At 58.8% G+C, this 53,003-nt stretch carries 60 protein-coding genes and 3 pseudogenes (1 of these 63 cut by a window edge); 32 read left to right on the top strand and 31 right to left on the bottom strand.

From position 1 onward, the window contains the following. Positions 1–758 precede the first annotated feature (758 nt). Positions 759–998, top strand: coding sequence for a hypothetical protein (locus ACYHH6_RS26090; protein ID WP_352584163.1), 240 nt, complete (start codon positions 759–761; stop codon positions 996–998). Positions 999–1,251: 253 nt separating this feature from the next. On the opposite strand, the gene ACYHH6_RS26085 is transcribed toward ACYHH6_RS26090, so the two are convergent. After that, the gene (locus ACYHH6_RS26085; RefSeq protein ID WP_352584165.1) at positions 1,252–1,518 is read right to left on the bottom strand and encodes a hypothetical protein; all 267 of its coding nucleotides are present in this window, start codon (positions 1,516–1,518) and stop codon (positions 1,252–1,254) included. Positions 1,519–2,095: 577 nt separating this feature from the next. Here ACYHH6_RS26085 and ACYHH6_RS26080 point away from each other — a divergent pair. Both ACYHH6_RS26080 and ACYHH6_RS26075 read left to right on the top strand, forming a co-directional pair. Then, positions 2,096–2,287 carry a hypothetical protein gene (locus ACYHH6_RS26080; RefSeq protein ID WP_352584166.1) on the top strand — a complete coding sequence of 64 codons (192 nt, stop codon included), beginning with the start codon at positions 2,096–2,098 and terminating at the stop codon, positions 2,285–2,287. Between the two features lie 658 nt (positions 2,288–2,945). Further along, a complete protein-coding gene (locus ACYHH6_RS26075) occupies positions 2,946–3,158 on the top strand; it encodes a hypothetical protein (protein ID WP_352584167.1) in 213 nt (70 codons plus the stop codon). Between the two features lie 47 nt (positions 3,159–3,205). On the opposite strand, the gene ACYHH6_RS26070 is transcribed toward ACYHH6_RS26075, so the two are convergent. Continuing rightward, on the bottom strand, positions 3,206–3,745 hold the full coding sequence (locus ACYHH6_RS26070) for a group I truncated hemoglobin (RefSeq protein WP_352584169.1): 540 nt from the start codon (positions 3,743–3,745) through the stop codon (positions 3,206–3,208). A 395-nt stretch (positions 3,746–4,140) separates the two neighbouring features. Between ACYHH6_RS26070 and ACYHH6_RS26065 the strand changes: the two genes are divergently transcribed. Continuing rightward, positions 4,141–4,419, top strand: a complete 279-nt coding sequence (locus tag ACYHH6_RS26065) for a hypothetical protein (RefSeq protein WP_352584170.1) — start codon at positions 4,141–4,143, stop codon at positions 4,417–4,419. Between the two features lie 485 nt (positions 4,420–4,904). Here ACYHH6_RS26065 and ACYHH6_RS26060 read toward each other — a convergent pair whose 3' ends face one another. After that, positions 4,905–5,111, bottom strand: a complete 207-nt coding sequence (locus ACYHH6_RS26060; protein WP_352584171.1) for a hypothetical protein — start codon at positions 5,109–5,111, stop codon at positions 4,905–4,907. 340 nt (positions 5,112–5,451) lie between these two features. On the opposite strand from ACYHH6_RS26060, the gene ACYHH6_RS26055 reads away from it, so the two are divergent. Beyond that, positions 5,452–5,805, top strand: coding sequence for a DNA ligase-like domain-containing protein (locus ACYHH6_RS26055; RefSeq protein ID WP_435053234.1), 354 nt, complete (start codon positions 5,452–5,454; stop codon positions 5,803–5,805). 209 nt (positions 5,806–6,014) lie between these two features. Beyond that, positions 6,015–6,446 (top strand): hypothetical protein, encoded by a 432-nt coding sequence (locus ACYHH6_RS26050; RefSeq protein ID WP_352584173.1) that lies wholly within the window; start codon positions 6,015–6,017, stop codon positions 6,444–6,446. A gap of 383 nt (positions 6,447–6,829) precedes the next feature. On the opposite strand, the gene ACYHH6_RS26045 is transcribed toward ACYHH6_RS26050, so the two are convergent. Beyond that, positions 6,830–7,033, bottom strand: a complete 204-nt coding sequence (locus tag ACYHH6_RS26045; RefSeq protein ID WP_352584174.1) for a CsbD family protein — start codon at positions 7,031–7,033, stop codon at positions 6,830–6,832. An 821-nt stretch (positions 7,034–7,854) separates the two neighbouring features. On the opposite strand from ACYHH6_RS26045, the gene ACYHH6_RS26040 reads away from it, so the two are divergent. Together ACYHH6_RS26040 and ACYHH6_RS26035 are read left to right on the top strand one after the other, a co-directional pair. Beyond that, complete coding sequence (locus tag ACYHH6_RS26040) at positions 7,855–9,096, top strand: PRC-barrel domain-containing protein (protein WP_352584175.1); 1,242 nt, start codon at positions 7,855–7,857, stop codon at positions 9,094–9,096. A 184-nt stretch (positions 9,097–9,280) separates the two neighbouring features. Next, on the top strand, positions 9,281–9,469 hold the full coding sequence (locus tag ACYHH6_RS26035; protein ID WP_352584177.1) for a DUF3606 domain-containing protein: 189 nt from the start codon (positions 9,281–9,283) through the stop codon (positions 9,467–9,469). Between the two features lie 767 nt (positions 9,470–10,236). Here ACYHH6_RS26035 and ACYHH6_RS26030 read toward each other — a convergent pair. Both ACYHH6_RS26030 and ACYHH6_RS26025 read right to left on the bottom strand, forming a co-directional pair. Then, a complete protein-coding gene (locus ACYHH6_RS26030) occupies positions 10,237–11,154 on the bottom strand; it encodes a hypothetical protein (RefSeq protein WP_352584179.1) in 918 nt (305 codons plus the stop codon). Positions 11,155–11,471: 317 nt separating this feature from the next. Next, positions 11,472–11,690 (bottom strand): hypothetical protein, encoded by a 219-nt coding sequence (locus ACYHH6_RS26025; RefSeq protein ID WP_352584181.1) that lies wholly within the window; start codon positions 11,688–11,690, stop codon positions 11,472–11,474. Between the two features lie 174 nt (positions 11,691–11,864). On the opposite strand from ACYHH6_RS26025, the gene ACYHH6_RS26020 reads away from it, so the two are divergent. After that, a complete protein-coding gene (locus ACYHH6_RS26020) occupies positions 11,865–12,464 on the top strand; it encodes a cupin domain-containing protein (RefSeq protein WP_352584356.1) in 600 nt (199 codons plus the stop codon). A gap of 125 nt (positions 12,465–12,589) precedes the next feature. Here ACYHH6_RS26020 and ACYHH6_RS26015 read toward each other — a convergent pair whose 3' ends face one another. The 5 genes from ACYHH6_RS26015 to ACYHH6_RS25995 form a co-directional block, all read right to left on the bottom strand. Then, a complete protein-coding gene (locus ACYHH6_RS26015) occupies positions 12,590–12,757 on the bottom strand; it encodes a SemiSWEET family sugar transporter (protein ID WP_352584183.1) in 168 nt (55 codons plus the stop codon). A gap of 136 nt (positions 12,758–12,893) precedes the next feature. Next, entirely contained in the window at positions 12,894–13,208 is a 315-nt protein-coding gene (locus ACYHH6_RS26010; RefSeq protein ID WP_352584185.1) for a hypothetical protein, read from the bottom strand. Continuing rightward, a complete protein-coding gene (xth, locus tag ACYHH6_RS26005) occupies positions 13,205–13,981 on the bottom strand; it encodes an exodeoxyribonuclease III (RefSeq protein WP_352584187.1) in 777 nt (258 codons plus the stop codon). Before xth ends, ACYHH6_RS26010 begins: the two co-directional genes overlap by 4 nt. Before the next feature lie 108 nt (positions 13,982–14,089). Further along, entirely contained in the window at positions 14,090–14,278 is a 189-nt protein-coding gene (locus ACYHH6_RS26000; RefSeq protein ID WP_488500484.1) for a hypothetical protein, read from the bottom strand. Positions 14,279–14,589: 311 nt separating this feature from the next. After that, on the bottom strand, positions 14,590–15,117 hold the full coding sequence (locus tag ACYHH6_RS25995) for a YciE/YciF ferroxidase family protein (protein WP_352584191.1): 528 nt from the start codon (positions 15,115–15,117) through the stop codon (positions 14,590–14,592). Positions 15,118–15,470: 353 nt separating this feature from the next. Here ACYHH6_RS25995 and ACYHH6_RS25990 point away from each other — a divergent pair, with 353 nt between their 5' ends. After that, the gene (locus ACYHH6_RS25990; RefSeq protein WP_352584193.1) at positions 15,471–16,871 is read left to right on the top strand and encodes a phospholipase D family protein; all 1,401 of its coding nucleotides are present in this window, start codon (positions 15,471–15,473) and stop codon (positions 16,869–16,871) included. A 65-nt stretch (positions 16,872–16,936) separates the two neighbouring features. Here the strand turns inward: ACYHH6_RS25990 and ACYHH6_RS25985 are convergent, their stop codons facing one another. The 7 genes and pseudogenes from ACYHH6_RS25985 to ACYHH6_RS25955 all read right to left on the bottom strand — a co-directional run bounded on the left by ACYHH6_RS25985 (position 16,937) and on the right by ACYHH6_RS25955 (position 22,641). Next, the gene (locus tag ACYHH6_RS25985) at positions 16,937–17,233 is read right to left on the bottom strand and encodes a hypothetical protein (RefSeq protein WP_352584194.1); all 297 of its coding nucleotides are present in this window, start codon (positions 17,231–17,233) and stop codon (positions 16,937–16,939) included. A gap of 72 nt (positions 17,234–17,305) precedes the next feature. Next, positions 17,306–17,644, bottom strand: coding sequence for a YhjD/YihY/BrkB family envelope integrity protein (locus ACYHH6_RS25980; protein WP_352584196.1), 339 nt, complete (start codon positions 17,642–17,644; stop codon positions 17,306–17,308). Further along, on the bottom strand, positions 17,641–18,294 hold the full coding sequence (locus ACYHH6_RS25975; protein ID WP_352584198.1) for a YihY/virulence factor BrkB family protein: 654 nt from the start codon (positions 18,292–18,294) through the stop codon (positions 17,641–17,643). The genes ACYHH6_RS25980 and ACYHH6_RS25975 overlap by 4 nt, the downstream gene beginning before the upstream one ends. A gap of 207 nt (positions 18,295–18,501) precedes the next feature. Beyond that, the gene (locus ACYHH6_RS25970; RefSeq protein ID WP_352584200.1) at positions 18,502–18,870 is read right to left on the bottom strand and encodes a GFA family protein; all 369 of its coding nucleotides are present in this window, start codon (positions 18,868–18,870) and stop codon (positions 18,502–18,504) included. A gap of 107 nt (positions 18,871–18,977) precedes the next feature. Next, positions 18,978–19,310, bottom strand: a pseudogene (locus ACYHH6_RS25965) (FdhF/YdeP family oxidoreductase); the annotation flags it as partial. A 152-nt stretch (positions 19,311–19,462) separates the two neighbouring features. Continuing rightward, positions 19,463–21,256, bottom strand: coding sequence for a thiamine pyrophosphate-requiring protein (locus tag ACYHH6_RS25960; protein ID WP_352584202.1), 1,794 nt, complete (start codon positions 21,254–21,256; stop codon positions 19,463–19,465). Positions 21,257–21,595: 339 nt separating this feature from the next. Then, positions 21,596–22,641: pseudogene (locus tag ACYHH6_RS25955) on the bottom strand (flavodoxin family protein). 205 nt (positions 22,642–22,846) lie between these two features. Between ACYHH6_RS25955 and ACYHH6_RS25950 the strand changes: the two are divergent. Further along, positions 22,847–23,893, top strand: coding sequence for an ATP-dependent DNA ligase (locus ACYHH6_RS25950; protein ID WP_352584204.1), 1,047 nt, complete (start codon positions 22,847–22,849; stop codon positions 23,891–23,893). Positions 23,894–23,937: 44 nt separating this feature from the next. Here ACYHH6_RS25950 and ACYHH6_RS25945 read toward each other — a convergent pair whose 3' ends face one another. The 4 genes from ACYHH6_RS25945 to ku all read right to left on the bottom strand — a co-directional run bounded on the left by ACYHH6_RS25945 (position 23,938) and on the right by ku (position 26,262). Continuing rightward, entirely contained in the window at positions 23,938–24,399 is a 462-nt protein-coding gene (locus ACYHH6_RS25945; protein WP_352584206.1) for a GNAT family N-acetyltransferase, read from the bottom strand. Between the two features lie 37 nt (positions 24,400–24,436). After that, entirely contained in the window at positions 24,437–24,814 is a 378-nt protein-coding gene (locus ACYHH6_RS25940; RefSeq protein WP_352584207.1) for a DUF2934 domain-containing protein, read from the bottom strand. A 284-nt stretch (positions 24,815–25,098) separates the two neighbouring features. Continuing rightward, positions 25,099–25,329 (bottom strand): hypothetical protein, encoded by a 231-nt coding sequence (locus ACYHH6_RS25935; RefSeq protein WP_352584209.1) that lies wholly within the window; start codon positions 25,327–25,329, stop codon positions 25,099–25,101. Positions 25,330–25,434: 105 nt separating this feature from the next. Next, entirely contained in the window at positions 25,435–26,262 is an 828-nt protein-coding gene (gene ku / locus ACYHH6_RS25930) for a non-homologous end joining protein Ku (RefSeq protein ID WP_352584211.1), read from the bottom strand. A 190-nt stretch (positions 26,263–26,452) separates the two neighbouring features. Here ku and ACYHH6_RS25925 point away from each other — a divergent pair, with 190 nt between their 5' ends. The 6 genes from ACYHH6_RS25925 (at position 26,453) to ACYHH6_RS25900 (ending at position 29,621) form a co-directional block, all read left to right on the top strand. Continuing rightward, positions 26,453–26,770, top strand: a complete 318-nt coding sequence (locus ACYHH6_RS25925; protein WP_352584213.1) for a hypothetical protein — start codon at positions 26,453–26,455, stop codon at positions 26,768–26,770. A gap of 151 nt (positions 26,771–26,921) precedes the next feature. Further along, positions 26,922–27,260 carry a LysE family translocator gene (locus ACYHH6_RS25920; protein WP_488500483.1) on the top strand — a complete coding sequence of 113 codons (339 nt, stop codon included), beginning with the start codon at positions 26,922–26,924 and terminating at the stop codon, positions 27,258–27,260. Further along, entirely contained in the window at positions 27,193–27,480 is a 288-nt protein-coding gene (locus ACYHH6_RS25915) for a LysE family translocator (protein WP_352584215.1), read from the top strand. Before ACYHH6_RS25920 ends, ACYHH6_RS25915 begins: the two co-directional genes overlap by 68 nt. Positions 27,481–27,558: 78 nt before the next feature. After that, positions 27,559–28,068, top strand: coding sequence for a DUF6894 family protein (locus tag ACYHH6_RS25910; RefSeq protein WP_352584217.1), 510 nt, complete (start codon positions 27,559–27,561; stop codon positions 28,066–28,068). A 23-nt stretch (positions 28,069–28,091) separates the two neighbouring features. Beyond that, positions 28,092–28,712, top strand: coding sequence for a cysteine hydrolase family protein (locus tag ACYHH6_RS25905; protein WP_352584219.1), 621 nt, complete (start codon positions 28,092–28,094; stop codon positions 28,710–28,712). A 15-nt stretch (positions 28,713–28,727) separates the two neighbouring features. Further along, a complete protein-coding gene (locus ACYHH6_RS25900; protein WP_352584220.1) occupies positions 28,728–29,621 on the top strand; it encodes a hypothetical protein in 894 nt (297 codons plus the stop codon). Between the two features lie 44 nt (positions 29,622–29,665). Here ACYHH6_RS25900 and ACYHH6_RS25895 read toward each other — a convergent pair whose 3' ends face one another. Then, positions 29,666–30,268, bottom strand: a complete 603-nt coding sequence (locus ACYHH6_RS25895; protein WP_352584222.1) for a diguanylate cyclase — start codon at positions 30,266–30,268, stop codon at positions 29,666–29,668. 58 nt (positions 30,269–30,326) lie between these two features. Between ACYHH6_RS25895 and ACYHH6_RS25890 the strand changes: the two genes are divergently transcribed. Beyond that, positions 30,327–30,710 (top strand): hypothetical protein, encoded by a 384-nt coding sequence (locus ACYHH6_RS25890; RefSeq protein ID WP_352584223.1) that lies wholly within the window; start codon positions 30,327–30,329, stop codon positions 30,708–30,710. Positions 30,711–30,726: 16 nt separating this feature from the next. On the opposite strand, the gene ACYHH6_RS25885 is transcribed toward ACYHH6_RS25890, so the two are convergent. Next, entirely contained in the window at positions 30,727–31,698 is a 972-nt protein-coding gene (locus ACYHH6_RS25885) for an SDR family oxidoreductase (protein WP_352584225.1), read from the bottom strand. Positions 31,699–32,620: 922 nt separating this feature from the next. Here ACYHH6_RS25885 and ACYHH6_RS25880 point away from each other — a divergent pair. Together ACYHH6_RS25880 and ACYHH6_RS25875 are read left to right on the top strand one after the other, a co-directional pair. After that, the gene (locus ACYHH6_RS25880; protein ID WP_352584227.1) at positions 32,621–33,901 is read left to right on the top strand and encodes an Nramp family divalent metal transporter; all 1,281 of its coding nucleotides are present in this window, start codon (positions 32,621–32,623) and stop codon (positions 33,899–33,901) included. Between the two features lie 237 nt (positions 33,902–34,138). After that, positions 34,139–34,282 (top strand): hypothetical protein, encoded by a 144-nt coding sequence (locus ACYHH6_RS25875; protein WP_352584229.1) that lies wholly within the window; start codon positions 34,139–34,141, stop codon positions 34,280–34,282. A 72-nt stretch (positions 34,283–34,354) separates the two neighbouring features. Here ACYHH6_RS25875 and ACYHH6_RS25870 read toward each other — a convergent pair whose 3' ends face one another. Both ACYHH6_RS25870 and ACYHH6_RS25865 read right to left on the bottom strand, forming a co-directional pair. Further along, entirely contained in the window at positions 34,355–35,035 is a 681-nt protein-coding gene (locus ACYHH6_RS25870) for a response regulator transcription factor (protein ID WP_352584230.1), read from the bottom strand. Beyond that, positions 35,013–36,617 carry a sensor histidine kinase gene (locus ACYHH6_RS25865; RefSeq protein WP_352584232.1) on the bottom strand — a complete coding sequence of 535 codons (1,605 nt, stop codon included), beginning with the start codon at positions 36,615–36,617 and terminating at the stop codon, positions 35,013–35,015. Before ACYHH6_RS25865 ends, ACYHH6_RS25870 begins: the two co-directional genes overlap by 23 nt. Before the next feature lie 92 nt (positions 36,618–36,709). On the opposite strand from ACYHH6_RS25865, the gene ACYHH6_RS25860 reads away from it, so the two are divergent. Together ACYHH6_RS25860 and ACYHH6_RS25855 are read left to right on the top strand one after the other, a co-directional pair. Continuing rightward, positions 36,710–38,260 carry an SLC13 family permease gene (locus tag ACYHH6_RS25860; RefSeq protein WP_352584234.1) on the top strand — a complete coding sequence of 517 codons (1,551 nt, stop codon included), beginning with the start codon at positions 36,710–36,712 and terminating at the stop codon, positions 38,258–38,260. A 1-nt stretch (position 38,261) separates the two neighbouring features. Further along, on the top strand, positions 38,262–39,452 hold the full coding sequence (locus tag ACYHH6_RS25855) for a glycerate kinase family protein (RefSeq protein WP_352584236.1): 1,191 nt from the start codon (positions 38,262–38,264) through the stop codon (positions 39,450–39,452). 29 nt (positions 39,453–39,481) lie between these two features. On the opposite strand, the pseudogene ACYHH6_RS25850 reads toward ACYHH6_RS25855, so the two are convergent. Continuing rightward, positions 39,482–39,605 (bottom strand): annotated as a pseudogene (locus ACYHH6_RS25850) (NADH-quinone oxidoreductase subunit D); the annotation flags it as partial. A 65-nt stretch (positions 39,606–39,670) separates the two neighbouring features. Next, the gene (locus tag ACYHH6_RS25845) at positions 39,671–40,066 is read right to left on the bottom strand and encodes a hypothetical protein (RefSeq protein WP_352584238.1); all 396 of its coding nucleotides are present in this window, start codon (positions 40,064–40,066) and stop codon (positions 39,671–39,673) included. Between the two features lie 256 nt (positions 40,067–40,322). On the opposite strand from ACYHH6_RS25845, the gene ACYHH6_RS25840 reads away from it, so the two are divergent. Then, positions 40,323–40,550, top strand: a complete 228-nt coding sequence (locus ACYHH6_RS25840; protein WP_352584240.1) for a hypothetical protein — start codon at positions 40,323–40,325, stop codon at positions 40,548–40,550. 190 nt (positions 40,551–40,740) lie between these two features. Then, positions 40,741–40,899, top strand: coding sequence for a hypothetical protein (locus tag ACYHH6_RS25835; RefSeq protein WP_352584242.1), 159 nt, complete (start codon positions 40,741–40,743; stop codon positions 40,897–40,899). 210 nt (positions 40,900–41,109) lie between these two features. Here ACYHH6_RS25835 and ACYHH6_RS25830 read toward each other — a convergent pair whose 3' ends face one another. Further along, positions 41,110–42,984, bottom strand: coding sequence for a multicopper oxidase domain-containing protein (locus ACYHH6_RS25830; protein ID WP_352584243.1), 1,875 nt, complete (start codon positions 42,982–42,984; stop codon positions 41,110–41,112). Here ACYHH6_RS25830 and ACYHH6_RS25825 point away from each other — a divergent pair. Both ACYHH6_RS25825 and ACYHH6_RS25820 read left to right on the top strand, forming a co-directional pair. Then, complete coding sequence (locus tag ACYHH6_RS25825; protein ID WP_352584245.1) at positions 42,983–43,177, top strand: hypothetical protein; 195 nt, start codon at positions 42,983–42,985, stop codon at positions 43,175–43,177. The genes ACYHH6_RS25830 and ACYHH6_RS25825 overlap by 2 nt on opposite strands. Next, on the top strand, positions 43,174–43,605 hold the full coding sequence (locus tag ACYHH6_RS25820; protein ID WP_352584247.1) for a hypothetical protein: 432 nt from the start codon (positions 43,174–43,176) through the stop codon (positions 43,603–43,605). Before ACYHH6_RS25825 ends, ACYHH6_RS25820 begins: the two co-directional genes overlap by 4 nt. A 116-nt stretch (positions 43,606–43,721) precedes the next feature. Here ACYHH6_RS25820 and ACYHH6_RS25815 read toward each other — a convergent pair whose 3' ends face one another. Together ACYHH6_RS25815 and ACYHH6_RS25810 are read right to left on the bottom strand one after the other, a co-directional pair. Then, positions 43,722–43,928: a hypothetical protein gene (locus ACYHH6_RS25815; protein ID WP_352584249.1), complete on the bottom strand. Its 207-nt coding sequence runs from the start codon at positions 43,926–43,928 to the stop codon at positions 43,722–43,724. 81 nt (positions 43,929–44,009) lie between these two features. After that, positions 44,010–46,001, bottom strand: a complete 1,992-nt coding sequence (locus tag ACYHH6_RS25810; protein WP_352584361.1) for a protein-L-isoaspartate(D-aspartate) O-methyltransferase — start codon at positions 45,999–46,001, stop codon at positions 44,010–44,012. A gap of 348 nt (positions 46,002–46,349) precedes the next feature. Here ACYHH6_RS25810 and ACYHH6_RS25805 point away from each other — a divergent pair, with 348 nt between their 5' ends. The 6 genes from ACYHH6_RS25805 to ACYHH6_RS25780 all read left to right on the top strand — a co-directional run. Further along, entirely contained in the window at positions 46,350–48,761 is a 2,412-nt protein-coding gene (locus tag ACYHH6_RS25805; protein ID WP_352584251.1) for a phosphoketolase family protein, read from the top strand. Then, positions 48,758–49,933: an acetate/propionate family kinase gene (locus ACYHH6_RS25800; RefSeq protein WP_352584363.1), complete on the top strand. Its 1,176-nt coding sequence runs from the start codon at positions 48,758–48,760 to the stop codon at positions 49,931–49,933. Before ACYHH6_RS25805 ends, ACYHH6_RS25800 begins: the two co-directional genes overlap by 4 nt. A 233-nt stretch (positions 49,934–50,166) precedes the next feature. After that, positions 50,167–51,171: a L,D-transpeptidase family protein gene (locus ACYHH6_RS25795; protein WP_352584253.1), complete on the top strand. Its 1,005-nt coding sequence runs from the start codon at positions 50,167–50,169 to the stop codon at positions 51,169–51,171. A 217-nt stretch (positions 51,172–51,388) separates the two neighbouring features. Continuing rightward, positions 51,389–51,571, top strand: coding sequence for a hypothetical protein (locus tag ACYHH6_RS25790; RefSeq protein ID WP_352584255.1), 183 nt, complete (start codon positions 51,389–51,391; stop codon positions 51,569–51,571). Further along, a complete protein-coding gene (locus ACYHH6_RS25785; RefSeq protein ID WP_352584257.1) occupies positions 51,568–52,464 on the top strand; it encodes an alpha/beta fold hydrolase in 897 nt (298 codons plus the stop codon). The genes ACYHH6_RS25790 and ACYHH6_RS25785 overlap by 4 nt, the downstream gene beginning before the upstream one ends. Before the next feature lie 203 nt (positions 52,465–52,667). Further along, positions 52,668–53,003 carry the 5' portion of a GNAT family N-acetyltransferase gene (locus tag ACYHH6_RS25780; RefSeq protein ID WP_352584259.1) on the top strand. Its footprint extends 96 nt past the window's final position, so 336 of the gene's 432 nt are visible here — the first part of the coding sequence; the start codon lies at positions 52,668–52,670; its stop codon lies off the right edge, out of view.

Genomic DNA, 53,003 nt, shown 5'->3' with positions numbered 1-53,003 from the left:
CCAGCAGTGAACAAAATGAGAACAAAAGAGTCAAGCTCCCCTTGACCTGGCAGGGATATGTTCCTCTTTTATCCGTATGGCGCATGATCCGATTGACACGCTGGGCAAGGCGACCCGGCACAACATGCTTGTGAAAGCCGAGTGCAGTTGCGGCAACGTCTGCTACTGCCGATCAGCTGCCCTGATGATGGTCTATGGCGGCGGTGTCGACCCGATGAAGCTGAAGTTCGACTGCAACCGTTGCAAGCCGCAGATCAAAATCACTCTATCTGGAAGTGCACCCCGAACATCTGCCGAAACGGCTGATGATCCATAAGCCGATGAAGGTCGACGGCAAGATTGTCTGGCACACCGAGAGATTTCGAGGGTGAAGACCCTCGCTGGCTGCCCGCAAAACCATCTAGGTCAATTGCGGCCATTCAATGTGCTGCAAATCGACCAAGCTCGACGTGCAGGCGCTGATCGACCAGCTCGGCGCCGATCACGGTTCGATGCATTGGGACCTCGTTGGGGTCTTTGGTTGCTCGGATTGCAGGGCTGCAGGCCGCGACCGAAGGCCGGTGTTCTCCACATGCCTCCTGACTACGAAGGCCTCCAGGCGAAGCGCAATCGAGACTGGAAGCCGACGTGCGATCGAAGGGAACATTAGCGGATTCTAACAGTTGATGCTTGCGTCAGGTGGTGCCCCCATCGCCTGCCGAAGATCGGCTCGGAGAGGGGGCTTCCTATACCAGGAGAGAAATCATGAACAATATCATTTGGATCGTTGGAGCGATTGTCATCGTGTTGGCGATATTGAGCTTCTTCGGGCTCCGATAGGTGGCGGCAAGCCGACGACAACCTACGTCGTCACCGTGTTCGAAAAGCCGTTCTGGCGCACCGTGCTGACCACCAAAGACAAGGCCGAAGCACAGGCGGCTGAACAAGCGATGGTTCAGGACGACGTAAAAGCCCAGGTCGAGACGATCACGCCAAAGCCGCTGAAGGCGCGACGCTAGAGTCGATCAGCGCTGCTGTTGCTGGCGCCATTTATTGAGCAATTGGCTTCAGAGGCCTGACGCTTTCCCCACCGCAAAACGACAAGCCCCGCTTCGGCGGGGTTTTCAATTTGCTGAAATTCTGTTGGCCGGTCGCCAAGCTCCTGGCTGCTTGCTCGATCGCCCCGCGGTCAAGTGTCTTGGGCATGGTCGCCCGTAATGCTTGTACGCATAGCCAGCGCCTCTATCGTCAATGACGTCGGAACTGGCGGTCTCAGCCCGCCCGATCCGCCCTGATTTTTTGGAACCGTCGTTTCGCTGCGATGTTAGGTGACCGAAAGACGTTCAATATGGAGTTGTTGATCATGAAACGGCTTCTTTTCGCTGCAGCTATTGCGGAGGCACTATCAACCGGGTTCGCCTTTGCACAATCGACCACCACGACCACGGGCGGATCGTCAACAACGACGATGCCAAGCACTACGACTGACCAAGGAGCGGATTCGACCACCACGAGTGGAACGAACTCGAACTCGGCCAAGGACTGCGCGCCGGGTCAACAGACTGGTAGCGCCAAACAGGCAGCGCCCGGCCAACAGGATACGGATGCAAAATCTGCGGCCCCCGGTCAGATGAAAACGACGACGGAAGGTTGCTGATGCACAGCTATCAGGCCGTAAATCGCCCGCCAGCGCGAGCCAGCAGGCTTTTTTCTTTTCTAGGGAACACGAACATAGCTCGTAGTTGACCCGTGGGCAGCGTTTCCTCCTTTCGCGGCGTGACCCGGCCCATGCGCCCGATTTCGCGGTGAGACATTTAAGCGGCCCGACAGTGCGTTGGAATGTGGGTTGAACCGTCGGGCCTGACCGGCCCCCAAGGGCGGGGGAGCCCAGCCGCCGGCTGGTTGAATCGTATACATTAGGCGATGCTTATCAGGCCTGATCCGCCTAAGGAAATTAGCGCTCTCCCAACGAGCCGCAACGATTGGTTAAGAACGTACAGTGAATTCTGACTTAAGCCACTCTGAGCGCATTAAAATCCCCAAGGTCACCGGCGACGTATTGGTACCGGTGCTTGAAAGTTCGTTGCGCTTTCGCCCGTGATGGGAGGTTGGCATCATGACCCAGCCAAATATAACGGCTTCTGACTGCGATGTCCTGCGCGGCGCCTTCGTAAAAGCGGTCATCGAAAAGAACATCCCAGAGGACCGGTGGCGTGATGAGGCTGCGCTTTTGATCCGCCACTATACGGATAGCGATGACGTAGATCCCAACTTGCTGGAATGGATCATACGGACTGGCACTATCTAGCCGTAGGCGGCTGCGCCCGTCTGGTCAAAATTCTACGGGATAAATTCGGATGGCTTGCCGGTGGTCTTCTCGATTCCGACCGCGAAGGTGATCAGCGCCATCCCAGGCATCCCAAAGCGCATGTGGTGCGAACGCGGCAACCAAACAAACCGCCGCACATCGATGAGAAAGCGGGCCTGATAGCACTCGCAGTACAGAAGGCTGGCCGAGTTTCACAGCCCGAGCGTGGGCCCGGTTCCATTTGAACGAAGCCGCTGAGGGGTTGCTAAAACCGCGTCGCGGAACCGGTCGACGGCGGAGGCGTGGGTAGCATCAACCAACACGGCGGCCGCACGTTCAACTTCATCTCCCAAGTCATCACCCGATCCATGCGCTTCACGACTCGATCGTGGAGAGCATCGCCAACCGGGCGGCATGGTAAAGCACGCTCCGCTTGTGACCGTTCGTATGGGCGGAGCGGGCCGATCAGATCGCGCATTGGTGGGTGCTGATCCAACGGGCGCACGTCGGTGTCGATGGCCTTTCGGCTGAGCCAGGCCGGCAGGAGTTCGTGGAGAACCGATTGAGGTAGTAGACCATGGATGGGCCACGCATGCTGCCACCTGCGGGTTCCATCGCCTGGCAGCCGTCAATGCAGGCGGCCTGGAGGAAGCGCCGCATGAGGCCAGCCTATCGCAGCGTGCTCAGCCAAAAATGTCGCGGCGCGCATGCGCTCGACAGCTTCGGCGAAGGAGGTAACGACTGTTCGATCCCTGCGGCGGCGTGGGTAAAGCCGGGACTGATTGGCCGCGAGAAGCATCTGGGCGGCGAAGAGGATCTGCGTCGCGCGCCTCATTGCTGGATTGTTCGGGAAGGCTGTCCAGGCTCGTAATCGATTGTCAGCATCCTCCCCGACTGATTTACGTGGCGGGCTGGATATCAGCCCTTTTTGACGTAGCCAGCGGTAACCTCGTCTTTGTGCGCGGCGAAGGCTTCAAGCACCTCGCTCTTCTCGGCCTTGGGAACCTTGAAGTGATCCAGCGTCCTGCCGAGTTCAGCTGCGACCTCGTCGAATTCTGCGGGAGAGATCCGTAGGTCCCGATGGGCCTCCTCAAGGCCAAGCGATGTCGTGCCGGGCTTGGTGGCCACGAACTTGAAAGGGCCGCCAGAAACGTCGCAGACCCAGAGCGTGCGCATGAACTTGAGCCCTGGCAGCCGTTCAAGGTTCTTGGTGTGCCATTCCCGTAGCTGCGGGTTCTTAGACTTCTGGCCGACGACAGGGTTCTTCACGACGGCGTCGCTGAAATGATCCACGACCGCGGCGATCGCGAAGACGCCCCCCAGCCGCTCGTACAGACTTTTCTCAAGCTTGGTTTGGTTGGCTCCCGCGTTGTTCATCGCCAATATGACCGTCGATGCGCCGGCTAACCCTGCGACGACGCTTCGTCTTGTGAGAGAGGTCGAAACAGTCGCTTTCATGTCCGGACTCCTTTTGGATGGTCAGAACGTGCCGCAGCCGTCTGGCCGCATTGGAAACTTCCCGTTTGCCTTACCCTCCGTTGGCTAATGAGATAACGCCGTTGTGCCGGAAATATTCCCCTGCGCCCGCTGCGGGTAAAAGTCGTACAAACTTCGCGCTTGAATGGCTGACTTCAGCGGTCCCCATTACGAAACCGTACACTGCCTTGAAGACCTCAACCTCATCGGTAGACGCTGTGTTGTAGCGTGGAACGTCATTGCTGCCGACCTCAGCCGGCACCGTCAGACGGCTGTCGATAGAAGGGAATCGGCGATATGCGGGAACAGAGTTCAGAGGCGGACGTTTTTCCTTCAGGTCACGCGTTTGCGGGTGAACTAAACGGAGGAAATTTGAAATGAACATCAAAATGCTTACGATGGGCGCGATGGCGCTCGCAATAATGACGGGCTCAGCGCTGGCTGGTAACACTTCCGCGCTCGACGATCCGGCAAAGATGTCACCGTTCTTCACCGATGCCGGCATGAAAACCTTGAGGTCGGAAGCGGATTTCAAGACCGCATGGATGGCCATGAAACCTGATGAACAAAAGGCGGTAGTGAAAGACTGCGGCGACACCACACTCAACAAGGCGCACGCGGATTTCTGCGCCATGGCGAAGAAGATGGGCGGCTGAAAATAACGTCCTGGGGCGCGGAAACGAAAGCTCTGAAGGCGTAGTGGTAGCGAACTCCGCTTGAGGGATCGCCGCGTCGAGGATAATAATCCTGCATGGGTCTAGCACATGCAAGCGGTTGATTAGGATAGGTCGAAAAATGGCCGACGCCAGGGGTTGGGATACCTTGGGTTGGCAGGCGCCGGCCAAAGGCGGGTAGCCTTACCGACCTGGAGCGCACCTTTTTGCTCATGCCGCGATTGATCGAATACTCGCGGCCCGTGGAAACGGGTCCATCTGTTGCGCGATCTTAGCGAGATTGTGAACGACCCGCCCCGCTTGCAAGTTCGGGTAATCGAGTAATGGTCGGCGCCATCTAAGGTTGGGCCCATGTGCGCTAAAATTGTACAGAAATAACCAAGACGAGCACCGGCGGAACAATCTCTTGCGCTGGCCGGATGCCCGTCCACCCGGTCTCAGCCTTTCCTTTCCCGCCATGCGCGCCGCTAGCGCGCCGATTGTTTCTTGGCGTATGCGGCGACAGCACCGAGGAAAGCCAATGCGGCTGCATCGCACGCCGGCCGAGACGGGCCTTTGGCAAAAAGAACGGCGTCCGCAGCGCGGATCGTCAAGCCATGCTTTTTGGCGAAAGAGGTAACCTCGTAAGGCTGATCATATTCAGTTGGATCGCCGATGCCAAAATCGTGACGCATGCGACTACTTCCTCCCAGTTAGCTACCTTTTTTCCTCTCGCCCTGGGACAAAATTAACAACCTGGCGGGCGCGTGAGTCTAGCAATTGGGGATTGTGTAAAACGATATACTCCGGACCCGCCTACATCTTGTTGTTGTCTCTACGGTCTCAGTGAAGCACGCGCAGCCAACGCCTGGTTCTTCCGTTGTTCAGAAACGCTGTCCGGCCTCGCTTCCAGGTCGACCTCGTAGCGATTGAACCGTCATCTGCTTGCGCCATGGCGCGGCCTTTCGAACGATCAGGCCCACATACTGCGCTGGCCGGCCTTGGCCTCGTTTCGAATGTAAGCGTCTCTCCGCTTTGAATGCCGTCGGCCTGTCCGATTTTGACGACCTGCGCAAGGCGATCACCCGACACCTCTATTTCGTTGCGTTCGATCTCCTGCATCTCAACGGACATGACGAGCGCGATATGACGGCTGGAGGAGCGCCGCGAGATCCTGGAAAGAATGATCCCGGCCGACATCCGTACCCAGTTCAGCTAGGCGCCGCCCGGCGAGGCAAGGCCACTTATAACCTGGGCGATCAGGTCGGACTTGAGGGCATGGTGTCGAAGTGGCGCGACAGCAAATACCGCAGCGGCCTGTCAACGAACCGGCTGAAGGCAAAAAATGCTTGGATCAAGCCAAGGCACAACGCGATGCTCGGCCGGTAGAAGAAATTGTCGATGAAAGCGTGGCATCAATCCCAGCCAGGCGCTGCGGCTCACCTCAGCAATACGGCGAGGGCATTGGCAGGCGAACGTGCCAATTACCATCACTGGCTCCGCGATTATTCGTCGAGAAACCACCTGCCGGTCTTGTCTACGCGTCGGGGCGCGATAATTTTTGTAGGGAAGGGGCCTTCGATCCACAGGAGCCGACCATGAAACATCAAACCCTAAACCAACTGCAGACAATCGCAAAAGTGGAACCCTTGTCGACGTACCCGATCATGACCCGGCAACAGCGCATCGATCGTTGGGCAGAGCTGCTAGCAGAACATCCCGAGCGATGCCTTGGAGCCCTGACCGGCACCGAGCATCTGAAGCGGGAAGCCCGCGACGCGGCACGTTGTGAGGGCTCACCAATCACAGTGGCTTTCGAGGATCCAGTACTGCGTGCATTGGGCCTGGAAGATGATACCTATGGGGAAGCAAAGCGCTTCTTCGAACTGACTGACTGGCAATTGCACGACGTCGTCTGTAGTTGCCATGTCGGGACTACGATGAAAGGGCAATGGGCTGCTGCAAGACTCCGCCGGACAACCGGTGGCAACAGGTTTTTCAATTGGCTCAGAGAGAGAATGTGGCACTGAGGTCGCCTAAGACTGCGACAACCATTGGAGTTTGTTTTCGGAGAGCGGCCGTTCTTCGTCCTGTGTCTTGGGCACAAACTTTCCTCCGCTTCGATATCTCGTCGCGGCCGGAACCGCCCAACTTAAGCCCGCTAAGCTCTGGATCGGCACGCTGCTCTCCCCCGAGGCAGCGGGCTTGGTGTTTGGCGCTGGTTCGGCTTGCCGTCCAGTTTGCGGAAAACCTGGCAGCAAAAGCGACAGCCCGATCTGCGACCGCCGAATGGGCAAAACTGCGTCTGTCAGCAGCGGGGAGCGGAACCGCGGAATGCAACATCCGATTGGTGACAACGAAAGGGCGCGGTCCGTGACAGCGCCCTTAATTGATGGTTCGACGCTATTTTGTCCTACCACCCTTGTCGACTATACCAGTCGTCGACGTCCCGGCGTACGCGATCGTTCGCAATGCCGTATCGCTCCTGGATTTTGCCTTCGAGTTGATCGCGCTTGCCGGCGATCCGGTCGAGATCATCATCAGTGAGCTTGCCCCACTGTTCTTTAACCTTACCTTTGACCTGCTTCCAGTTTCCTTCGACGCGGTTCCAGTCCATGGTCGCGACCTCCTTGGTTTCACCCGTGGAAAAACGGTCATAAGGCCGTGAGGTTCCACCACGAGCGCGCATGGGACTTAAGTCCAGCGTAAAAACGCGATGGCCTTACCCACGAGGTTGCATGGAACAGCCTATTCTACCTTGGTTCTCGGCAGACGGATAGAAGTTCTAGTCGAACGCCGCTGTTTGCTGCACCAGCCAGCGGTCGAGGGACCGTGGAGACCCTTTTCCATTTTTCTCGCCATTAGGACGGCAAAACAACGCAGGCCTAAATCAGCAATGGTAGCGGGCGGAGGCACCCTGCTGCAGAGCGCGATATTGGTGTCGACGCCCGCAGTTTCATCCAGCATCTCGTTCGCACTTTCGAGGGCGAGCTTCCATATCCAAAAGTTCCAGTATCCCGCGTCCCCTACGATCCTGGGGCTTTGGCGCCTGCTCGTGGGCGGCCTGGTATCAGGCGAAGCGCGCGGCTTCGTGGTTATGCCGTTCCAAGCTCGGCGACGCCAGCTATGCGCCAATGACATGTGAGCACGGTATCACAGCTCGAGATTAGCCTCCTCAATGCTGCGGGCTTTTCGACGGGCAACTCTAAGAAAATGCGTCACGTTTCCGAGGACATGGACGGTGATGTACTGAGCGACCCAATATGGGGCGCTGACTGCCGCATGTGCACATCGTTCCTCGCCTGCGAGGTTGCAGATCTCGCGCTTTCGGATGGCAGGAACAAGAGTCCCGGTGACAGCGTTTTGAAGGCAGCAAACGCCGCGTTGATGTCCTCTGAGACAAGCGGCGTGCATTAGTCAGGCAGGAGGAGAGAGTACATGACCCGCAATCTTTTAGTCACAACAGCGCTTGCGATACTGACCGCGACGGGCGCTTATGCGCAACAGGCAGCAGCGCCCGCGCCGGCGCAGCCCACGGCCCAGGCTCCCGCGCCGCAGGTGTCGCGCGCGGAGGGTAGCCTGGTCACCAACATCATCGGTGAATCGGTCTACAACGGAACTGGCGACAATGCCGAAAACATCGGCAAGGCCACCGACGTCGTTTTCGACAGCAACGGCCAAGCGAAATCCGTCGTGATCGGCGTCGGCGGCTTTCTTGGGATCGGCACCAAGAATGTAGCTTTCGACTACAGCAAGCTTCAATGGGCAGAGAAGAACGGCGATCGTTGGCTCGTCGCTCAGACCACCAAGGACGAGTTGAAGGCACAGCCAGACTTCGACCGCGTGGCTTTGGAACCCGCGGCGTCGAATAAAACATCGACCAACGCGCAAAACGGGCCCGCGACCGCAGCCGCCATGCCGCTTCTTGCAACCGACATCAATGGCAAAAACGTCTACAATGGCACCGGCGACGACGCCCAGAAGATTGGCGATGTGAACGATATTGTCCTGGCGAAGGACGGCAAGGCGAAGTTTCTTGTCATCGGCGTCGGCGGCTTCCTTGGCATTGGCGAAAAGAATGTCGCCTTCGATTTGGCCAAGGCGAAATGGGCTGAAAAGAACGGCAATCGCTGGGTGGTCGTGCAGACCACCAAGGAAGAAATGCAGGCACAACCGGATTTCGATCGGAAAGCCTATGATCCTGCCCCGGCCACCACGGCGTCTAACAATGCTGCGGCTCCCGTTACCACCGTGCCGGCTGTAGAACCCGGCAAAACCGCACCCAAACCCGCAGCAACCACTACCGCGACCGACCAGACCAAGACCGGATCGATCGACAAATCGACGTTGAAACAAACGCCGATAGGAGAGATCCGGGCCGAAGATTTCGTTGGAACGACGGTCTATGGCGCCAATGACGCCAATGTCGGTGAGATCGGCGACGTGGTGCTGAATGGCGATAAGAGAGTCGACGCTGTCATCATCGACGTCGGCGGCTTCCTCGGCATTGGCGAGAAGGAGGTCGCGGTCGGCATGGACAACCTCAAGTTCATGACCGACAAGAACGGCAAGCGCTATCTCTATACTAATTTCACCAAGGAGCAGCTCGAAGCGCAAGCCGGCTACGACAAAGGCACCTATGCACAGAAACGCGACGAACAGCGGATGATCCTGCGCTAACCCGTCAAAGGCCTGCATCGGCAACGATGCAGGCCTTTTTCATATCCGGTTGGTATCGGGGCAAACAGAAGTTGGACAAAAACCTGCGGGCCGAAGGGGAATTCGCGAAGCAACCAAGGGTTTGGCGGCGCGTTGGGTACGGAAACTTGATTGACCACCAGAAACCTTCAAGGGAGAAGTCGATATGGTCGATGACAAGAGCAAGCGGGATTTTCGCGACAGAGCCAGGGTGGCGGGTGACGAGGAGTATGAGATTGGTTACATCGCCAGCAAGTTCGGCCTTACTATCCCGCAGGTCCGGGAACTTGTCGCCAAGCATGGGAATGACCGTGAAACACTTGAGCGCGAAGCGAAGGCACTTTGCACCCAATAGCCGTAAGAACAGCATAAGGTCATTTCTCATATTGTGAATCAGATCGCCCGCGCCCTGTTGGTTGCGTGCATTTTGGGAGGTTCTTCTGATGTCCGTCCAGTGTCGCGTTTCGGTCGACGATAGCCAATTCATCGAAAACGTTAGATTTCAGGTTGTGCCACGTATCGGCGAGAGCGTTTCAATGTCGCGCGACGGAGCCTTCGCCAATCTGCGCGTTTCGCGGGTATTGCACTTGCCCGAAGGTGAATCCCCCGACGGGTCGCTCGTTGTCTTAGAACTCACCAGCAAAATTCTCTGATTGATCCGCTCTGCCTTTTGCTTGGCGATCCCCTACCGCTCCTGGCTACGCCTCAGCCGTTGGTCGCGATTGCCCGTCAATTCGATTAAAATCATCGTCGCGAGGTTGCCCCATTGTTTTGGACGCTCGCTCCGCGCTGGGGCGAGGCGGGCTGATCAGAGCCAGCCGATCAGCAGCTAGAGGGACTGCTGCAGCAGGAAACCCAAATCGAAAATTGTTCCCGCGTCCTCGAAAAATGCCCTGAGAACAGAGGCCGAGTCCAACCTCGGGCAGCTTCGCACCCGGTCCATCACTCCGCCACTGCCCCCTTGAGTGCAGTGGCATGGGCTGCGGGACTGAACGATACGCAAGAAACGCTGGGCGAGAAATTTGAACGGATCCGGATATGGAGCGATCACCTCATTGGTTCGACCCGCGATGGATTAACCCATTATAGGCTAAACTCGCCGCCAGCCATGCGATCCAAACTTCAACGGGTCAGAATGAGATCCTCCTCGTCGTCGCGCTGCTTGCCACCAAACGCCGCTGCAACGCTCGCTATGAAGGCGCCGATAACCATCGACAATGCGCCTATAAGCGCGAAGGATGCAGTGGCTTTCCTTGCTGTATCGGCCGCCTGCTTGGCCTTGACCTTGGCGTCGTCGACTTTGGCGATTACCGCATCCACTCGGGTCTTCGCATCGGCGTCCGACAGGCCTGTGCGGGCGGCGACGAGTTGCGCCAGATAGGCCTTATCCTCAGGCGATACCTCGCCATTTGCCGCCCCCGCTAGCAGGATGCGCGTTGCTTGTTCCGCAGCGGTGGGGCCGTTCTGTTCATTGGCAGGCGCGGCGGCGGTGTTCGCCGATCGGAACAGAGAATCTACAAAATAGCCGGTCCAGGTGCCAGAAGACGGGGCATCTGTCGCGACCGCATTGGCGGCTGCCGTGGTTGCCCCCATCGCGGCGCCTGACGCCACTGAGGATGCAGCCTGCACACCCGTGCCCAGCGCCGCCGAAAGAGCTGAGCCGAGCACGCCGGCGACAAGCAACGTTGCCAGCGCCCACGCAAGGAAACCGTGTGCGGTGTCACGAAAATAGACTTCGTCGGTGTGGACATTTACCCACTTGGTGCGCAGCCGACCGGTGAGATAGCCGCCTACGCCAGCTGATAGCCATTGAACGACGACAAGCCAGGCAGCCGCCGAAACCGCGAAGGTCGTGGTCGAAGCGCTCGATCCAGTCCACGGCGAAACCATGGTCAGTCCTAGACCTGAGCCGACCAGCATCAGGATCACCGTGAGCGTCGAGGCCGCGAAAGCGCCCGCGACGATCGGCCCCCAGCTGACAGCCGATGAGGATGATTCAGAGACCGGCGTGATGTCCGTCGATGAAAGCACGGTTCCCATTTTCACCCCCTACCGCGCAAACAGCATAATCAGAATGATGATTGGGATTGGAACCCCGAGCAACCAAAGCAAAATACCTCGGCCCATATCGACCTCCTTTAAGGTGCTGAGACGAAGTAACAATTCTCTATGAAGCCTTTCGTTCCACAGGTACTGTTGGGCATGCTGCGGCAACTTTCCTGAAGGGACAGATGCGACTGGTCTAGGCGCGTGACTTACTCGACTGGCGGCGAGCGACAGGCCTGACACCTGCCTCATGGTGGCGCCTTTCCCCTAAACAAGCGTCCCTCGGAACTGCCGACCCAGCAGACCGCCTATTAGAGAGCTTCCGGAGATTTCTTCGGCCCTTTGACTTTGATAGGAAATGTCGCGTCGCCGTCTTTGTTGCCCGAGATGACCCGGGGATTGGCGCTAGCGACGCCGTCGTTTTTTCCGCCCTTGTGGTTCTTTTCCGACTGACCCTTTGCATCCTGCTCGGGCGGTCGTTCTGTTGTTCGATGTATCTTGTTCGCCATGATGGCCTCGCGGTTTGCCATCCAACTCCTGGCAATTTCGAAAGTTCCAATCCACGTCCTGCTTGGGCGCTTAACCCCGCCTTCGTGCTCGACCGCAGAATCAGAGCAACGTTTGTTTGACCGCTGTGGAACCGACCGACCTGATGCATGTTGAAACTGAAACGTGTTCGCTATTTTTCCGACAAGGCGGCGTCCATGAGCATTCTGCAAACCACCAAAAAAGCGATCGAGAACATCACGGGTTTCGCTAGACCGCGCAAGGAAAGTGTCGCAGGTCTTGTGAGGCGGCGAAAATCCAATGAGTTCCGGTTCAAGGATGATGGACTTGTGCCCAATCATCCTTCATGGCCGCTCGTCGTTTTTCGCGGTGCCGTGAAGTTGCCCGAAGGGCTTGATCCCGCAGCCGTCATGGAGGTGGTTTTCGATACAAACGGATGGGGCGATAGCTGGCGAAACGGCATCTATGATTACGTTCACTATCATTCGCAAATACACGAGGTCCTGGGCGTTGCAAATGGGAGCGCTAAAGTCCAGTTTGGCGGCAAGAAGGGACGAACGCTGTCGCTGAAGGCTGGCGATGTCGCGGTTCTCCCGGCAGGCACCGGGCACCAATGTCTCTCGGCATCCGATGATTTTCTGGTTGTCGGTGCATATCCTCCCTTTGGGACTTATGACGAATGTACGAGCAGAGATCAGCATGCCGACGCGCTCGCAAGTATCCCCAGAGTGCGTCGTCCGCGCAAGGATCCGGCATACGGGAGCCAAGGCCCGCTGTTGAAGAGTTGGAAGCGCTAGCCGTCGGGGTCGAAAACCTCGGCAACTGCCTCTTTTCTCAGCGGGTGGCAGGACTGCCATCGTGAGAATGAACGCTGATAGCAAGAGACAGACGCCGCTCGTGATTATGATCGGCCACTCTGCCTTCATGATGCGGAAGGCCAGCCACAAGGCGAATCCCAAACAGTGATGGCATACATCGGTGCGGAGATGCCGCTTGTGTCTCGCGTTTTGACGATTTTCCAAGCCTGCGGCGTGAAACTGGTCTTGGAGCAGACAGTTGCAAAGTAGCCGATGAGCGTGAGTGTCTGCATGAAGGCGGCCCCGACTTAGGTCGCATCTACGCGCTTGAGGTCAGATATCCGAACCACGCCGTACTGGCTGACAAAGGTAAGGGTGGAGTCTGTGCTCTGGCTCTGTGAAACTCCAGATATACGATGGTCGCCGGTATCATATTTCCATCTTTCCATGATCGTCGATGACCAGGCGGCTTTGCTCAGGAAACGCTGCGCAGCGCATATTGTTTTGAGAACCAGCGGCAGACGAACTCCCAATCTCCTCAGGCCACCACGAGCCGACGTGGGCCATGCCAGCAGACGGGTAGGCCGAGAGCTGTGCGGCGATAGCGTTGAGGTTTGTCTTGAGGCCGACATTGAACATGTCGCCGACCATCGTCATGCCGGAAGACCATTGTGACATTCCTCCGAAGTCGGCGTGGTGAACTGGGCGACCGCCACTCGGCCGTTCCATGTTGATGGAGTTCAATCAAATTCTATCCAGGCTGGTGCATGATCGCTTGGCTTCTCCCATGCACGCGTTTCGGCATCTACTCCGGCATTCTTCAGGCGATCCAATAGAGATGGGCTCAGCAAGAGATGGTCCATCCGCAACCCGGAACTACGATCGTACCCACCGCGGTAGGAGAAGTTCCAATACGTGTAAATTCCCTTTTCTGGATGAATGCGACGGACGGCATCGATCCAACCCTGAGCAAGCATTTCGGCGTAGGCGCTCCGGCTCTCAGGCAAGTAAACGGCATCGCCAAGCCATCGCATCGGCACCGCCGCGTCGATCGGGCCTGGAACGACGTTGTAGTCGCCGCACAGGATGCTCGCCGAGCTATCGCGGAGCAGCAGCTGGCCATAGGTGATCAGGCGTTGGAACCAGCGAAGTTTGTAGTCGAATTTCGGTCCCGGCGCCGGATTGCCATTAGGCAAATACAGGCAGCCAACAACAAGTCCATTCACATCTGCCTCGATGTAGAGGCTGTGCGAATCGTCGGGATCGCCCGGCAGGCCCCGTCGACGTTCCAGCGGCTCGATCCCGCGAGCGAGGATTGCCACGCCATTGTAGGATTTCTGTCCGTGCCAGATCGCGCCATAACCGGCGTTTCTAATCGCGTCGACCGGAAATTTTTCGTCAGAGGTCTTCAATTCTTGAAGGCAGACGATGTCGTAGTCGGTTTCGCCAAGCCACTTGAGAAGCACAGGCAACCGGCCGTTGACGCCATTGACGTTGAAGGTTGCGATGCGGGTCATCTGGGCGATCTAGCGTCTCCGCGCCGCTTCGTTTGCTGGCGACATAGACGACCTATATTCCGCAATACGGCTGACGTCAGAACCGTCCTGGTGGCCGATGTTGCTTTGTCATCGTCCATCTGCATTTTTGCTCGAAGCTTTGGTGCTTTGACCGGTGGGAGCGGACGTCTTTGCATCTTTGGAATGAGCGGCAAGCGCCGGACCCGCACCGGTAGCTTTACGCATATCGCCGCTGCCCTTGCCGTCAGTCGATTTCTTACCCAACAGTCCTGAGAAATATTTTCCAAAAAAGCCCATTTGACTCTCCATCTTGGTGTTACTGCCTCGACTGCGGATCAAGTGTACTGGGCGACAAAATTCTGCGCTCTCGTTGGGCGGCTTTGCGCGGCGCCTGTGCTCTTCAATGATTTCGGCGCTCTTCTCGGAACTGCCGACAATCGCTGCGCGAACCGGCAAGCGCTCGGCGCCTGACTAACGCGGCCGAAAACTCAAACAGGAGGCATTCCAGTCGTTTGTAGACCAGTCGTTTGTACTGCATGATCATGCCCTTCATCTCTCAAGACCGCCCCGGCGCTTTGGTCGGCCGAGGCGGTTGGGTAGACGATCAATCAAGCTGCCTTCTGTTCTGCCGCCCGTTCGTTGACGCCGGCTTCACCGAGGGCGGTCAATGCCTCGTCGGTGGCCTTCTCCTCCTCGAGTGTCGCATTTAGAAGCGCCGCCACGTCATCCTTGCCGAGCGTTGTAGCCCAAGCAATCAGGGTTCCATACCTGGCGATCTCGTAGTGCTCCACGGCTTGCGCGGCACCGACCAGCCCCGCATCGAGCGAAGTCGAACCCTTGTACTCCTCAAGAATTTCAGATCCTTCCTCCAAGATGCCGTCGATCGCCGGGCAAGTTTTGCCGCGGGCGGCCACGCCGAGGATATCGAAGACTTCCTCCAGACGTTCGACCTGTCCCTCGGTTTCGGCGAGGTGCTTCTCGAATGCCGCCGAGAGCTGCTCTTCGTATGCGCCTTTGGCCATCTTCGGCAGGGCTTTCAGAATTTTCTTCTCGGCATAGTAGATGTCTTTGAGACCATCGAGGAAAAGGTCCTCCAGGTCCTTGGTGTTGCCATTGGCTTTTTTGGCAGTAGGCATGTGCCGGTCTCCTCTGTTGAAAATCGCCCGTCGCGAGCATTTTCTAAACTCGGAAACCTGAGCCCGGTTCCGGCATGATGGAGATATCCAAGGGTCCTGTGCTCATTCAAACAAAGGACCGCGTCATTCCCGTCCACCAGCTGCGCCGCGGCGCACACCCGGCAAACAAGCGGGGAAACGCTTCTCTTGAAGCCACCCGATCGTTCAAGGGTCGCCGCTGGATTGCGAGACCCGGTTGCATCCAGGAATCGGATGATGAGCGGGTGCATATGCAACCAGATTACCTCTGAATGGTTTTTGATATGATTTTGAGCAGGGCCAGCTTTGACCACAGTCCAAAGGTAGCCAATTTCATGGACGTATCGGTTTCGCGAACTGCAGACGACAACATCAAAGCCGGCAAAAGCGGCTTGCTGCTTGTCTCGGACAATTATGACGCTTTCGCTGTGCGTGTGCTGGCTGCAAGGAGCGCTGTGCGCACCCTCGACCTGATGTATTACCTTTGGCATGATGACCACACCGGCAGGTTGCTGCTCCAGGAGGTTTTTCGAACGGCTGAGCGCGGCGTGCGGGTGCGCATGCTCCTTGACGACGTCAATCCACGCAAAAACGATTCTGCATATCTGGCGTTGAACAATCATCCCAACATCGAATTGAGGCTGTTCAATCCGAGCAGTATCAGGCGCGGTCGGATCATGCGTGGCGTGGAAGTGCTCTTACGGCTTTTTGCACTAACGCGACGTATGCACAACAAGGCTTGGATCGCCGACGACAAGTTCGCCATCGTTGGCGGTCGAAATCTTGGCGATGCCTATTTCGATGCGGCGGAGACCAATTTCCGGGACCTCGACATGCTGCTCCTTGGCCCTGCGGTACAGCAAACCGCGCAGATATTCGATGCCTTCTGGGCTTGCGAGGAATCAAAGCCAATCGAAGCACTCGGTTCAGGGATCGAGCATAAGCAAGCTAGCTTGTTCGAAGGAAGCGATCCCGAAACCGAGTCAAGATTCTTGAACGGCATCGGCGAGCGGGGCTCAATTGCAGAGTTTATTGCGGCCAGCAACGACGTTCATTGGGTGAAAGGAGTGCGGGTGATTTCCGATCCGCCGGAGAAGGTTCGTGGCTGGAGACGTCGCAGCTGGTTGATGAAGGAGTTGCTTCCCATAATTCAATCGACGCGCGAGTGTCTAGAAATTGTCTCTCCTTATTTCATCCCCGGCAAAAGGGGTTCGGCGATCTTGTTGGACCTTGTCGGCAGCGGGGTTGACGTTTCGGTTCTGACCAATTCCCTGGCCGCTACAGACGTCGCCGCCGTCCATGGCGCTTACGCAAACTATCGCAAGCGGCTGCTTAGGAATGGCGTCAAAATTTTTGAGCTCCAGCCGTTCAGCCGGCAGCCGGCAATCTCGGTATTTGGTTCAAAGGGCGCCAGCCTACATACGAAAGCTTTCACCGTTGACGAAAAGACCGGTTTCGTCGGCTCCTTCAATTTCGATCCACGGTCAGCGTCCTTGAATTCGGAAATGGGCGTGCTTTTTGAGGATGAGAAATTGGTGGCGGAGCTGCGGAATCAGTTCCAATTAGAGATATCTCCGGAAGCGAGCTATCGGCTCGAACTGAAACACAATGTTCTGCACTGGCATAGCTGCGACGAAGGCAAGCTCCGAGACTATACCAGTGAACCAGAAGCCGGATTGTTTCGCCGAATCCTGACGGTCTTCGTCCGTCACCTTCCGATCGAATCTCAGCTCTAGCATCGGAAGATGCCGACGGCCTCGGGATCGGGTGTGCAAACATGCAACGCTGACCTACCCAGGGGTCAGCCAGACCGCATCACACCCGGTTCTTCGAAAACCGAGTCGCCACTCCCATGCTGCGCGGCGTCCGGATCACTCGGCAACACGTGGGAAAAATTGACTGTGGCGACCAGATATCCGGCTTCATCGTAGACCTTGATTATCGATCCCGATTGTTTGGTACCGGACCTTGGGTCCGCCGCCATTGCAACGCGCGCCATCTCTATTGCTCTCGGACTGGCCATCTCCTCGCTGGCCAACTCTTCCTCGAAAGCGGTAGTCTGGCCGGATACTGTAGTCTCAAAGCGAAATTTTGGCATGGGTCAACCTCCTGTTCCTATGCAATTCCCGTGTCCGGGTTGCGTTCCCAAGAAACAGAACTGGTGAAGCAGCTAAGATCGCCGCGATGGCCAGATTCTTGTCGCCACGAAGGTGAGCAAACCCGTTATCACAATCCAGGCCACCTCGCGTTGGGTAATTGGCCCAAGGTTCGATTTCTGTCGCGACGGGGTCTCTGCCTCCACGATCGGTTGAAGGTCGGACCGACTGCCGAGACGCACGGAATAGGCTCGCGTGAACTCGGCGCCGAGCAGGAATATCTCCGACGAATAGTAGACCCAAAGCAGCACGACCAGCAGGGCACCTGCCGCGCCATACGAGGATGCGATCGCGCTGGTTCCGATATACCAGCCAATCAGCGACTTGCCGATAGTGAAGAGCAAAGCGGTCACTGCCGCGCCAATTGCGACATCGCGCCAAGCAGCGACCGGTCCGGCAGAATCTTGAAGATCGCGGCAAACAGAGCGGAAATCAGCACGAATGATACAATGCCGTTTATTGACGCGAGAATGATCGTGCCGAACGGCAGATGGGCATTGATAACAGCGCCAAGGGCGGAAATGGCGGCGCTCGCCGCCAATGACACAAGCAGTAAAAATCCCAATGCTGCAACCAGGCCCAGGCTGGCGGCCCGCGCCCGCACCAATCGCGACACAGACATAGGTGGTGGCTCAATCTTCCAGATTTTGTTGAGCGAAAGCTGCATTTCGCCAAACACCCCTGAGGCTGTCACGAAGAGGGTGACGATGCCCACCAAAGTGGCAAGAGTGCCGGCGGTTCTGTGAGAAGCGCTTTCGATGGTGGTGCGCAGAAGGTCGCCGGTTTGCGATCCCATCACGCCTGCGATTTCGGCCGCCAAGGCGACTTGAGCTGCTTCATGCCCAAAGACAAGTCCAGCAACCGCAACAACGATCAACAAGATCGGGGCGAGGGACGTGACGGCATAAAACGCCATCGCCGCACCGTGGCTGAGGGCATTGTCGTTGATGAATCCGAGGATGCTCTCCTTGCCAAGAACCCAGGCTTCGCGTGCCACTCGCATTGGGGAACCCCTTGTTACCTGAATGAGGAATCTAGGGCTGCGGGCAACGAAAACGAGACGTATGCCGTGGCTTACAGCGACGAGCTGCGCGGTCCACCGTTCTGCTCACCGGTCTCTAGGATCGCCGAGGGTGGGGTCGCGCGGTCGCGTGTAGCCATCGACGCGAGGCAAACCATCATCCATCCTGATAAACGGAAGTCGCATTTCCTAATATGCCTGAGCTTGAGGATTGAATTCCTCGGGCGCGTCCATAAAACCGATCGAGATGTAGGACTCGTTTGGCAACCCTTCATCGGTGTACCCAATTGACGTGCCACACTCCGAACAGAAGGAGCGCACGACGCCCCTGGTTTTCGAGAACGTTTTTGGTTTTGGGCCCAGCCATTTGCGCTGATCGGGACGATAGCCAATCCAGATAGTCAGTGGGCTGCCGATCGCTCTTCGGCAGTCATCGTCGTGGTCGAAACAAATCCAAAAGGGATCGCCGCTAAATTCAGCTGTCACAGCTCCGCAAAAGCAATGCCCTCGATCAACCCGGGTCGGTTTGCTGGTCGTCGTTCGTGGTCTGTCGTCCATGGTAGTCCTCCGGCGAGCGTCGTGGCGTAACGCCACGGCCGGCAAGCGGTTCCTTTGGACATCAGAGAGCTGCAGACGCGCCCAACTGGCACGCTGATCGTCAATATCTTTTGAGCCAGATCGTGGTCCGACCACAGCTCCAACTCGCTCAGCGTGTGTCTGGAAAAGGATGCTGGGTCGGCACGTCGGGACGTGATTTCCCACGCGGTCGCCTTTGCGCCGTTTTCGCAAAATTCAAGGGGATGCTGCTGGGCAGGTTTTGCCCAAGCGCAACTGACACACATGTATCCTTCCGGCTTGTTCTGGGTCGAAAGCAGCTTTGGCTCTTTGAACGGGACATGCTCCCTGAGAGCGATTTCGGCCACAGATTTTGCTGATCCCCAGCCACCGACCGGACCGCTATATGGTTTGGTAGAGGGCGACCGTGCTTCCGATGTCATTTCTGCTTCATCTCAGACCGAAGGCCAAACGCGGCCCCTACCAACTCGCCGCGACGGGACAGTCACTTCGCCGACGACGGGCTCATCATCCCAGCTGGTCTGCCACCCGCTGGGCTTCATTGAGGCACGACGTGCCGGGTTTTCCACGCTGATCATTCAGGCTGGCCCGGCAAAATAGAACTAAGAACTTGCCTGACGGTTCCATGAATGACGCCTGCTTCGCTCGGATCGCCCTTCGCAAGCGACAAGGTCAGGTTCTTGGCCTGTGCGAGCGTCAAATGCGGCGGCAGGGGTGGCACTTCAGGGTCGGTTTTGACTTCAAGGACGACGGGGCTATCGGATGCAAGCGCCTCGTCCCAGGCGGGGCCGAGATCTCTTGGACGATCGACAAACAGCCCCTTGAGGCCGATCAGTTCGGCAAACCGATGATAGGGCACATCGGGGATGTCCTGCGAAGCTTCTAATTTCGGGTCTCCTTCCATGACCCGTTGTTCCCACGTGACCTGATTGAGGTCCTGGTTGTTGTAGACACAGATGACCAAACGGCCGTCGGCCCATCTCTTCCAGTATTTGGCGACAGTGATCAATTCGGCCATGTTGTTCATCTGCATCGCGCCGTCGCCGACGAGCCCAACGACCGGACGATCGGTGTGCGCGAATTTTGCGGCAATCGCATAGGGAACCGCCGCTCCCATCGAGGCAAGCCCGCCCGAAAGCGATGCCATCATTGTGGGGCTAACCTTGATGTCGCGCGCATACCAGTTTGCGCAGGATCCGGAGTCGCTGGTCAGGATGACGTTGTCCGGCAGTCTTGGAGACAGTTCCCAAGCCACCAGTTGCGGATTGACCGGATTGGCTTTGGCGTGCGCTCGTTTCTCGAGCAGTTTCCACCACTCTGCAACGTTCTTCTCGATCTGCTTGCGCCACTTGCCGTCCTTGGTTTTCGGCTTCAGGAGGGGCAGCAATGCTTTGAGGGTTGCGGCGGCATCGCCGACAAGATTGATCTCCATTGGATAGCGCAACGACATCATGCCGGGCTTGAGATCGATCTGGACACCTTTTGCCTGGCCTTCCTTCGGCAAAAACTCCGAATAGGGAAAGCCGGATCCGATCATCAGCAAGGTATCGCACTCGTTCATGAGATCCCACGAGGGCTCCGTGCCCAGCAATCCGATCGAGCCGGTAACCCAAGGGAGGGAGTCCGGCAAAGCCGTCTTGCCGAGCAGCGCCTTGGCGACGCCGGCACCCAGCCGGTCTGCGACGTCTATAACTTCTTGTGTCGCGCCTAGCGCGCCGGCTCCAACGAGAAGGGCAACGCGCTTGCCGTGATTGAGAATATCGGCCGCCGCCTTGAGGTCATCGTCATGCGGAACGATCACCGGCGGGCGATAGCCGACACCAGAATGGACGGTACCGTGAAGCCGCGGCGGCTCTTCATAGGCCATGTCCTGCAGATCGTTGGGCAGGATGAGTGCGGTCACCGTGCGGTTGGCCAGCGCGATGCGAATGGCGCGGTCGACCAGGTGGCGGACCTGTTCAGGAACGGCAGCCTGATGGACAAAATCTCCAGCGACATCCTTGAACAATGCGGCGAGATCGACCTCTTGCTGGTAGTGGCCACCGATCGCGCCGCGGGCCTGCTGGCCGACTATGGCCAGGACGGGCTGGTGATCGAGGCGGGCGTCATAAAGGCCCGTTACAAGATGCGTTGCGCCTGGACCGGAGGTCGCTATGCAAACGCCGAGTTCGCCGGAAAATTTGGCATAAGCGGATGCCATGAACGCAGCCATTTCCTCATGCCGGGCCTGGATAAATTCGATCCTGCCTGAGGCTCGACCAAGAGCGCCGAAAACACCGTTGATGCCGTCGCCTGGGTAGCCAAAAATCTTACGCACGCCCCAGGCATGGAGTCGGGAAACCAGGAAATCACCTACGGTTTGAGACATCTGTCAGCCCTTCGAGCGCTGGATTAATGAATCGATTGACAAACAGGATGCTTGTCCGCGCTTGCGCGCCCACTCCTCTCTCGCAAGCATCCCCGTGGGCAGGTAGCCCCGGTCGATTTTCTGGCGGGCCGTCCCCAGGCAGGGATTGGCCAGTTGTGCCCGGCGCTCCATCTTTTGGCCGCCCGCTCATGATTATGGTTCCTTGTTCGCATACGGAACTCCGAGGCGACATCGAAGTTCCAAGCTTCGCGTTTTGACGGGTGCCGCCACGGCTGGACGGCCCTTTCAACGCCGTGTCCAAAGTCCCAACTCGGGCTGCCGCTCACCTTCGGCGACCGTCTATTTCTTTCTCGGGTCTTCCAGCGACTGGTCCGCAGTCCCCAGTTCGCCGTCGCGCTGGGCCATCACAGCGCTGAGAAGCGTCCGGGCCGCGTTGCGCACTTCCTCCTGGACGTCGGTATCCTGGTCCATTTCGTCGTGGCTGGTCGCATAGGGCTTCCAGTATCCGATATAGCGGTCCAGTTCCGCCTTTGGCCCCGCTGGAATCATCTCGATCGACTTCATCCAGTCCGACAAGGAGTGTCGCACGTTCTCCGCGCCCTCCGTGTCGCCATGCACAATCACCGAGAACAGCCGGCCAGCCAAATGCCTTGGATAATCCCAGCCCTTCAACTCCAGCGCCTTGGCCTCCTTCGCTTCCTTGCCATGCGTCGAACTTGGATCGGGATTGCCGCCGTCGGCGCAAACCAGCCTGTCCATCAGCAGCTTGAGGGGCGACGTCACCTGGTACCAGTTTACCGGCGTGACTATCATCACCCGTGCGCGGCAACCCACATCGGATAAATATCATTCATCCAGTCCTGCGTTTGCCCCAGTGAGTGGTTCGGGTAGCAAGAACATGGCCAATGGCAGAGGGCAGCCGCCGTCGAGAAACAGGCTTTGCAGGGATGGATGCTGCGGCCATATTCCGACGCCAGCCGCGACAGATCCAGTATCTCGACTTCTGTCTCGCCGGCCTCGAAGACGTCGCGAGCTATCTCGGCGAAACGGTAGCTTTTGGACATCTCGCCGGGACAGGTGTGCTCGCTGCGTGACGACCCATTGACGATCAGGATGCGGCGCTTTTTGTTCTCTGTGTAGCGGCGTTGAGCCGCGTCCACAGCATCCTTGGCGGCGATCCAGTCAACGGAGAGATCGTAGCTCGGGTCCGCAAAGCCGGCGCCCGCCTTCCTTGTCCGCGGGCTTTTGCGGGAGTGGGCATAAGCCTGCCAGGCAATTTCGGCGATCGTGTCGAGTTCGGCGTTTGCGGTTTCGAAAGCCGGATCGTTGAACTGTTCGCGGTAGCGCCTTTTGAATTCACCTTCTTCAAGCCGGGGACTAGGCATCCCCTTGCGAGGATCCGGCGCCGTTTCTCCTCGCTCGAGCCAATCGAACATCGTCAGACCTTGTGGGCAGCCACCATGGACCCAGCGAGGTAACCACGGTGCAAGCGCTTCGTTCCGCCGCGAATGGAACTTGCGTCTGCGTGGACGAACCAAATCTCCCGCGCCGCGTTGAGTTCGAACCCTATCGTTTGGCCACGGGACTTTCATGACGGGCGAACCTGCCATCTCTCGCGATCTGCCGAAGAACGTGAAATCGTCTTTCGGCGTGCCGTTGAGCACTGCGCCGATGGAAGCAAAGGCTGCCGACACGTTGCCGGCCGACGCCGGCCGATGGCAATACGAACCAAAATGGGACGGGTTTCGGTGTCTGGCCTTCAAATCCGGTAGGGCGGTGGAGTTGCGGGCAAAATCCGGCAAGGCATTGGGGCGATATTTTCCGGAAATCGTCGCGATCTTGCGTGAACTGGAAATGAAAGAGTTCGTGGTCGATGGCGAGATCGTCATCGAAATTGCAGGCTCTCTTTCTTTCGACGCCTTGCAGATGCGGCTGCATCCGGCGGAAAGCAGGATCCGCAAGCTGTCGGTCGCGACGCCGGCAAAGCTGATCCTGTTCGACATGTTGGCAACCTCCGAGGGCGCCTTGATGCAGCAGCCGCTCTCGGCTCGGCGCGTTGCACTCCAACTGTTCGTAAAGTCGGCCGGGCGAAAAGATATTGAGCTGTCTCGCGCAACGCTTGATTTGGCGGCAGCAAGCAAGTGGCTTGGCCAGTCCGGACAAGATTCGACCGACGGGGTCGTTGCCAAGCTTCTCGATGAAGAGTATCGGCCCGGCGAGCGCGCCATGATCAAGGTCAAGCGGCTGCGCACGGCCGATTGTGTCGTCGGAGGATTCCGCTATTTGGCGAAGTCGCGTGAAGTCGGTTCCCTGTTGCTCGGTCTATACAATGACCAGGGGCAACTCGATCACGTGGGGTTCACCTCGACGATCGCCCGGGAGGACAGGGCAAAGCTTACGCGACAACTTGAAGCTTTGCGATCGACCCCTGGCTTCACGGGAAAAGCCCCGGGCGGCCCCAGTCGGTGGAGCACGGAAAGAAGCGGACAATGGGAGCCGTTGCGGCCCGAACTGGTGGCGGAGGTGCGGTTCGATCATGTCACCGGCGATCGCTTCCGGCATGGCACCAAATTCCTGCGATGGCGTCCTGACAAAAGCCCTAAGCAATGCACGTTCGAACAGATACTGGGAAAATGAGGCTTGGCGAAGGCTAGGGCGGATCCACAATCGAGCCCAATCCATCAAACATTCGGCGCCGTCAAATCCAGTCGCATTTCACTGGCGATCTTGAAGCCGGCGGCGAGATAAACGCTTTGGCCGGCATCGGATGAATGAAGGACCGCTTTGGTGCAGCCGATCGTTCTCAGATAGTCGATGCCCGCCTGGACCAGAGCTGCCGCCACGCCGTTTCGCCTGGCTGCAGGTTCAACGAAGACGCTCCAGATATAGCCATGCTTGCGAAACGACGGCACGGTGACATCGGGATAAGGCAGATGTTCGATCTGGCAGGCGAGCGACCCGATCGCAACTTCGTCCGCCTCGGCAAAGAAGGTCGCGAGCTGATAGTGCCGGCGACCTGAAATAATGAAGTCGAGCGTAACCTCTTCAGCATCGGCCCTGATGTGGATCGGGTCGACGCCATAGCTTTCCCACAACGCCCGATAGTGGCGGATCAGGGGTAGGGTCGTCAGCCGGGCTGCCATTTCGAATGATGTAATCCATCGCGCCATCCGCGAAATGTCAGCGAACTGATCGCTTCTTCCCCTCTTGCTGCGACGGAATCCCAGTTGCCTTCAGGTTCATGGCGGCCTGTTCGAGCGCCTGGTTGTCATCCCCGATCCTGTCGAACAGTTCCTGTGCCTGGTCGCCGGTGATGCCGGTCTTCATCGCCAGGGCCTCGACACTGAGCACGTCCGGACGGCCCGACGGTATCGTGACTGCGCCCGGCATCGCTGCGCCTGGTGAGATGCCCGGCCGCGCGCCCAGCTCGTCGTCTTCCCGATCGATCTCGGCACTCGCCTGATGCCAGTGACGTTCGTGCTCGCCATCAGCCGCGCCCTCGCGCTGCCAGATTTCATATGCACGGCGCCGAATGCGTTCGTTTCTGTCTTCCGACATTGTCGTTTCTCCGAATGGTTGCGTGAACCAACGCGAGCCGCCCTCAAATGATCCATCAGGGCGCTGATTCCTCAGGCCATCCTGTCAAATTTCCAGGAGGAGGTGGGACCAAACCCCTGTTCGGTCTGTCACCACGGCTCGCTTCGGCGGATCACGGTTCTCGTCCGGGTTAGGGACTGGCAATTCGTCGGGAAGAAGATCGGGATCAGGCTCGCGTATGTCCGGCGTCCATGTCGGCGCATCCACGGGTGGCTCTTCGGTCGGCTCTGGTTTGGGGGGCAAATCTATTCTCCGGGTCTTTCGCTTGGGCGTGGGGTTTTGCCCGCCACGGGTCGCGCGCCGCTGCGTCTGGCAGCGAAAGGGTCTTTCACACCGCGTATATTTTTATCGATGGCGCCAGCGGTGGTGGGGCTTGCCGGCGCCCGATCGGAGTCCTGTGTTCCGGCTCCTTTGGGCGCATCCGCCGCCTCTGGCTCTTTGACGACTGCCCTGTTGACGTTCTTGATCTCGGCCATGCTGCATTCTCCTTCGGTGGCCAACGACCAACCGCGAGAATTGTTCCGTGCGATTAGGGACGGCTGGGCCCGCTGTGCGGACCGCCTCGCCCGGGCAGTTATCAACTATGCAGTCTTGCGTTTCGGTGAGGCTCTGTTCTTGGATCTCGCCAGCCCCTCCTGTTGGAGGCTCTTCTTCAGCACTTCGGCGAGGTTGATGACGTTCTCCTTTGGCCTGGGTGCGGGCTTCGGCGGCTTCTTGCCTTTGCGCTTTGCATCGATCATGGCGATCAGCGCGTCTTCATAGGTGTCTTCAAATTTCGAGGGGTCGAAGGTCGTCACCTTTTTGTCGATAAGCATACCGGCGATTTCGAGCAGATCGGGGTCGTATTTCTGCTTGGTCAGTCCATCGAACACAGTGCTTTCCGATACCATTTCGTTGTGGTTGCGGAGCTCGGTCATCACCATGCCCTTGCCATAGGGCTGGATCAGGACTTCGCGGCCGCGCTGGTAGAGCACCACGCAAGAGCGGGCCGCGACGCCCTTGTTCTTCATGGCATCGCGGATCACTCCGTACGCCTCGATGGCGGCACCGTCGGCCGGGATCAGGTAATAGGGCTTCTCGAGATAGCGCGTATCGATGTCATCAATCGATACGAATTCGCCGACTTCGAGCGTGTGCTTCGACGTCAGCTTCAATGCCTTTATGTCGTCAGGTTCGATCTGGAGGAATTCGTCCTTTTCGATCTCGAAACCCTTCACCTGATCCGCTGCATCCACCTGCTTTCCGGTCTCCTCGTCGGCGTAGACGCTCTTGACCGGCAGACCGTCCTTGCGGTTTAAAATCTTGAAATGAATCTTGGATGCTTCGCTGGTGGCGCCGACAATCTTCACGCCGCAAGTAACCGAACCAACCTTCAAGAAGCCCTTCCAGGCAGCACGTGGCGCGACCATTTTGCTTATCCTGTTCCAGCTACGGCAACGCGTTTCCGTGCGAATTGTTCCTAGGGCGAGGGCTCGGTGCGCGGTCAATGTCCGGCGGGGAAAAATCCTGTCGGTCTCGACAGCGATTTTTCATCGGCACGGTGCATCTTTTGGCAACCCATCGGCGTTGGAAGGGAGCCCATTTGTCGAGGTGAGTTCCATGAAAGTGTCGACCAGGGACCATTTGAAAACTGAGGCGCAACTCTCGGAAGACGCCGACCTCATCGTGAACCGTACAGCCCATTTTGTCGGAGAATGGATTGAGGAGCATGTGATCGAAAAGCCTGCTCTCGTACCGGAGGGTGTCGATGCCGCAGAGGAACTCGCAAGCCAATGCATCGCGGACGCAGACGATGAAAGCATCGCTCCCGAGGACATTCAGGATGAAGTCGGCGACCTGAAGGAATACATTGCCGAGACGATCGTGGAGGAAGGCGGTCGCGGCTACGCAGTCAATGCTAAACGCGACATCCGATGAGCAACTTCTGCGCAACGGGCGCGGTGCAGCCGCTTCTCGTTGACCGGCGATATCGCCGCTCCAATTCCAACAAGAGCATCATTATTGAGAGGAACAAGTCATCGATCCCGCCCACTGGATAGCGTTCGTCGGAACGGTCATCCTGCTACAGATGCCTCCGGGGCCAGATAGCATGCTGGTGATGGCGCGCGGCATAGGGCAGGGACGCAGAGTTGCGCTGTATACGGTACTGGGAATGACGGCCGGCGCCGGCATGGTTCAGCTTCCCCTGATAGCGTTCGGTGTTTCATCTCTCGTGCGAACCTCCCCGCTGGCTCTTGATGCACTCCAATGGCTTGGAGCGGCGTATCTCGTATGGCTCGGGCTAGGGGGCCCGGCCGGCTACGACCCCGATCAAGGCCCTTGCCGCGGCAAGGGAAGGCGTGATTGCCAATCTGTTCAATCCGTGGCCCATCACGTTCATGGTTGCGTTCCTGCCTCAGTTCGTTGACCCGCATGGGAGTTCCGTGACGTTTCAACTGTTGCTGCTGGGAGCAACTCAGAAAATGACGGGCGTGTTGGTGTTGGGAACTTACGCCGTGGCCTCGGGCAGTATAGGCGCCTGGATCCTGACGCGGCCTCGTGTGCGGCTTTGGCAGCAGCGGATCGCCGGCCTCTTCATTATTGGCCTTGGGTTCCGAATGGCCTTTGGCGGTGGCCCAAGCCGCTAAGTTGCCCGGCCGGCTCCCTGCCTCCGCAGGAACCGAAAGCGCGCCATGAACATTGTCAGATACAGCCAGGAGAGTGTCATGCAAGTCGTTCGAACCGAAGTGGTGAATGCCAGGGCGCCAGACGGCAAGTCGATTCGCCGGGTCATATTTTGCGGCGAGGGCGGCGACTGCGTCACCGTGGACATGGCAAATGTCGGGATACAGGCTGAAGATGAGGTGCTTGCGCGCGCAAAGGGAATCCTGATCCAGACAGCGACTTTCGAGCTCGCGGCCAATGAGTATGACGCGAGCAGCAACGGCAATTTCGACGAGGTTGAGATGACCTCTGCAAGCGACGGCGCCGGCGATGTATACGTCTTTGAGTATCGCGATGGCGAAACCAGCCGACGCATACCGCCGTCGAGGATGGCGAGCCTTGACGCGGCCCGGTCCGAAGCTATTCGCTGCGCAATCGATCTTCTCGCCGACCTGCAGCCTGGCACGGACGCTCTGTCCGGCTGGCTTGTGAGGGTGTCCAACGAAAGCGGTGAGTTGCTTTGCACCGTTGACGTGGCTGAGGCCGATGCAGCGCGGCAGGCAAGCCAGTAATCCAAACCCGACGGAATCCAGCAGTGGCCGCCCAAGGATTGATTCACGGACCCATAGGCGACAATGGCCTGCACCTGTGCGTCGACATGCAGCGCCTGTTTGCGCCGGGTGGACCTTGGTCCGTGCCGTGGGCTGAAAAGGTGCTCCCGGCGATTGAAGAACTGGTCGCCAGACATGCCAGACGTACCCTGTTCACGCGCTTCATTCCTGCCAACCGCCCGGGCGAGGCGCCGGGCATGTGGGCAAACTACTATCGTCGGTGGGCGAAGGTAACCCTTTCAAACATCGATCCACGCCTGATCGAGCTGATGCCTCAACTTGCACGATTCGTTCCGCCGGCGACGGTGGTCGACAAACACGTCTATTCGCCTTGGACAGAGGGGCGCCTGGACGCGCTGTTGAGTGGATCAGGCGTGCGTGCGCTCGTGATTACCGGTGGCGAAACCGACGTTTGCGTTCTCGCGACCGTGCTTGGTGCCATCGATCGTGGCTTTCGCGTCATTCTCGTCACGGATGCCATCTGCAGCTCTGCCGACCAGACCCATGACGCGCTGATGGAAGTCTACCATTCACGCTTCAGTGAGCAGATTGAGGCGGCCAGCATGGCGGAGGTTTTGGAGTGTTGGCCACAACTCACTCGCTGATCTGGAGGACGTGAGGTGAAACGGTCCGACGATCATCATCCCAGCCGTGGAGAACGAGAGACGATCGGCGCAGTTGCCGAATTTCCGTATGACCGCATGACAGTGGAGCGGTTCCGTGAACTCTTCCCGCGGGCGCGATGGAGCGACGAGCGGAAAAGCTGGTTTGTGCCTGGCAAGACGGCTGCGCGTCGCATCGATCGTTGGCTGGCGCGTGAGGCCGCCCTGGTGGCGGCCCACGCAGATAGCAGGGGCAGGGATGCCTTCGCCTTTGATCCGATCGCCAGCCCCTATATCGAGGTGGCAAACGATCTGCTTGTTCGTACGCCCTATTCGCAGGCTGTCTTGAAGCAACTACGTGAAATTCCCTGGGCCAATTGGGACGAGGACCTGCGGGCTTGGCGCGTGCCGTTTCGGTCTTATGAAGACCTTCGGCGGCACTGGCCAGAAATCGAGCAGGCTGCCCAACACGCCGAACCCGAAGCAAGGAAACGACGACGTGAGGAGCGAGGGATTTCCGAAGCGGAGAGAGCCGCACAATTGCGAAACGCCGAACGGCGCCGTCATCGCCATCCGGTGCTGGCGGTAGATTTGCCGCCACTTGGCCGCGCCGTTGCCACCGACCAATATGGCGTAATTATCTTCACGGACGCATCTGGTGAACTGGTCGAGCCTGAATTTTCCGCTGTCTATCGGCATATGAGGGCGGGCCTCGACTACGTCTGGGGAACCTGGCGATCAGCAACGCTCGCTGAACTTATCAAGACGTGGCCTGCGCGTCATGAGGCCGGATCTGCCCAACATTCCAGAGGTTGGTGGCAGCCGACCCTTGCCGAGCTCAGAGTCGCTCGGCGAAACGCGCGAAGCATCGACCGTAGGCGACGAACTCGCGCTCTAAAAAATCCGGCTTAATGAAACGCGCTTTCCGGAGACAAATCGTGGCTTCGGGGGCAAACTCAGCGGCGGGTAGTCTGGCCGGGTTCGGCGTCTCGGGCCTTCTCGGGGATCAGCTTCCCGGCATTGGCTCGGAGGCCGCGGATGAATTCTTCGATATAGGGCAGGGCTTCGAACAGCAGCACGACGATCAGCATGGTTACGATGTAAAAAACAGGCAGAGGCTCTGATTTCCAAACCAGATTGAACCGCGCCGGCTCGGATCCGAACCCGAAGAGTGCGAGAAACTGACCCCAGTGCAGGGAAGCGACAATGATGATCCCCATCAGCGGGATCATTTCCAGGAAACTGTGAATATGTTGTTCGAACGGCGTCACCGTCCGCGCCGTCGTCGCGTAGGTTACATCCCACATGGCGGTGGTCTCATGGAGGACAAACGCAATTAGCATGCCTGCGATAACCAGGGCGTTGATATCGAGGAACATAGCCGCCAGCAGCGGAATGCCGACCTCGGTGAACATCAGGAGATGGATGAGAGATTCCTTGGCACCAGTCGTTGTCTCGATGTGCGAGGCGCGATGACATAGCCAATCTGCGAATCCGGCCACAAGCCAGAGTGGCAGGACGAAATACATCAAAATAAGCACGGTCGGATCAGACAGCATTTTCTCCTCGGCGGCTCTAAGCGTTGGTCACGCGACCCCGGCGATCAAAGTAGTTCACATGAAAGATCCGACCATGCCCCTCGCGATGAAAATCGAAGGGCGCGGCTGCTCGCCCGCCATCCGGTTTTCGCCAAGGAGCCCGGCCCGAACCGCAGCAGGACGCTGGTTTGTGATCGCCGGGGCGCCTGATCCCGGCGCTGAAACGGCTTCTTCGGTACGAAAATTCTGTACGAAATTACCAACGAATCGGTCGGTAAGAACCAATTGCCTGTCGACGATCCCGGCCAAGCCAGAGATCGTCGGCATTGAGATCGGGCAACTCACGCCCGGTGACAAGCACCAGCTTGCGACCGCTTTTCTAGAACCGATGGAGCGCGGCAAGCGTCTCCCGGAGACGGCCCCTTCGTGGGCCATTCCCGTCATAGTCGGCAGCACGCAATGAAATACATCGCGCGACCTCAGTAGCCACCGACAACCGGCAGAATCTCTCCTGTGATGTAACTCGAGCACTGCGAAGAGGCGAGGAATACGTAAGCCGGGGCAAGTTCTTCCGGTTGTGCTGGCCGTTTCATCGGCGTGTCCGCGCCGAACTTCGAGACGTCGTCGGCTTCCTTGTCCGAGGGGTTGAGCGGCGTCCACACCGGACCTGGCGCGACCGCGTTTACCCGGATGCCCTTGCCGATCAGGTTGCCTGAAAGCGCCCGCGTGAAGGCGTGAATGCCGCCCTTGGTCATCGAATAGTCGACCAATTGCTTTGAACCGTCGATGCCGGTCACCGATCCGGTATTGATGATCGCAGAGCCCGGTTTCATGTGCGGCACGCTCTCCTGCGCCATATGGAAATAGCCGTACAGATTGGTCTTCAGCGTCGTGTCGAAGTGTTCCTCGGTCAGGTCGTTAAAGTCGGTGGAATGGATCTGGAAAGCGGCGTTGTTGACCAGCACGTCGATCCCGCCAAATTTCACAACCGTCAACGCCACAGCGTTGCGGCAATGCTCGCGCTTACTGACATCGGCTTTTATCAGAATGCAACGCCGGCCTTCCTCTTCGACAGCGGCTTTGGTCGCTTCGGCGTCCCTGTCTTCGGCCAGATAAACGATAGCAATGTCGGCGCCCTCACGAGCGAACAGGACAGCCACCGAACGGCCGATGCCAGAATCACCACCCGTGATAAGCGCTACCTTATCGTCGAGTTTTTTCGATCCTAGGTAGTAAGGCGCATCGTAGAGCGGAGCCGGTTCGATTGCCCATTCGTGCCCAGGTTTGGGTTGATGCTGCTCGGGAAAAGGCGGCTCGGGATATTTGCGTGCGCCGGCTTGCATCGCGTGTTGCGTTTTGCCGTTGCTCTTTTTCTCATCCTTGGCGTCGATGCCGCGCTGGATATGGCGTTGCTTGGCGGCTTCAGCTGATGTCTGCGACTTCGTCTGCATGGCTTTCTCCTCTGCTCGAAGAACGAACAACGCATGCCGGCCAAAAAAGTTTGCGCAAAAACCAAGAAGCCTTCGAGATCGCCGGTTTCAGATTTCGGCAGTAGGGGTCGCTATGTTCAACTCGGCGGCGGAACGAAGCAGGATGGTTTAGCGTGATGCACTGGCAATAGCTGCGGAACCATACGGGAAGACTTTTGATTTTGGTCCACGAAAAAGTCAATAAAATCAACACTTCCGTATGTCCTTCGGACCCACCAAAACCGCCGCGTAAGTCGCTGATTTATAAGCCATGTTTCGAAGGAGCCCACGATGTGGACTCGAACCCCGTTCTGACCGGACACTTGCCAGATTCGTGAGCCCCGTTCGTATCGCGGCCCGGAATCAATCCGGGCTCAGCCGTTGGAGCGAGAACATCTGCTGCCTTGAGACCCCCTCTGGCAATTTTTCAAAGAAGAGCAGCCCCGCGCTTCCAGGCGGGCACGCGCTCTTCTCGGTGTGTTTGTCCAACTCGCTTGCGGTGGTCGCTACTCCGGTCGGTGCATGCTTGAAGTGCCGCCTTGTGACGCTGGCTATGTTCTTCAGGCCGGCTGTCTGTCATAGAAATCGCCGCCTCTGAGACGCTGACCAAAGTGCGATACGCCCTGGCTTTTTCGTCTCGATGATCACCGGCTCTTCAAAGCATGGGTCCTGCATATTTCTGCCCGGCGTCGCCAAACCGAACGAGGGAAACTTGTTTTCGTTCCAAGCGATCCCGGCCAAACAAAAATGCTGCCGCCGCGCGAACGAATGGCGGGGGGTGAAGCGGGGCGAGCATGACGCCTAGGTACCAAGCAACATAGTCGCCCGCGGAGGATAATTTTTTGCATGACGGAGCTTTTGCCAAGGCCGCGAGTTACTCCGCTCGCGGAGGGAACCTTTCAGCATGCAAAAGAACGATGCGGTTGTTGGCCCGTCGAAGCCTCGGCTTCTTGGTATCCTTGGACCCGGCCTGATAACAGGAGCGTCCGACGACGATCCGAGCGGCATCGCCACTTACTCTCAGGCGGGTGCGCAGTTCGGCTTCGGCCTTACATGGACGTTGCTTTTCAGCTATCCACTGATGTCAGTCGTGCAGGAGATCAGCGCCCGGATCGGACGCACCACCGGCCATGGAATCGCCGGGAACATGCGACGGTATTATCCGAACTGGCTGCTTCAGTCGGTCGTCGTGTTGCTCCTCATCGCCAACATCATCAACATCGGCGCCGACCTCGGCGCCATGGCCGACGCCCTGAAACTGATTATTGGCGGACCACATCTCGCCTACGTCATCATGCTCGGGGCGGTGTCCGTCGTCCTGCAGGTCTTCCTCAAATACAGCCGTTATGTCTCGGTACTGAAATGGCTCACGCTTTCGCTCTTTGCGTATTTTGGCACTGTACTGGTTGTGCATGTGCCGTGGGGCGAGGTCGCCCAAGGCCTCTTCATCCCAAAATTGACTGCCGATGCGGGCTTCTGGACGTCGGTGGTGGCGATCCTGGGCACCACCATCAGCCCCTACCTCTTCTTTTGGCAGGCGTCGCAGGAAGTCGAAGACCAGAAGGTCAAGCCCGGGCGGAAGCCGCTCAAGAAAGCGCCGGAGCAGGCCGAGAGCGCGATCGAGCGCATCCGGCTCGACACATATATCGGCATGGCATTTTCCAATCTCGTGGCTTTGGCGATCATGATTACGGCCGGTGCGACGCTGCATGCCAGCGGCGTTACCGACATCGAGTCGACCAGCCAGGCCGCCGAGGCGCTGAAACCCGTGGCTGGCGCGTTTGCGTTCGGGATCTTCGCCCTGGGTGTGATCGGGACCGGCCTGCTGACGATACCGGTCCTGGCGGGCTCGGCGGGCTATGCCTTGGGCGAAGCGCGCAAATGGCCAACCGGCCTCGACCGCAAGCCATTTGAGGCCAAGGCCTTCTACCTGACCATCGCAGTCGCGACGCTTCTCGGCGCCTGTTTGAACTTCACCCCCGTCAATCCGATCAAGGCCCTCTACTGGAGCGCGGTGGTCAATGGCGTCGTGGCCGTTCCGGTGATGGCTGTGATGATGCTGATGACGGGGCGGCGCGACATCATGGGCAAGGCAACGGTGCCCGCGGTGATGAGGATCGTCGGTTGGGTTGCAACCGCGGTCATGGCGGTAGCAGCAATTGTGATGATCGTTCAGATTTTCTGAGGGACGGTTCTTGAAGTGGTAAGGTATCCGCTTCAACGCCGACGGCAAGATCATGGAGGTCGATCTGATCGCGCGGCCGGCGGAGGGGCGTCATGGCCCTTGGTAACGGCGTAGGAGACAAGGTTGGACCGCAGATTAAGGCAGGTCGATCTCGCCGTGAAGTTCTGACGGCAGGCGAACATCAGAAGCGCGCTGCCATCGCCGTTGCAAGGTTGGCAAGAGACTGCTGGAGGCCGCATGATCAAGTCGACGGGTGATTTCCACACGAAGCATGAAAGCGGTTTTGCGCCAGCAGAGGGGTGTAAACTGCCATTCGACGAAAACGCCTTCGACAGCATCGCAATCAGAAGACCGAATGTTTCGCGCTCATCTGGCGCGTGATCGGGATTGACCTCGGTCACCGTCAGCGCGCGCCAGACAGACAAGTTGGTCGCCAGGAATTTGGCTCCGTTTCTATGCCTTTCGCTCAACCAGCACGTAGCCGACCCCGCGGACAGTCTGAATGCCGGCTGACGCACTTGGTCCTAGCTTGGCCCGGAGATAGCGAATGTACACCTCCACGATCTTGGTCCCGGGTTCAAAGCTGTATGACCAGACATTGTTGAGGATGCGCTGGCGGCTAACCACTTTTCCCGCATTAAGCATCAGGAAGTGCAGAAGGTCGAATTCACGTCGGGTGAGGCGGATTTCCCGGCCGCCATCCGTTAAACGGCGAGCGCTCGTGTCGAGATTGAGGCCGCCGATTCGAAGCGGCTGCTCCTCCCCTGTTCCCGGACGGCGTCGGCGCAGGGCGTCAATCCTGGCCACCAGTTCATCAAAGGCAAACGGTTTGGTCAGGTAATCATCGGCACCGCCCTTGAGCCCATCCACGCGATCCTGAATTGTCTCTTTGGCCGTCAGCATCAGGATGAGGACCGGCCACTGTTCCGATCGAACGATCCGGCACAGCTCAAGACCATCCAGGTAGGGGAGCAGGCGGTCCAGGATCACCAGATCGAACGGATCCGTGCGAATGACGGCCAATCCCTCTCGACCGTCCTCCGCGATACTCACGTGAAAGCCTTCTGCCTCCAGCCCTCGGCGAAGGAAATCGGAAACACGCCGGTCGTCTTCAACGATCAGGATTCGAATCATCGGTGTGTTGTACCAGCGGGAGTTTGATTCTGAGGAGGGTTCCCGAAGGCTCAATCCGTTCAAGGCCGATCGTGCCGTCGTGCCTGTCTATGATCTTCTTGGCGATCGCAAGGCCAACACCGAGCCCATCGGCAACAGACTTCTCGCCAGCATGTCCGCGATAATAGCGATCAAACACGAACGGAAGATCACTGGCGCCGACGCCGGAGCCGTTATCGCGGATGACAATCTCAAGCAGGCCCTCCCGCCCGGTCATCTCAACCGAGATCGTCTGGTGTGGTTTTGAATACTTTATGGCGTTGTCGAAGCCGATCAGCAGCGCCTGCTTGAGGCGCTGGGCGTCACCTCGAATGAGGCCACGGTCTGCGTTAAGCGAGAGATCAACGGATATTTGCCTGGGGGTAGCGAGTACGGACGCCTCCTGAACGGCCGCCTTCACAACCTCGCCGCCATCGATGATTTGCGAGGAGAAGCTCATATCTTCTGCTTCAGAGCGGGCGACGGCGAGAAGATCCTCTAGGTTGCGAGCCATATCCTCGGCGTAGTTGCGGATTCGGCTCAAGGCCTTCCCGTAAGGTCGAACACGCGGTTGACCGCGAAGGGCAACATCCGCCTCTCCACGGAGAATCGTCAGCGGCGTGCGTAGCTCATGGCTTGCCTCCGCAAAAAATTGGGTTCGCCGGCTGTTGAGATCCATGAGTTGTCTATTCGCTTCGCGAAGCTCGCGCGTGCGCAGCTGAACTTCAGCCTCCAGCCGGCCCTGGACCGAAATCAGAGCGGCACGCTCGATCTCAAGCGCCTCGGCCATGCTGTTGAAACTTCGCGACAAAGAAGCGAACTCGTCGATCCCCGTTGCGGGGATGCGATGGTGGAGCTTACCTGCGGCGATGGCTTTGGCGCTTTCATTCAGCTCACGCACAGGTGCGGCGATCGACCGTCGCAGAACGAGGCCGAAGCCCAGGCTGCCCAACATGAGCAAGGTGGAGGAACCGCCGGTCATGAGCAGAAGATGCCATTGCGCACCACGAACCCGTTCGAGTTCCGATCCAACCTCGCTGCGCTCCTCGTGCAAGGCAGCCTCGATCATTCCTTCGAAATCGCTCTCCAGCCGATGCTCTACATCGTTCCGGAAGCTTTCCACGACGCCTGCCGGCTCGCCTCTTGATCGCTGGCTGAACAGCCGTTGGGCAGCTCGATCGATAGCTTCAAACAGCGCCTTGATGCGGCCGACGAACTCGAGCTCGCCCTCCTCCTGGCTTTTGTCGCTCCAAAAGCCGAGAGCACCAAGTTCCTCGCGCGTTGCGCCTTCCAACTTATGGAATCCGGAATACAGTTCTCTTCGTGCCGCCTCGAAATCCGGCATCTGCTCAGGCCCGAGCAGCAGGACCTCGGCGACTTGCTCGGTGTAGTTGTTGGCTTGGCCATTGAGCTCTGCAAGAGCTTCAAATCGGCCGTGGACGCTGTCTACGCGGCGGACGAATTGTTCCGTTAGGTGCAGTGTGGCGAGTGCCAATCCGGAAATCAGCCCGACAAGGGCGAGGATGAGGATTTGAAACAGGAGGATGCGACCTCGAACAGTCATGCGGATGATCCCTGCTGGCGATCCACTAGCGTCTCTCACCAAATTCTAACCGGAGCTCTCCGGTCCGTCTAACCAAAAGCCCCTAAATTCGAATGCTGGGACGTGCGACGACGGTGCGCCTGCCCGATCGCCAGATCGGCGACAAGCTCGAAGAGGTTCGGTTGGTACAAGTGGAGTTCCAGGCTGAGATCGGCTCCCTTCTCGGGAAAAAGATGACGGCGGTCTGGCCGGTGTGGCGCGCCGCGCTGATCGGAACCGGTGCATGTCTCGTCGTTGTCACTATCGAATTCGGCCTCCCCGCTCTCTCATCGGACGCTCGGCGAGCGCTCGAGATCCTGCTTGTCGCGATCATCGGCTGGACCTTGACGCCGTTCGACGACACCTTCGTTGCTATCGTCGCTGGATTGGCAATGGCGCTGCTCGTCAACCGTGATCCCGGGGCGCTGTTTCAGGCGCTTGGGGATGAGTTAATCTGGCTGTTGCTCGCCTCTTTTATCCTTGCGGCCGCCGTCAAGGCAAGTGGGATCGCGGATCGCATTCTCGGCCTCGTGATAGGACGCATGCGGTCGGCTCGCGCGGTCGCGTATGCTTTGACGGCGGTCATGGTCGCCACAGCCTTCATTATTCCGTCAACGTCGGGTCGGGCAGCCTTAATGATCCCGGCTTATCAGGCGGTCGCGGGGCGCTGTGGGAATGCTCGGTTGCGAAGGGCATTCGCGCTGTTGTTTCCCACCGTTATTCTCCTCTCGGCCTTTGCGTCGCCCGTGGGGGCCGGTGCCCATCTCCTGGCGATCGAAATGGTCAACCGCCTCTCAGGGGTGAAGGTGAGCTACCTGGAATGGATCGCCCTCGGTCTGCCGTTTGCGGCCGTGAGCACCTTTGTTTCAGTTGAGTGTCTTCTCCGGCTTTTCCTGTCACCCGGGGAACGGCGGACAGCGCTTTTGCTGCCGGCCACGGCAAGCAATGATGGGGTCGGGTTGGCACGGCAGCCGATACTCTGGATCGCCGCGGGCGTTGTGATCGCGTGGCTGACCGAATCTGTTCACGGGCTCAATGCCACCGTCATCGCACTCAGCGGCGCTCTCGTCGCATCGCTTCCGGGGCTCGGCGCGGTGAGGTTTGACGATGCCATTAAGAGTACCGAGTGGAAGCTGCTCCTATTCCTTGCGGCGACCATCTGCCTGGCAGACGGCTTGGTGGCGTCGGGTCTTCATCAATGGTTGATCGAGACGACGGTGAACCCAATGCGGGTCGTCGGCTTGGGGCCGCTGGCCCTCCTCTCGTTGCTCGCTTTGCTGGGACTTTTCAGCCATCTCCTTATTCACAGTCGCACGGCGCGCGTATCGGTGCTGCTGCCACCGGTCCTGATGATTGCGTCGACAGCGCGGCTCGATCCCCTCCTTGTGATGCTTGTTCTCGTCTCAGCGACCGGCTTTTGCCAAACGCTCATGATCTGCGCGAAGCCGGTCGCGCTTTTCGGAGGACTCGACGACGAAGGCTACGGCCCGAAGGACCTGGCCGTTCTCAGCGCCGTCCTGCTGCCGGTGCAATTCCTTTTGATCGTCGTGTTCGCGGTGGGCGCGTGGCCAATGATCCAAGGCCTGCTCGTCACGCTCGGGCTGCAAGTTTACGGAGGATCATAGCATGTCGAAAAAGAAGGAGCCGAAGAAGAGAAAACGGCTTCGAGTGTTGGTCGCACCGTCTGGTTTTAAGGAGAGCCTCGGCGTTCGTGATGTTATCGATGCATTGGCGCGCGGCGTCCGCAATGCGGTTCCGACAGCAAAAGTGTTTAGCGTTCCGATGGTGGATGGAGGCGAGGATTTTACGCGTACGCTTGTTGAGCTGTCCCATGGTGAGTTGCATTCCGTCACCGTCACGGGACCAGTCGGGCAACCTGTGGAGGCGACCGTCGGTTTTCTCGGCCGAGGAAAGAAGCGGACGGCTGTTCTGGAGATTGCGGCGGCTGCCGGACTGCGGCTCGTTCCCATGGACATGCGTGACCCGACCCGCACTACAAGTTATGGGGTGGGGGAGTTGATTCATGTGGCACTCGATCTTGGCGCCGAAAGGATTCTGATCGGCTGCGGTGACTCGAGCGTCAACGATGCGGGAATGGGAATGGCCCAAGCTCTAGGCGTGCGCTTGCTCGACGGGGACGGCCACTCTATTTCGGGGAGCGGCTCGGCGCTTTCGTCACTCGCTCGCGTCGATCTTTCCGATCGTGATCGCCGCCTTTCGAATGTTCGTATCGACGTCGCCGTGAACCCCTACAATATGCTGCTCGGCGAGAGAGGCGTCGCTCGGGTATTTGGTCCGCAAAAGGGTGCGACCCCTGACCAGGTAGCGTTGCTCGATCGGGGCATGGAAAATCTCGCTCATATCGTCCGTCGCGACCTCGGCATCGACGTAGCGCCGCTTGTCGGCGGAGGAGCTTCCGGTGGACTTGGGGCCGGGCTTCACGCCTTTGTTGGAGCGCGGCTGCAGCCACGCTTTGATCTTATCCGGCGGTATATTGATCTTGATCGCCGACTGGCAGATGCCGACATGGTCATGACGGCCGAGGGCGGGCTGGACGGACAGACCGGCTTTGGCAAGGTGCCGGCGGAGATTGCACGGCGCGCGAAACGTTACAATCTGCCCGTGATTGCCTTGGCCGGCACGGTCGGACTGGGCGCCGAGACGACCCACGAAATTGGCATCGATGCGTTCTTCAGCATTCTTCGCCGGCCGTGTTCCCTCGAAGACGCGATCCGTGACGCCGACATGCTGCTGGCGAACGCCGCCGAACAGGCGATGCGGCTGATGTGGGCGGCGCGCGCATTTAAGTTCAGGTAATGGGTCCCGTCTCGCCAAGGGCCGCGAGGTCCAATATGCGGGTCGGCGCGGTCCACGATCTCGCCATCCCAGCACAAGCCTGAGGGCGCCGTGGGCCGACGGATGCTGCGGTCCGAAGTTAATGGTGAAATTGCGAACAGCGGCTTCGGCCATGGCGGCTCTCCGCGACATCTGTATTTCGTTGCTTCACGGCGTAGCCGTATGGTTCGGATGGCCGATCAAGTTGTCGTTTGGATGATCAGCGTTAGCGTGCCATCACCATCGATGTTGGCGGCGACGACCTGCGAGGAGTTGAGCCCGTTCGCCCTCAGTGCCGAGGTTGCCTGAGGCGAAGCATCAATTGAATTTTGCAAACGCAGCAAATCTTCTGCACTGGTCTGGGTGATCACGGCCTCAGCCTGTGCCTTGATTTCCGTGGGCAAATCCTCGACGGCGACAACCGCAACACCGGTGAAATCGAGACCAGAGGTCGCTTGATCAGGTAGCGTCTCCTCCTGTTGAAGCCCGCTCTGCGGCGGCGTCACCTGAGGAAGCTGCGGGCCGATGGTTTGCCCATAGGTGGGCTGCGTAACAATGGCCCCTGAAAGCGCTGCAACTATCGTCAACATCCGCATCGTCGTTCCTTCGCATCTCTCCAATCACAATTTGCAAACACAACCGTTAGGCAGAGCGATGGTTCCGTCGGTCCTCGATGGGTCATGCTGGGCAATTTCGGTACAACGGGGTATTCGAACCTCCAAAGCGAGGCCGGCGAAATCACTCAGCTGTTGCGTTATCGGCCAAGGGGTTCTGTACGAATCGTACCATCAATTGATCTCTAGCTTGGACAGGATCAAAATGAAGGTGAGGGTGGCCATGGGGAGGAACCGCATGAGCATCGCCAGGGGGGCAACAATTGCCGTCGGCACCGCCAGGGAGTTCCTGGCCTCGGAACTTAGGGACGCGCGATACGGCGACATCGTCTCGGTCAAAGCAGCGATCGACGCAGTTCGCAAGGGCGCGCCTTACATACCGGACACAGATAACGAGTTGATGGAGGAAATCACCGACTTGGCACGGGAGTTGGGGCTAGCCGTCCTTTTTGACTCCCGTGAATAGGGTGCAATCTCACGCGCGCAATGGGAAGGAAGCCTGCGATCGCAAACCAGCCATAGACCTACTCAAACGGCAGCCGGCATCACTGCATACGAAACCGACAATTGGTTCCTATGTGAAAATGCGCAATGGTGAGAAGATGGGACGCCGGTTGGACGACAAACTCGATTGCAAGGCTTGCGGGACTATCCAGATGGACATTCCGGATAATGCCAAGGAATCGACGCCAATCCATTGCAGTAATTGCGGTGCCTTCCTCGGCGAATGGGGTGAATTGCAGGACGATTTCTACCGCCAGGCTCGCGGCACCGAAGCATTCGACCTGCGCGACGGGAACATCATCAAGAAATAGGACGCGATAAATGCAACCTCCGGACGGCTGCGGGGGGTGCTGCATCGGTATAGGACCGTTCCTCTGTCGGCCGAACATACCTGTTCGGCCATGTCCTCACGTCGGCTAATGTATGTCGCCCAAAAGTGCGCAGCGGTTTTGGGACAACGACATGCATAAAAACAACAACCTAAAGCGCGTCGCATGAGGCCGTTTCAGGCGCGACGCGCTTTAGCTGACATCGACGATGACCATCAGCCCGCCACCGCCCTTTTCCTCGACATTGTTGTTCGTCGTGTGATGCGGAATGTGGCAGTGGATCAGCCATTTGCCGGGTCGCTGTGCCTTCCAGACGACGTCATAGCGCTGCCCCGGCCCAACATTGATCGTATCGGCCAGGAAGCGCGCCGAGGGGGCAAGTGTCTCGCCGTCACGGGCGACGATCTCGAAGAGTCCGCCATGGATATGCATCGGATGGATGAAGCCGTTGTTGGTGCCGATGAAACGCACTTTCAGCGTCTTGCCGACCTTCATCTGGATCGTTTCGGTTGAGGGATAGGCCTTGCCGTTGATGGTGAAGAAGTTCGGCATGCCGCCATCCATTGGCATCGACGGATAGGTCAGGCCATCGCGCACCAGCCATTCCTGAAGCTCGATCACGTAGTCGTGGTCGGCCTGCACCTCGTCGGCGGGATTGGCGGGGTCGATGATCAGCGCGCCATAGAGGCCGAGCGCCTGGGTGCGATCCGGCTTGGCGTGCGGATGATAGAAATAGGTCCCGTGCTGGGTGGCGGTGAACTCATAGGAGTAGGATTGTCCCGGCTCGATCGGCGCTTGGGTAATCTCGGCGGGTCCGTCCATCTGGTTCGGCAGAATCATCCCGTGCCAATGCACCGTCGTTTCCTCCGGCAGGCTGTTGGTGACATTGATGCGGACCTTGTCGCCTTGGCGAATGTGGATGCGCGGGCCGGGAATCTGGCCGTTATAGGCATAGGCATCGACCGCGACGTTGGGCAGTATCTGCCAACGGATTACTGACGGTCTGAGTTCGAACACCTTGATGCCGTTCTCCAGGCGAAACGGCAATTCCCGGTCGCCTCTGGCAGCGAGATCGTAGGACGCTGTCACTCGACGCGGATGGGTTGCCGCCATGTCACGCATTGCCTCGGCCGGCGTATCGCGGTCCATGATCATGCCTTGCGGCATGATTACCCCGCCGACATCACGAGCCGACAGCGTCAGGTTCAGCCAGTTCGCCGGTGCGGCCATCCCGATTGCCAGCGCAATCACCGACACCAGGCCGAGGGCAGCGATCTGCGTGGTCGTAGCGTCCGTCTTCATCTGGTGGCGACTGCTTTTGCCCCCGTGGGAGGTGTCGTTGTGGCTTGTCGCTTGCCGTTGGTGCGCAGACTGCTCTCGATTGCTCGTTCCGGTGGTCTGCGAGCGCAGCGTCATCAGCCCATGCTTCAATCCGCGTGCCACCAGCCAGACATTGGCGGGATAGGCGAGGATGAAGCCGGCGATGACGCCGATCGACATCACCCCCCAGAATAGAAGTTCCGTCGGCTCCATCGCGCGCATGTCGCGCCCCATCATCAGGAAGCTCATCACAGGCGCCATACCGGTCATCATGAAGTTCATCGAGATGAACTCGGGCAGGAAGCTTTTGCGCACATTCTCCAAATAGGTGCCGCCCATCATCGACTTCATGAACAGCGACTGGAAGATGAACAGACCGAAGGCGAAACCGGAAACATATTCGACAATGAGATCGACCCACATAGGAAGACCAAGCGTCGCCGTGATGACGGCGGCGAGGATGATGCCTGTAGCATCTCCGGCAACGCAGTGAATGGTCGAGCCGACGCCTTGCTTCCATAGCGGCCTGGTGAAGTCCTCGTGCTCGCCCGGTCGCGGTTCCTTGTCGGCCAGCACATACAGCAGCAGGCCGAGTGGACCCATGTAGAGGGTCACCAGGATGAACCCCCATTTCATCACCACCGGTTCGGGATTGTTGCGGTACTGATCTATGCCGACATAGAGCGTCGAGGCAGCGGCAAGAGTGAACCAGGCAACAAGAAAATAGTCGATCGGCTGGATGAGCATGGCAGAACCTGATTCTGGATCCGTGGCTGGTGATAGCCACCCCTTTTTGATGAACGCGGTCGGCGCGTTTACGATCCAGCCAGTTGAATTTGGCAGTGATGAATTCTGTCAGCCTTCCGCTCTTGTCGAAGCATCGCCACGCGATAATTCCCCTGAAGGCGTGGGCGCTTTTCTCAACTGGAGCGGACCATGAAATATCAGACACTCGACCAACTGCATGCCGTCGCCGGGATTGAGCCCTCGGCGCCACATTTGGAAACGACACGAAACGAGCGCATCGCGCGTTGGGCTGAACTTCTCGATCAGAATCCCGAACGATGCCTTGGCGCATTTACAGGCACCGAACATCTGCACCCGGAGGCACGTGCCATGGCACGTGCCGAAGGGTCGGCAATTGCTGTTGCCTTCGAAGACACGGTGCTACGCGCGTCGGGCCTAAGGGATGACACGTATGGCGAAGCCAAGCGCTTCTTCGAACTGAATGACTGGCAACTGCACGACATCGTCTGCGATTGTCACGTCGGTGCTACCATGAAAGCACGGTGGGCTGCCGCTCGGGTCCGCAGGACAATTGGTGGTAACAGGTTTCTTGCGTGGCTGAGGCAAAGGATCATGTTCTGACGTGCGCCAGGTGACTAAGTGAGGATAGTGTTCGCAACCGCGAGATGCGACCCCACCTGATCGACTTGTCGATCAGTCCCCTGCGTTTCGAGGCCTCCTTCCTCATGCAATTCGGACTACTTGTTGGTCCGCATTTTCTGCCTTGGATTGATTCCGCCGGCGGCCGTCGTGTCGTTCTCGACGTCGCCCTCGACCGTATTCTCGCCTTCGAGGTCGAGTTCGTCGCCTTCCTTGATCGTGCCCTTGGAGGTTCCGATGCCGGGATTGTTCGCCAGGTCAGCATCGCTCGGCTTTTTCCACTTTGGATGTCTGGTCGTGCTCATGAGAAAACTCCTTCGAGGGGTCCGGTTTTCAAAACCACAGGCCGGCTGAAATGTTCCGGGCCATTGGCCGTTTGCCGACGGCTAAAGTCCGAAAGGATAGGTGTCGGGAACATCAGCTCTCGCGTGCTCCAGGCCAAGCGGCGTCACCTCGGTGGTTTTGTCGAACCACACGAAGGCGTCGAATTGCTGGGGCAGGGAGGCATCGGCATAATGGCTGCGCAGTTCGGTTTCCGGCCGGTAGATCACGCCGATGAAGCGTTCCAGCCTGCGTTCCAGCAGCCGCTCGCGCAACGCCTCGTCGCGCCGCAGGTCAAGCAGAAAACGCGGAACGCGGCAGTCATGGCAAAGCCGCTCGTAGCTGTCGGCACGTGAGGGTCGCACCTGCTGCACTTTCATCTCCCCGCCCCAGTCGGAGGCGGCGGCCACGGTGCCGGAATGCGTGCCCAGACCGATCAGGGCTGCCTTATCGCCGAACCGTTGCCGGCAAAGCTGGCCGATATTCAGTTCGTCCCGGACAACGCCCATTTCGGTATAGCGGGCGTCTCCGATATGCGAATTGTGCGCCCAAACAACCGCTTTGGAATTCGGTCCGTTGGCGTCCAGCAAATGTTCCAGCGTTTCGAACATATGTGTGTCGCGTAGGTTCCAGGATTGCGCGCCGCCATAGTACATAATCCGGTAATAACGTTCGGCGGAGGCTATCAGCCGGGCGTTCTGGGCGGCATCGAGAAAGTCGCCGCCGTCTTGCCGCGCATAGTCCAATTGCCTGGCGAGCAGATCTCGGCATTGCTCGAGAACGGCCTTCTCACATTCCTGGTAGCCTGAGGTCAGCGCCGCACGGCCGTAAGTGGACGGTTCGTTTTGCCACGGGGTCAGGCAGCCATAGCGCTCGCGGGCGATCTTTGCGGCCTTCGGATCGATCCGGTCAAGATATTCGAGAACCGCTTCTATGGACCCACTCATGTTGTAGATGTCGAGGCCATAGAACCCTGCTTGCCCGGATGGCTCGAGCTTCTCGTTGTGGCGACGCATCCAGTCCGTGAAGGCCGCGACATCGGTGTTGCGCCACATCCAGGTCGGAAACCGCTGGAATGGCGCAACCGCGCCGGCTCGCGGCTTGCGATGGCGAACGTAACGGTCGACGGCGGCGGCATCGGGCCAATCCGCCTCGACCGCAACGATGGTGAAACCGTGCTTCTCGATGAGCCGGCGGGTGATCGCCGCGCGTGTCCTGTAGAACTCCGACGTTCCATGACTTGCTTCGCCAAGCAGAACGACGCGCTGGTTGGCGAACCGATCGAACAACTCGCCGAAGGTTGGATCGTCGAAATCCGGAAGCGGCTCGGCCGCCATGGCGATCATATCGGGCAGACTGGCGGGATGCCGATGTCGGGGCGGACGATCGATTTCAGCGAGCTTGCCGCTTTCGGGCCAGCCCTGCTCGCCGATGAGAGGGACGAACCGCACGCCGCCGAAATCCTCCTCGCTATAGGTTGCAGCGCCCGTTCGGGTGACTTTGAGCAGACGTTGCAAATCCGGATCATCGCCGACCGGAATGACAAGCCTGCCGCCGACATCGAGTTGTTCCTGAAGGGCAAGTGGCGCGCCGGGTCCGCTGGCCGCCACTATGATGGCGTCGAAGGGCGCTGCCTCCGGCCAGCCTTTCGTGCCGTCGCCAGTACGGACCTCGATGTTCTCGTAGCCAAGTCTTTCAAACCGCCGCTTCGCGGTTTTGGCCAATCCGGGATGACGCTCGATCGTGTAGACCTGTTCGACGATCCGGCTCATCACGGCCGCCGCATAGCCCGAGCCGGTGCCAACCTCGAGAACGTGGTCACCAGCCTTGACGTTCGCCAACTCGATCATTAACGCGACGATGTAGGGTTGCGATATCGTTTGGCCGTCAGCGATGGGCAGTGGTCCGTCTTCATAAGCGAATTCTTCGAAGCCGGGATTGACGAAAGCCTCGCGCGGAACCTCGCGCATGGCCTGCAGAATCTCGCGATCGCGGATGCCACGCCGGCCGATATGAACATTGACCATTCGGTCGCGGGCACGAGGAAGATCGAGCATTTTAAGCTCCTTTGGCGGCTGCTTGTCCGCACCTTGCGCGAGCATATCCTTCGCGGCGTCTCGATCAGCCACATCTATTGCCTTGGGCATGGCTTTCACGATTCTAGTCTCTAATCGCCGGGGCACTTCAAGGTTCCCACCTATTTGCCTGACAGAGCCGCGAACCAACGGGGCCGCGAACCAACGGGGCCGCGAACCAACGGGATTGCGAATGGTCTCTTGGTTGCGTGCACGGCCCGTCGTTCGACGCCGGCTCCGGATGGCGTCCGTCGGGGCTTGCTCGGGCACGAAGCCGCTCCAGTTATCACCAGCGAACCGCTGCTGGAGAACCAATGCTGGAGACTGGTGATGAACGACAAGGCCGCCGCGACGACGCAGGCAATCAGCCTCGAATGGATCAACCTCATGGACCGCTACTGGCGCGCCGCGAACTACATTTCGGTTGGCCAGATCTATCTGCTCGACAATCCGCTGCTGCTCGAGCCCTTGAAGCCCGAGCACGTCAAGCCGCGGCTGCTCGGCCATTGGGGCACGACACCAGGCCTCAATTTTCTCTACCTGCATCTGAACCGGATTATCCGTGAGCGTGATCTCGATGTGCTGTTCATCTGCGGTCCAGGCCATGGCGGTCCCGCGATGGTCGCCAACACCTGGCTCGAGGGCACCTACAGCGAGATCTACCCCGATATCGGCAAAGGCGAAGACGGTCTGAGAAAACTGTTTCGGCAATTTTCCTTTCCCGGCGGCGTGCCAAGCCACGCGGCGCCGGAAACGCCCGGGTCAATTCATGAGGGTGGCGAGCTTGGATACGCTTTGGTCCATGCGTTTGGTGCGGCCTTCGACAACCCCGATCTGGTGGTCGCCTGCGTCGTTGGCGACGGCGAAGCGGAGACTGGTCCGCTTGCGGCAGCGTGGCACTCCAACAAGTTTCTCAACCCGGCGTCGGATGGCGCCGTCCTGCCCATCCTGCATCTCAACGGCTACAAGATCGCCAATCCGACGATCCTCGGCCGCATGGCCGACGAGGAGTTGCGTAACCTGTTCACAGGCTACGGCTACGAACCGTTCTTTGTCGAAGGCCATGAGCCCGTTGCCATGCACCAGGCGATGGCCAAGACGCTCGACACCGTGCTCGATCGAATCCGCTCCATTCAGGAGCAGGCCCGAGGTCCGGCATGGCATTATGAACGTCCACGGTGGCCGATGATCGTGCTACGCAGCCCCAAGGGCTGGACCGGACCGAAAGAGGTCGATGGCGAAAAAGTCGAGGATTTCTGGCGCTCGCATCAAGTGCCGGTGTCGAACGCCCGTGGCAATGACGGGCATCGCAAGATCCTCGAAGCCTGGATGCGAAGCTACGAACCGGAAAAACTGTTCGATAAGGAAGGACATCTGTTGCCGGAACTCGCGGCTCTTGCCCCAACTGGAACAAAGCGCATGGGCGCAACTCCTTATGCGAATGGCGGGTTGTTGAAGCGCGACCTGACGCTGCCGGACTGGAAAAGCCTGGCGGTTGAAGTGCCTCGGCCAGGAGGCGTCATTGCCGAAGCGACACGGATTTGTGGGGGCTATCTTCGCGAGGTTTTTCGCCTTAACGCCAAAGCGCGGAATTTCCGGCTGATGGGCCCGGACGAGACGTCTTCCAACCGCCTTGACGATGTGTTCGAGGTCACGGATCGGATCTGGATGGAGCGTATCGAACCCTACGATGTCCATCTTTCCCGCGACGGCCGTGTGATGGAAGTGCTGAGCGAGCATCTCTGCCAGGGTTGGCTGGAAGGCTATCTGCTCACCGGCCGCCACGGTCTGTTCTCATGCTACGAGGCGTTCATTCACATCGTCGACTCTATGGTCAACCAGCATGCGAAATGGCTGAAAACCTCCGGCGAGCTTGCCTGGCGCAAGCCGATCGCCTCGCTCAATTACCTGCTGACTTCTCATGTCTGGCGGCAGGATCACAATGGCTTCAGCCATCAGGACCCGGGCTTTGCCGACTTTGTCGCCAACAAGAAAGCCGACACGGTCAGGCTCTATTTCCCGCCGGATGCCAACACGCTGCTGTGGATCACCGACCATTGCCTGAGGACGTACAACCGCATCAACGTCATCACCGCCGGCAAGCAGCCGGCGCCGCAATGGCTGTCCATCGAAGATGCTGAAGCACACTGCAAGGCCGGCGCGGGCATCTGGGAATGGGCTGGCACCGTTTCAAAAGGCGAGGAGCCGGATGTGGTGCTGGCCTGCGCCGGCGACGTTCCGACGCTGGAGACGCTGGCCGCGACGGACATTCTTCGCTCTGCAATTCCCGATCTGAAAATCCGCGTTGTAAACGTTGTCGACCTGATGACATTGCAGTCGAACACCGAACACCCGCACGGCCTTACCGACCATGCTTTCGATGCGCTGTTCACGAAGACAAGGCCGGTCATCTTCGCCTATCACGGCTATCCCTACCTCATCCACCGCCTGACCTACCGGCGCGCCAACCATGACAGCATGCATGTGCATGGCTTTCGCGAGGAGGGCACCACGACCACCCCATTCGATATGGTGGTGCTCAACGAACTCGATCGCTACCACCTCGCGCTTGCCGCGATCGAACGCGTGCCGGGCCTGGCCGAAAGGGCGGAAAGCCTAGCCTCCGACCTTCACGACAGGCTGGCGAAGCACAAGGCCTATGTCCGCGAGCACGGCGAAGACATGCCCGAGATCCAGAAATGGAGCTGGCCGGCTGCGGGCGCGGCAAAGGCTCGACAATGACGCGTCAGTCGATCCTGGCGCTGAATGCCGGCTCGTCCAGCGTCAAGTTCGCGCTATACGATCTTGGCTCGTCGGATGGCCAGCAACTCGTTTCGCGCGGCACTTTGGATCTGGGCGACGCGCCCAGACTCACCGCAAAAGCGGCCGATGGAACAGTGCAGTGTGACAGGCAGCTCACTGCGAACGATCCGCATGCGGGCATTGGCGAAATACTGAATTTGGTGCAGGGCGAACTTGGTGGAAGAAAACTGATCTGTGCCGGTCACCGTATCGTGCATGGCGGAAACGAGTTCAGCAAACCTGTCCGTCTGACGCCCGCCACCATCGAGGCCCTGGACAGGCTGACCGCACTTGCGCCCCTGCATCAGCCTCGCAGTCTCGCGCCAATTCGTGCGATAGCTGCATTGCAACCGGATCTGCCACAGGTCGGGTGTTTCGACACCGCGTTCCATCAGACGATCGATCCGCTCGTGCGGCGCTTCGCCATTCCGCGCAAATATGAAGAGGCAGGCATTAGTCGCTATGGATTCCATGGCCTCTCCTACGAATATGTTGCTGGACGGCTGAGCGAGATATCGCCCGCGTTCGCAGCGAAACGGACAATCGTCGCTCATCTCGGCAATGGGGCAAGCCTCTGCGCTCTGCACGAGGGCAAAAGCGTCGATACGACGATGGGCTTTTCGGCACTGGATGGCCTTGTCATGGGTACGCGCTGCGGCGCCATCGATCCCGGCGTGCTGTTGTACTTCCTGCTGGAGAAGGGCATGGCAGCCGACAAGCTGCAGACGATGCTCTACGAGAAATCCGGACTGCTTGGCGTGTCCGGTATTTCGGGCGACATGCGCACGCTGGAGGCAAGCAGCGACCCTCGCGCCCGCGAGGCGATCGAGCTTTTCGCCTTCCGCGCCGCGAGGGAAGCAGCAGCGCTCGCAAACACGATTGGTGGTCTCGAATGCCTCGTGTTCACCGCCGGCATCGGCGAACGGTCATCGTCCATCCGCAAGACGATATGCGAAAAATTGGCTTGGCTCGCCGTGGCGCTCGACGAGCCGGCCAATGACGCCAACGCCGGGATCATCAGCCGCCCGGACAGCAAGGTGGAAGTGCGTGTGATCGCGACTAACGAGGAAAGCGTCATCGCGCGCCATAGCCGCGTGGTGATGCAGATCTAAAGGGTCCGTAACTTAAGGTAAGCGAGCTGGCTTCTGCTCACCTTGGGATTAGTCTGCCGTGCTTTCGCACGAGATCCTTGGCAAGCAAGCCTGCGGTCGTGAAGGTGCCAAACGCCCGTTGGCGCTTGAGCGTCGCCTCTATCGCCGATCATGCATCGGGCAGCAAATGGAACCAGATAGACCGTGCCGCGTCATAGAAGCAGATTTCTGTTGCAGTCCAGGGAGTGACATTGATGATCAGGCTCCTTCTTGTCGTCGCGGCGGCGCTCGTCCTCGCATGCGGCGGGACGGAGGCGGCCAAGCTCGATCCAACCACTGTCAATCAAGCCCAATTCCCTGCCGGCGAACCGAAGGGCATCGATCCGGCCGTTCTGAAGGTGCAGATTCTTTTGGATCGCGCCCGCTTCTCGCCGGGCCTGATCGACGGCCGCCTCTCGGGGAATTTCGCCAAGGCGGTTAGCGCCTTTCAGACAGCAAGCGGACTCCAGGCCGACGGCAAGCTCACTCGGGAGACCTGGGACAAGCTCGTGGCTACCTCCGCCAGTCCGGTCCTGGTAACCTACGAGGTAACGCCCAAGGATGTGCGCGGACCCTTCACCAAGCGCATTCCGGCTCGCATGGAGAAGATGGCCCACCTGCGGCGGCTCGGCTATCACAACGCGGTGGAGAAGCTGGCGGAACGCTTCCATATCAGCGAACAATTGCTCAGAGGGCTCAATCCGGGCATCGGCTTCAAGAAGGCCGGCACGATGTTGGTGGTACCAGATGTTGGCCGGGGCGATCCTCCTGCCGCCGTTGCCGGCATCGAGGTCGACAAGGGCGCCCGCCTGGTGCGCGTGCTCGATGCTTCCGGCAAATGGCTCGCGGTCTACCCCGCCTCGATCGGCAGCGACGAGAAGCCGGCGCCGAGCGGTCAGGCAGAGATCAAACGCGTGGTGCACAACCCCACCTATCACTACGATCCAGACTTCGCTTTCAAGGGGGTCAAGACCAAGCGGCCCTTTACCATCGCTGCCGGGCCGAACAATCCCGTGGGATCGGTCTGGATCGACCTCTCTATCGAAAGCTACGGCATTCACGGCACGCCCGAACCCGGCAAGATCGGCACGACCTTCTCGCATGGCTGTATCCGGCTGACCAACTGGGATGCCGAAGACCTTGCCTCCATCCTGCAGAAGGGCACGAAAGTTACCTTCAAGGACGAGATGGCGGACGCTGGCGACAAGCAGTCTCAGTAGCGCAAATACCCAGCATGCGTGCCAAGATCACCCGTGGGATCGCGCCGTGCAGGAGATCGAGGGAGCAGTCCGCAGCCCGAACGCGGCCCCGATGTGCCTGACCCGACAGTCAGCGCCGGCTCAAAAAGCTCGAAGGAATTGAAGGCTGGCCGAGTCCCGGCAAGGCAACCAAATTCGCGGAGCCTCGTTTGTCGAATATCAGCCAGAGGAGGTTTCGATGAAGAGATCCTTGTCGCTTTTGGTGTTGGCCGCTGCTCTTGCGCTCGGCGCCTGTGACAACAGCATCGAGCCGACGAAAGCCAACACCGACGCCATCAACAAGAACCCGCAGGTGGACCAGGACGCCAGACCCAAGTCGACGACTGGCGGCGACCAGCCGACAGCGCCGGAGAGCAAATGAACCCCATTTCATCTTGCGATACGCCACTGCTGTGCATCGCCTATCTCGAAGGCGGGCCACAAAACGGTGCGCCCGTTGTCCTGCTCCACGGTTGGCCGGACGATGCGACCACTTACGCGCGTATTTCGCCGGTCCTTCATGACGCCGGCTTTCGGACGTTTTCGCCGTGGCTGCGAGGTTTTGGACGAACATCGTTCCTGTCGAAAGAAACCATGCGGTCAGGCGAGATTGCCGCAATGGCGCAGGACGTACTGGATTTTGCCGATGCCCTTGGCCTCAGCCGCTTTGCGGTCGTCGGGCACGACTGGGGTGCACGGATCTCCTACCTCCTGGCGTCGGTTTTCCCGGATCGCATCAATTGCTGTGCTGCGCTATCGCTTGGCTGGCAACCTGGCAAGCCGGCAACGCCAGCACCTGAGCAGGCGAAAGCATTCTGGTATCAATGGTTCATGGCGACGGCGCGCGGCGCCGAGTTCGTGAGAAAGAACCGCAAGGAATTCGCCAGATTCCAATGGGACAGCTGGAGCCCATTGGGATGGTTCGACGATGCCATTTTCGATGAAGTGGCTGCATCCTTCGAAAATCCGGATTGGCCGGATGTGACATTGCATTCCTATCGGGTTCGCTGGGGTGAGGCGGAGCCCGATCCCCGCTACGCAGAGCTGGCCCGCAGGCAAACATCGGTCAAGATCATCACGGTGCCGACCTTGACGCTTCATGGTGGCGACGACCGTGTTGTGCTGACCGCATCGTCGGAAGGGCTGGAGGAGCATTTCACTGCCTCCTACAAACGAGTGGTCCTGGACGCGGTCGGGCACTTCCCGACACGGGAGGCCCCACAAGAGGTTTCCGGGCTGTTGGCGACCTTTCTCGACAGTTACGGCAGGCGATAAAGCGCCTGGCTCGGCAGGTTGCGAGGCATCGGCCCGCAAGCCTTCTTGTCAATAGAGCCATGCGCTCTGGCCAGATTGCTGCAATGGCGCAGGATGTGGTGGCAACCGGACGCCCGCGGCTGAACAGGGGAACGCATTTTTGGTATCAAGGCGCCGGCGCGAGGCGATGATTTCGCGCTTATCCCTGCACAGGAGGAGAACGCATGCCATCTCGACCTGAGGCACTTACAATCACTTTGGCCTATAGTGGGGATGCGAGAACACAGGCGGCTGCGGCGCTATATCGACACAACATTGAACAAACCGGAATCGATGACCGAGCTGCGATCGGCGCGGAGCTTTGCGACGCTTCAGGGAAGATTTTGGGTGGAATCTGGGGCAGAACGGAACTTGGGCTCCTGTTTCTCGACATGTTCTTCTTGCCTAAGCAATTGCGTGGTCGATCCCATGGATCACGGCTTCTTATGGCGATTGAGGAAGAAGCCGTCGGGCGTGGATGCAAAAGAGCGGTCGTCGAGACGAGTAGTTTCCAGGCGCCT

Source organism: Mesorhizobium sp. P171375 (assembly GCF_057786075.1).
This window is presented reverse-complemented; position numbering and strand designations above follow the sequence as displayed.

Excerpts from the sequence above, each read along its gene's own strand:
- ACYHH6_RS26080 (WP_352584166.1), top strand. The coding sequence starts at position 2,096 with ATGACCCAGCCAAATATAACGGCTTCTGACTGCGATGTCCTGCGCGGC.
- ACYHH6_RS26075 (WP_352584167.1), top strand. The coding sequence starts at position 2,946 with ATGAGGCCAGCCTATCGCAGCGTGCTCAGCCAAAAATGTCGCGGCGCG.
- ACYHH6_RS26070 (WP_352584169.1), bottom strand. The coding sequence starts at position 3,745 with ATGAAAGCGACTGTTTCGACCTCTCTCACAAGACGAAGCGTCGTCGCA.
- ACYHH6_RS26065 (WP_352584170.1), top strand. The coding sequence starts at position 4,141 with ATGAACATCAAAATGCTTACGATGGGCGCGATGGCGCTCGCAATAATG.
- ACYHH6_RS26060 (WP_352584171.1), bottom strand. The coding sequence starts at position 5,111 with ATGCGTCACGATTTTGGCATCGGCGATCCAACTGAATATGATCAGCCT.
- ACYHH6_RS26050 (WP_352584173.1), top strand. The coding sequence starts at position 6,015 with ATGAAACATCAAACCCTAAACCAACTGCAGACAATCGCAAAAGTGGAA.
- ACYHH6_RS26045 (WP_352584174.1), bottom strand. The coding sequence starts at position 7,033 with ATGGACTGGAACCGCGTCGAAGGAAACTGGAAGCAGGTCAAAGGTAAG.
- ACYHH6_RS26040 (WP_352584175.1), top strand. The coding sequence starts at position 7,855 with ATGACCCGCAATCTTTTAGTCACAACAGCGCTTGCGATACTGACCGCG.
- ACYHH6_RS26035 (WP_352584177.1), top strand. The coding sequence starts at position 9,281 with ATGGTCGATGACAAGAGCAAGCGGGATTTTCGCGACAGAGCCAGGGTG.
- ACYHH6_RS26030 (WP_352584179.1), bottom strand. The coding sequence starts at position 11,154 with ATGGGAACCGTGCTTTCATCGACGGACATCACGCCGGTCTCTGAATCA.
- ACYHH6_RS26025 (WP_352584181.1), bottom strand. The coding sequence starts at position 11,690 with ATGGCAAACCGCGAGGCCATCATGGCGAACAAGATACATCGAACAACA.
- ACYHH6_RS26020 (WP_352584356.1), top strand. The coding sequence starts at position 11,865 with ATGAGCATTCTGCAAACCACCAAAAAAGCGATCGAGAACATCACGGGT.
- ACYHH6_RS26015 (WP_352584183.1), bottom strand. The coding sequence starts at position 12,757 with ATGCAGACACTCACGCTCATCGGCTACTTTGCAACTGTCTGCTCCAAG.
- xth (WP_352584187.1), bottom strand. The coding sequence starts at position 13,981 with ATGACCCGCATCGCAACCTTCAACGTCAATGGCGTCAACGGCCGGTTG.
- ACYHH6_RS26000 (WP_488500484.1), bottom strand. The coding sequence starts at position 14,278 with ATGGGCTTTTTTGGAAAATATTTCTCAGGACTGTTGGGTAAGAAATCG.
- ACYHH6_RS25995 (WP_352584191.1), bottom strand. The coding sequence starts at position 15,117 with ATGCCTACTGCCAAAAAAGCCAATGGCAACACCAAGGACCTGGAGGAC.
- ACYHH6_RS25990 (WP_352584193.1), top strand. The coding sequence starts at position 15,471 with ATGGACGTATCGGTTTCGCGAACTGCAGACGACAACATCAAAGCCGGC.
- ACYHH6_RS25985 (WP_352584194.1), bottom strand. The coding sequence starts at position 17,233 with ATGCCAAAATTTCGCTTTGAGACTACAGTATCCGGCCAGACTACCGCT.
- ACYHH6_RS25975 (WP_352584198.1), bottom strand. The coding sequence starts at position 18,294 with ATGCGAGTGGCACGCGAAGCCTGGGTTCTTGGCAAGGAGAGCATCCTC.
- ACYHH6_RS25970 (WP_352584200.1), bottom strand. The coding sequence starts at position 18,870 with ATGGACGACAGACCACGAACGACGACCAGCAAACCGACCCGGGTTGAT.
- ACYHH6_RS25960 (WP_352584202.1), bottom strand. The coding sequence starts at position 21,256 with ATGTCTCAAACCGTAGGTGATTTCCTGGTTTCCCGACTCCATGCCTGG.
- ACYHH6_RS25950 (WP_352584204.1), top strand. The coding sequence starts at position 22,847 with ATGACGGGCGAACCTGCCATCTCTCGCGATCTGCCGAAGAACGTGAAA.
- ACYHH6_RS25945 (WP_352584206.1), bottom strand. The coding sequence starts at position 24,399 with ATGGCAGCCCGGCTGACGACCCTACCCCTGATCCGCCACTATCGGGCG.
- ACYHH6_RS25940 (WP_352584207.1), bottom strand. The coding sequence starts at position 24,814 with ATGTCGGAAGACAGAAACGAACGCATTCGGCGCCGTGCATATGAAATC.
- ACYHH6_RS25935 (WP_352584209.1), bottom strand. The coding sequence starts at position 25,329 with ATGGCCGAGATCAAGAACGTCAACAGGGCAGTCGTCAAAGAGCCAGAG.
- ku (WP_352584211.1), bottom strand. The coding sequence starts at position 26,262 with ATGGTCGCGCCACGTGCTGCCTGGAAGGGCTTCTTGAAGGTTGGTTCG.
- ACYHH6_RS25925 (WP_352584213.1), top strand. The coding sequence starts at position 26,453 with ATGAAAGTGTCGACCAGGGACCATTTGAAAACTGAGGCGCAACTCTCG.
- ACYHH6_RS25920 (WP_488500483.1), top strand. The coding sequence starts at position 26,922 with ATGCCTCCGGGGCCAGATAGCATGCTGGTGATGGCGCGCGGCATAGGG.
- ACYHH6_RS25910 (WP_352584217.1), top strand. The coding sequence starts at position 27,559 with ATGCAAGTCGTTCGAACCGAAGTGGTGAATGCCAGGGCGCCAGACGGC.
- ACYHH6_RS25895 (WP_352584222.1), bottom strand. The coding sequence starts at position 30,268 with ATGCTGTCTGATCCGACCGTGCTTATTTTGATGTATTTCGTCCTGCCA.
- ACYHH6_RS25890 (WP_352584223.1), top strand. The coding sequence starts at position 30,327 with ATGAAAGATCCGACCATGCCCCTCGCGATGAAAATCGAAGGGCGCGGC.
- ACYHH6_RS25885 (WP_352584225.1), bottom strand. The coding sequence starts at position 31,698 with ATGCAGACGAAGTCGCAGACATCAGCTGAAGCCGCCAAGCAACGCCAT.
- ACYHH6_RS25880 (WP_352584227.1), top strand. The coding sequence starts at position 32,621 with ATGCAAAAGAACGATGCGGTTGTTGGCCCGTCGAAGCCTCGGCTTCTT.
- ACYHH6_RS25875 (WP_352584229.1), top strand. The coding sequence starts at position 34,139 with ATGATCAAGTCGACGGGTGATTTCCACACGAAGCATGAAAGCGGTTTT.
- ACYHH6_RS25870 (WP_352584230.1), bottom strand. The coding sequence starts at position 35,035 with ATGATTCGAATCCTGATCGTTGAAGACGACCGGCGTGTTTCCGATTTC.
- ACYHH6_RS25865 (WP_352584232.1), bottom strand. The coding sequence starts at position 36,617 with ATGACTGTTCGAGGTCGCATCCTCCTGTTTCAAATCCTCATCCTCGCC.
- ACYHH6_RS25860 (WP_352584234.1), top strand. The coding sequence starts at position 36,710 with ATGCTGGGACGTGCGACGACGGTGCGCCTGCCCGATCGCCAGATCGGC.
- ACYHH6_RS25855 (WP_352584236.1), top strand. The coding sequence starts at position 38,262 with ATGTCGAAAAAGAAGGAGCCGAAGAAGAGAAAACGGCTTCGAGTGTTG.
- ACYHH6_RS25845 (WP_352584238.1), bottom strand. The coding sequence starts at position 40,066 with ATGCGGATGTTGACGATAGTTGCAGCGCTTTCAGGGGCCATTGTTACG.
- ACYHH6_RS25840 (WP_352584240.1), top strand. The coding sequence starts at position 40,323 with ATGAGCATCGCCAGGGGGGCAACAATTGCCGTCGGCACCGCCAGGGAG.
- ACYHH6_RS25835 (WP_352584242.1), top strand. The coding sequence starts at position 40,741 with ATGGACATTCCGGATAATGCCAAGGAATCGACGCCAATCCATTGCAGT.
- ACYHH6_RS25825 (WP_352584245.1), top strand. The coding sequence starts at position 42,983 with ATGGCAGAACCTGATTCTGGATCCGTGGCTGGTGATAGCCACCCCTTT.
- ACYHH6_RS25830 (WP_352584243.1), bottom strand. The coding sequence starts at position 42,984 with ATGCTCATCCAGCCGATCGACTATTTTCTTGTTGCCTGGTTCACTCTT.
- ACYHH6_RS25820 (WP_352584247.1), top strand. The coding sequence starts at position 43,174 with ATGAAATATCAGACACTCGACCAACTGCATGCCGTCGCCGGGATTGAG.
- ACYHH6_RS25815 (WP_352584249.1), bottom strand. The coding sequence starts at position 43,928 with ATGAGCACGACCAGACATCCAAAGTGGAAAAAGCCGAGCGATGCTGAC.
- ACYHH6_RS25810 (WP_352584361.1), bottom strand. The coding sequence starts at position 46,001 with ATGCTCGATCTTCCTCGTGCCCGCGACCGAATGGTCAATGTTCATATC.
- ACYHH6_RS25805 (WP_352584251.1), top strand. The coding sequence starts at position 46,350 with ATGAACGACAAGGCCGCCGCGACGACGCAGGCAATCAGCCTCGAATGG.
- ACYHH6_RS25800 (WP_352584363.1), top strand. The coding sequence starts at position 48,758 with ATGACGCGTCAGTCGATCCTGGCGCTGAATGCCGGCTCGTCCAGCGTC.
- ACYHH6_RS25795 (WP_352584253.1), top strand. The coding sequence starts at position 50,167 with ATGATCAGGCTCCTTCTTGTCGTCGCGGCGGCGCTCGTCCTCGCATGC.
- ACYHH6_RS25790 (WP_352584255.1), top strand. The coding sequence starts at position 51,389 with ATGAAGAGATCCTTGTCGCTTTTGGTGTTGGCCGCTGCTCTTGCGCTC.
- ACYHH6_RS25785 (WP_352584257.1), top strand. The coding sequence starts at position 51,568 with ATGAACCCCATTTCATCTTGCGATACGCCACTGCTGTGCATCGCCTAT.